This window comes from Actinacidiphila cocklensis (assembly GCF_907177275.1).
Lineage (GTDB): Bacteria > Actinomycetota > Actinomycetes > Streptomycetales > Streptomycetaceae > Actinacidiphila > Actinacidiphila cocklensis.
Window position 1 is genome coordinate 55368 of sequence record NZ_CAJSLV010000051.1, and the last position, 56345, is coordinate 111712.

The window sequence follows — 56345 nt, forward strand, 5'->3', positions numbered from 1 at the left end:
GGGTGATCGGAACCCCTCCCACCGGATAAGTTCGCACTCCGGAAACGCCACCGAAACGGAATCCGTCGTCCCGCCTGTCCGGCTCGCAGCTAGGTGTCCGCGAGATGCGCACCACCGCCTTTCCCGTGAATGGCGGCATTACGCCACGTGAATTCGTTGTCCGCATAGTACGGCCCCCATACGGTTGAGCGGTACGGATGTTCCACCGAGCGCAGGAGGTACTTCATGTCGGAGTCCAAGCGGGATCTCGCACGTACGGTCGCCCTGGCGGCGGCCGCCGTCGCGGCAGCCACCGTGGTCGCGGCCGGCACCGCCGGCACCGCGTCCGCGGCCGAGCCGTCGGCCTCGGGTGCCAAGGCGACGTCCACGTCGCACAGCGCCCTGGGCGCGGCCCTCGTGCGCAGCGCCACCGCGCACACCGTGAGCCCGAACATGAACCACAACAAGTAGTCCCCGCAGGCGCGGACACGTGGCGCGGGTGCCGACGTGCGGCAGCGCGGAACCCGCGTCATGTACCGGCCGCGGGGCCGGGGTCACGGATGTCGGATCGGAGGGTTGCTGGTGATCGAGGTACCGATGGCGGACCGCGCGGCGGGACCGGGAGCCGTACAGGAATGGCCGACCGCGGCACTCGTCGACGAGGTGCTGGCGGACCGCGTGTGGGCGCCGATGCCGTTCTCCGAATTCATCGTCAAGACGCACGGCCGGTGCAACATCGCCTGCGACTACTGCTACATGTACGAGATGGCCGACCAGAGCTGGCGGTCCAAGCCGATGGCCCTGACCCGGGCCACGGTCGACCAGGTCGCCCGCCGGCTCGCCGGGCATCTGGGCGCGCACGCGGCCGAGTTGCCCGAGGTCATCGTCAAACTGCACGGCGGTGAGGCGCTGCTGGTGGGTGCCGAGGAGATCGACTACGCCGCGACCGCCTTCCGCGCCGCGGCCCCCGAGGGCACCGCGATGCGGCTGTCGCTGACCACCAACGCGATCCTGCTGGACGACGAGCGGATGCTGGAGACGCTGCTCAAGCACGACGTGCAGGTCGCCGTCAGCCTCGACGGCGGCCGGGAGGCCAACGACCGGCACCGCAAGTACGCCAACGGCAAGGGCAGTTACGACAAGGTCATGCAGGGCCTGCGCGCGCTGCGGCAGCCGCGGTACGCCCGCCTGCTGCAGCTGGTCCTGTGCTACATCGACGTCGACAACGACCCGCTGGCGGTCTACGAGGAGTTGGCCTCGATCGGCGCACCGGCCGTCGAGTTCTCGCTCCCGCTGGGCAACTGGTCGCAGCCGCCGCCCGGTTGGGTCGCCGACGGAACCGCTTTCGCCGACTGGCTGATCCCGGTCTTCGACCGCTGGTACGGCACGACGCCGGTGCCCACCACCGTCCGGCTCTTCGACGACATCATGGCGCTCGTGCTCGGCGGCCACAGCACCACCGAGGGCACCGGGATCGGCACCTTCCGCACCCTGACCGTCGACACCGACGGCTCGATCGAACTCGTCGACACCCTGCGGTCAAGCTTCGAAGGCGCCCCGCAGACCGGCCTCGACGTCTTCCACGACGACTTCGACGCCGCCCGGTCCCACCCCGGCGTGGTAGCCCGGCAGATCGGGGTCCGCGGCCTGTCCGACACGTGCAGGAGCTGCGCGGTCATGGAGATCTGCGGCGGCGGGCAGTACGCCCACCGCTACCGCGAGGGCAGCGGGTTCCTCAACCCCTCGGTCTTCTGCGCGGACCTGACCAAGCTCATCGTCCACATCCGGGACCGGGTCCTCGCCGACGTCGAGGCGCTGGCCGCGACGCAGGAGGTGTGACCGCGCCGGGGGTCAGACCTCCAGCGCGGAGACCTGGTCCAGGAACCACTGCGTCGGCGGGAGCGCGGTGGCCGCCGCCGCGAGGCGCTTGGTGCGGTCGGCACGCTCGGCGTCCGGGAGGGTCAGCGCGTCGTTCAGCGCCTCCGCCGTGGCGGTGACGTCGTAGGGGTTCACCACGATCGCGTCGTCGCCCAGCTCCGCGTAGGCGCCCGCCTCGCGGGACAGCACCAGGGCGACGCCGTTGTCGGACACCACCGGCATCTCCTTGGCGACCAGGTTCATGCCGTCCCTGATCGGGTTGACCAGCGCCACGTCCGCGAGGCGGTACGCCGCCAGCGAGCGCGGGAAGTCGTCGTCGACCTTGAGCAGCACCGGCTGCCAGTCCGGGGTGCCGAACTCCGCGTTGATGGCGTCCGCGACCCGGCCGACCTCCTCGGTGTACTCCCGGTAGACCGCCAGGTCCTGGCGCGAGGGGTAGGCGAAGGCCACGTGCACCACCCGGCTGCGCCAGCCGGGGCGGTCGGTGAGCAGCCTGCGGTACGCGTACAGGCCGCGCACGATGTTCTTCGACAGCTCGGTGCGGTCCACCCGGACGATCAGCCGCCGCCCGGGGCCTGCCTCGGCCCGCAGCGCGGCCATCTGCTCGGCCACGTCGGGGCGGTGCGCGCGCTCGCGCAGGAAGTCGGCGTCGGCGCCGAGGCCGTGCACGCCGAGCCTGGTCGTACGCCCGCGGTGCGTCACCTCGTGGCCGTCGGGCGAGACCGTCGCGCCCAGGACGTCGGCGCAGCACGCGGCGAAGGCGGCGGCCCAGCGGCGGGTCAGGAAGGCGGCGCGGTCCGAGCCGAGGATGCCTTCGAGGAGGGCGGCCGCGATGTCGTCGGGCAGCAGCCGGAAGTAGTCCGGCGGCGCCCACGGGGTGTGCGAGAAGTGGCCGATCCGCAGGTCGGGGCGGCGCTCCCGGAGCAGCGCGGGGACCAGGGCCAGGTGGTAGTCCTGCACCAGCACGGAGGCCTGCGGCGCGGCCTCCTCGGCCAGGGCGTCGGCGAAGGCGGCGTTGTACGACTCGTAGGCCGCCCACTGCTCGCGGAAGTCCTGGTCGAAGGCGGGTTCGAGGGGGGTCTGGTAGAGCATGTGGTGCACGAACCAGAGCACCGAGTTGGCGATGTCGTTGTAGGCCGCATGGAAGACGTCCGGCTCGACGGAGATCATCCGCGAGCCGGGTTCGGCCACTCCGCGGCGCACCGCCTCGCGGTCGCCGTCGGTCAGGGCCGCGCACACCCACAGGGACTCGCCCGCGGAGTCGATCGCGCTGAGCCCGGACACGACGCCGCCGCCCCCTCGTCTGCTGCGCAGCTCACCGTCTTCGCCGACGCTGAAGGCCACCGGGCCGCGGTTGGACGCGACCAGAATTCGGGCAGCCCGCGATGATCCGTCCATGCGGCGAGCCTTGCCACGTAGTGCCCGGCTCAAACCTCCCGGGGCGCCCCCGGCCCGCTTCCCCGCCTACCCCGCGTGCACGTCCCCCTACGCAGGGGGTACGCCCCTGGGCCGCCAGGTGCGCGGTTCCCCTCGCCCAGGGGCCACCCTTCCCGGGCCGCGGCGGCCTGCGATTCCCCTTCGCCAGGGGGCACCCTTCCGCGGGCTGCGGGGGTTGTGCGGTTCCCCTTCGGCAAGGGGTGCGCTTCCGCGGGTCGCGGTGGCCGTGAGGGTTCCCCTTGCGCAGGGGGTGCCCGTCAGGGGCGCGGGGAACTGCGCGAGCGGCCACCGACCGCGCGCGGGTCGCCACCGCCCCAGAGGGGCTGTTCGGTCCGTGCCGGACCACCGGCAGGTGGCCGGTTGCGCGCGCAGTTCCCCGCGCCCCTGGGGTGGTGGCGGTCCGTCGCCACACGACGGCCGTGGTGGGCTGGTCGCGCAGTTCCCCGCGCCCCTGAAAAGCACTCCCTTCCGCGGGCTGCGGGGGTTGTGCGGTTCCCCTTCGGCAGGGGGTGCGCTTCCGCGGGCCGCGGTGGCCGTGAGGGTTCCCCTTGCGCAGGGGGGTGCCCGTCAGGGGCGCGGGGAACTGCGCGACTGGCCGCCGACCGCGCGGGGGTCGCCACCGTCCGAAAGGGGCTGTTCGGTCCGTGCCGGACCAGCGGCAGGTGGCCGGTTGCGCGCGCAGTTCCCCGCGCCCCTGGGGTGGTGGCGGTCCGTCGCCACACGACGGTCGTGGTGGGCTGGTCGCGCAGTTCCCCGCGCCCCTGAAAGCACCCCCTGCCACAGGGGAGCCGCACACCCTCCGTGCCCGGAGGGAAGAGCACCCCCTTGCCGAAGGGGAGCCGCACATCCCCCGTGCCCGGGGGGAAGGTCACGCCGCGTGGCGGGTGAGGTATTCGGGGACGTCCAGCATCGGTGGACGTTCCTCCGTGTCGACGGGGTGGGTCGAGGGGACGAAGCCGGAGGGGGCGCGGTCGTACTGGGTGAGGGACGGGCGTACCAGGTGGGCCCGTCCCGCAAGGCGCAGGTGCGCCGTGCGGTAGATCGCCGCGGCCATCCGCCCGAGCGCCTGGCCGTCCTGGTGGCGGTGGTGCCGCACCCCCACGTCGACCTGGCCGAGCGCGTCGAGGCCGACGAGGGACAGGGAGTCGACGAGCATGCCCAGCTCGACCCCGTACCCGACGGGGAAGGGCAGCCGTTCGAGCAGCGAGCGGCGGGCCGCGTACTCCCCGCTGAGGGGCTGGACGAAGCCGGCCAGCCGCGGCCAGTGGAGGTTGAGCAGCGGGCGGGCGACCAGTTCGGTGACCCGGCCGCCGCCGGCCGGGACGACGCTGCCGCCGGTCTCCAGCGGCCGGTCGTACATCGCCTTGACCAGCTGCACCGCCGGCTCGGTGAGCAGCGGCCCGACGATCCCCGACACGAAGCGGGAGTCGAACTCCCGCAGATCCGCGTCGACGAAGCAGACGATCTCGCCGCTGGTGACCAGCAGTGACCGCCACAGCACCTCGCCCTTGCCGGCCACCGCCGGCATCCGCGGCAGGATGGCGTCCCGCCGGACCACCGTGGCGCCGGCCGCCGCGGCGACCCGGGCGGTGGCGTCCCGCGAGCCGGAGTCGACGACCACGACCTCGTCCACCAGGGGAACCTCGGGCGACATCAGGTCGCGCCTGATCACCGCGACGATCTCGCCGACCGTGGCCTCCTCGTCGAGCGCGGGCAGCACCACACTGACCGTGCCCGCGGGACCCGCCGCGCGCTTCGCGGCGAGCAGCAGGTCCAGCGGCCGGTCGGCGGCCGACCACGACCTCGCGGTCAGCCAGCGGTCCACCTCTTCGAGCACGTGCGCGTCTCCTGTGTGATCCATCTCGCGGTTCGGACGACTATCTCCACGGTCACCCTCGTCGGTTACAGTCTTGAACAATGCTTGTGAGCCCCGCATGCCGGGGTGGCACCGCAGGACAAACGCCCGGACCTCAGTCGTCCGGTGCCATACCGCTCATCCAGAGGGGCAGAGGGAACGGCCCGTTGAAGCCCCGGCAACCCTCCCGCCGACCGCGAGGTCATGGTGGGGAAGGTGCCAATTCCGTCTCGTGGCGACGTCCGCCGCGAGGAAGATGAGGAGAAAGGGCCTCGCCATCATGGCTGTGCAGACCGTCGCCAGTACCACCCCCGCGGACGACTCCGGGGAAGCCCCCTTCGGCCCCGCCGCCGCCCTGTCCTGCCGGGAGTGCGGCACCCGCTACCCGCTGTCCCCGGTCTTCGCGTGCCAGGAGTGTTTCGGACCGCTGGAAGTGGCCTACGACCTCCCGCTGGGCGACCCGGAGGGCCTGCGCCGGCGTATCGAGGCCGGCCCCGCGAACATCTGGCGGTACGCACCGCTGCTGCCGGTGCCCGCCGACGTCACCGGGAAGCAGAACCTCAACCCGGGCTGGACCAAGCTCGTCAAGGCCGACAACCTGGCGCGCGAGCTGGGCATCACCGGCGGCCTGTACGTCAAGGACGACTCCGGCAACCCGACGCACTCCTTCAAGGACCGGGTCGTCGCGATCGCCCTTGAGGCGGCCCGCACCTTCGGCCTGACCACGCTGTCCTGCTCGTCCACCGGCAACCTGGCCGGTGCGGTCGGCGCCGCGGCGGCCAGGGCCGGCTTCCGCTCGTGCGTGTTCATCCCGCACGACCTGGAGCAGGGCAAGGTCGTGATGGCCGCGGTCTACGGCGGCGAGCTGGTCGCGATCGAGGGCTCGTACGACGACGTGAACCGTTTCTGCTCGGAGCTGATCGGCGACCCGATCGGCGAGGGCTGGGGCTTCGTCAACGTCAACCTGCGGCCGTACTACGGCGAGGGCTCCAAGACGCTGGCGTACGAGATCGCCGAGCAGCTCGGCTGGCGGCTGCCGGACAACCTGGTCATCCCGATCGCGTCCGGCTCGCAGCTCACCAAGATCGACAAGGGCCTCCAGGAGCTGATCAAGCTCGGCCTGGTCGAGGACAAGCCCTACAAGATCTACGGCGCCCAGGCCGAGGGCTGCTCGCCGGTCTCCGCGGCCTACAAGGCCGGGCACGACGTGGTCCGCCCGGTGAAGCCGGACACCATCGCCAAGTCGCTGGCGATCGGCAACCCGGCGGACGGCCCGTACGTGCTCGACATCGCCCGGCGGACCGGCGGTGCGGTCGAGGACGTCGACGACGAGCAGATCGTGGACGCCATCAAGCTGCTGGCCCGCACCGAGGGCATCTTCGCCGAGACGGCCGGCGGGGTGACCGTCGGCGTGCTGAGGAAGCTGATCGAGACCGGGCAGCTCGACCCGGCCGCCGAGACCGTCGTGCTGAACACCGGCGACGGGCTCAAGACCCTGGACGCGGTGTCCGAGACCACCGGGCCGACCGCGACCATCCGCCCCACCGTTGCCGCTTTCCGAGAGGCTGGCCTCGCATGAGTGCTTCCGTCCGTATCCCCACCATCCTCCGCACCTACACCGGCGGCCAGGCCGAGGTGCAGGCCGACGGCGCCACGCTGGCCGCGGTGATCGAATCGCTCGAAAAGAATCATGCGGGTATTTCGGCCCGGGTTCTCGACGAGGCCGGAAAGCTCCGTCGTTTCGTGAACGTGTATGTCAACGATGACGATGTCCGCTTTTCCGAGGGTCTTGCCACGGCGGTCCCCGACGGTGCCAGCGTCTCGATCATTCCGGCGGTCGCGGGCGGTTGAGCCGACCCCCGAACCGACCTGACGGGAATCCGCAGACACTCTGACGTTTAACCCGCGCCCCATCCGGGAACTGCTTTCGTCCCCGGGTGGGGCGCCCGCATGTGAGCCGGTAGTTGATCGTTTGTACAGTTGCCAGGGGCAAGTGGCACTTCCTGAGGTTGCTGAGCATCAACTGCGGCGATTTATCGCCAAAGTAACAAGCGAAAAGTCCGTCAAGCCCCTTATGTCCCGCCCGGGTTGTACCGCATTATCGTTTTTTCCTGTGGTATTTCCGATCGGTCGCGCCCAGAATTCTCGTCCAATTGACCTGTTGCAGACGGCATCCGTGCAGATACATTCAGCCGCGGTCGACGCGTTCCGGCGCACACCCCTGAGGGGGTGAGGTCTGACCCGGGCCCGCGGAGCGCGGGGCCGCGATAGGGCCAGTAATAGGGGAGTTAGGAATGGCTCAGGGCACCGTCAAGTGGTTCAACGCGGAGAAGGGCTACGGCTTCATCGCGGTCGACGGTGGTGCGGATGTCTTCGTCCACTACAGCGCGATACAGATGGACGGATACCGCACCCTCGAAGAAGGCCAGCGGGTCGAGTTCGAGATCTCGCAGGGTCAAAAGGGGCCGCAGGCGGACATGGTCCGTCTCGCCGGCTGATCGGCTCCGGCGCGTTCGGCCACCGACGCGACGCCAACCACGAAGGGCCATCCCGTCAGGGGTGGCCCTTCGCCCGTGCCGGCCCTCCCGAGACCCCGGAGGCGCTTGCACTCGCAGGGGGGGAGTGCTAATCATTGGTTAGCACTCTCCGCGTGAGAGTGCCACTTGGACCGGGTCGGTGAGGCCCGCCCGGGCGTCGGGAAGAAACCGGCGGCCGGCAGGCCGTCCGTCGCGGGCGCCACACGGTCCGATCCACCGCCCCCCGCTCCGGTGGGGGAACCCCCAGTCCGCGGAGGACACTTCACATGGCTAAGATCATCGCGTTCGATGAGGAGGCGCGGCGCGGCCTTGAGCGCGGGATGAACCAGCTCGCCGACGCCGTTAAGGTCACCCTCGGTCCCAAGGGCCGGAACGTCGTCCTTGAGAAGAAGTGGGGCGCCCCCACGATCACCAACGATGGTGTGTCCATCGCCAAGGAGATCGAGCTGGAGGACCCGTACGAGAAGATCGGCGCCGAGCTGGTCAAGGAAGTCGCGAAGAAGACCGACGACGTCGCCGGTGACGGCACGACGACCGCGACCGTCCTGGCCCAGGCCCTGGTCAAGGAAGGCCTGCGCAACGTAGCCGCCGGCGCCAACCCGATGGCCCTCAAGCGCGGCATCGAGCGCGCCGTCGAGGCCGTCTCCGCCGCCCTGCTGGAGCAGGCCAAGGACGTGGAGACCAAGGAGCAGATCGCTTCGACCGCCTCCATCTCCGCCGCCGACACCCAGATCGGCGAGCTGATCGCCGAGGCCATGGACAAGGTCGGCAAGGAAGGCGTCATCACCGTCGAGGAGTCGCAGACCTTCGGGCTCGAGCTCGAGCTCACCGAGGGCATGCGCTTCGACAAGGGCTTCATCTCGGCGTACTTCGCCACCGACCTGGAGCGTATGGAGGCGTCGCTCGACGACCCGTACATCCTGATCGTCAACTCGAAGGTCTCCGCGGTCAAGGACCTGCTCCCGCTGCTGGAGAAGGTCATGCAGTCGGGCAAGCCGCTGCTGATCATCGCCGAGGACGTCGAGGGCGAGGCCCTGTCCACGCTGGTCGTCAACAAGATCCGCGGCACCTTCAAGTCCGTCGCCGTCAAGGCCCCGGGCTTCGGTGACCGCCGCAAGGCCATGCTCGGCGACATCGCCATCCTCACCGGTGGCACCGTCATCTCCGAGGAGGTCGGCCTCAAGCTGGAGAACGCCGGGCTCGACCTGCTCGGCCGCGCCCGCAAGGTCGTCATCACCAAGGACGAGACGACCATCGTGGACGGCTCGGGCGACACCGACCAGGTCGCGGGCCGGGTCAACCAGATCCGTGCCGAGATCGAGAACAGCGACTCGGACTACGACCGCGAGAAGCTCCAGGAGCGCCTGGCGAAGCTGGCCGGCGGCGTGGCCGTCATCAAGGCCGGTGCCGCCACCGAGGTCGAGCTCAAGGAGCGCAAGCACCGCATCGAGGACGCGGTGCGCAACGCGAAGGCGGCCGTCGAGGAGGGCATCGTCGCCGGTGGCGGCGTGGCCCTGCTGCAGGCCTCCGCGGTCTTCGAGAAGCTGGAGCTCGAAGGTGACGAGGCGACCGGCGCCAACGCCGTGAAGCTCGCGCTGGAGGCCCCGCTCAAGCAGATCGCCATCAACGGCGGCCTCGAGGGCGGTGTCATCGTCGAGAAGGTGCGCAACCTGCCCATCGGCCACGGCCTGAACGCCGCGACCGGTGAGTACGTCGACATGATCGCCGAGGGCATCATCGACCCGGCGAAGGTCACCCGTTCCGCGCTGCAGAACGCGGCGTCCATCGCCGCGCTCTTCCTCACCACCGAGGCCGTCATCGCGGACAAGCCCGAGAAGGCGGCTGCGGCCGCCCCGGGTGGCATGCCCGGCGGTGACATGGACTTCTGATCCGGGACCCCTGGATCACGTCCTGCACGCGAAGCGGCGCCCTCTTCCCCGTACGTACGGGGAAGAGGGCGCCGCTTCGTGCGGTCATTCGTTCGGCAGCGCCAGCTGCGCGGGCAGGTTGTCGGGGTCGGTGACGCCGATGACGTCCTCCTCGGTCATCACCGCCAGCGTCGGATCGATCCCGGCGACCTGGTAGACGGCGACGGTCTGCCGCGGCTCGGGGCCGCCGCCGTCCTGGCAGCCGTCGAACCAGCCCTGCCCGATCGGGCTGCCCTGGTGCGGGACCACCTTGGCGGACGCCATGCCGGGCGCCTGGAGGTACAGCTTCCCGCCGTAGTGCAGTTCCCAGGCGCAGTCCATCCCGCTGGTGCCGTGCGTCTCGGAGCAGCCGCCCAGCGCCAGCAGCGCGGCCGCCACGAGCACCCCTCGTCCTACGTTCACAGGTCGTTCCCCCTCGTTCGGTGTGCCGGTGTGACGCACGACCGGTGAGGGCGGTTCCAGGGGCTGTCACGGGGTCAGCTGCCGGCCGACTCCAGGGCCTTGCGCAGGTGCCCGCCGGACTCGGAGAGCAGCCGGGCGGCGGTCGGGGCGTCGACCCGGGCCAGCAGGGTCAGGATGGCCGGCTTGACCTCGCCCTCGGTGGCGGTCAGCGCGTGCTCGATCGCCGCGTCGTCCGCACCGGTGGCCAGCGAGACGATCCGCCGGGAGCGCGCCCGCAGCTTCTCGTTGGACGCGCGCACGTCCACCATCAGGCTCCCGTAGGTCTTGCCGAGCCGGATCATGGTGATGGTCGACAGCATGTTGAGCACCAGCTTCTGCGCGGTGCCCGCCTTGAGCCGGGTGGACCCGACGACCAGCTCGGGGCCGACGACGACCTCGATGCCGTGGTCGGCGGCGGCGGCCAGCGGCGAGTCCGCGTTGCAGGACAGACCCACCGTCAGCGCCCCCAGCGCGCGGGCGTGTTCGACGGCTCCGACGGCGTACGGGGTGCGCCCGGAGGCCGAGATGCCGACGACGGTGTCGGCCGCGGTCAGCCCGAGCGCGTCCAGGTCCTCCGCGGCCAGCTCCCTGCTGTCCTCGGCGCCCTCGATCGAGGTGACCATCGCGGACGGGCCGCCCGCGATGAGGCCGACGACCTCCTGTCCCGGCGTGGTGTTGAAGGTCGGCGGGCACTCGCTGGCGTCCAGCACGCCGAGTCTGCCCGCCGTGCCCGCGCCGGCGTAGACGAGCCGGCCGCCGCGCGCCATCCGGTCGGCGATGCCGTCGATGGCGGCGGCGATGCGGGGCAGTTGGGCGGCGACGGCGGCGGGAACGGTGGTGTCCTCACCGTTCATCGTGCGCGCGATCTCCAGGGTGGGCATCCGGTCGATCTCGGCCAGCTCCGGCCGGAACGCCTCGGTGGTCAGCGTGTCCAGCTCGCGGCGCAGCTCGGTGTACTGGGGCATTTGCGGCTCGTTCATCCTTCTCGCAGTGGTCAGGTGCGGGCGTGGGGGGATGGGCCGGCCAGTCGTCCGGGTGGCCGGCGAGCGGATTTTTCCCGGCAGGCCGGGAGAAAACGGTTTCAGGGCATTATTTCAGTGCATGGTCAGCCACGAGCGGCACGTGGCCGGTGGCGGTGGGCGAGTGCCTCGTACGACGCGGCGAGCGCGGGTGCCGCCGACTCGTACGTGCGCTGCGCCACCCCCACGAACAGGCAGTCCACCAGCAGGAGCTGGCTCGTCCTGCTGGACATCGCGGCCGGTCGCAGCTCGCTCTCGCGCGAGCTGGACGAGGTCAGCACGATGTCCGCCCACTGGGTGACGGCGCCGTCGGGGCGGCCGGTGAGCGCGATGGTGGTGGCTCCCCGGTCGAAGGCGGCCCGCAGTGGCTCGATCACATCGTGGGTGCTGCCGGAGTGGGTGATCGCGATGGCCACGTCGCCCGGCCGCAGCTGCACGGCGTTGGTCACCGCCAGGTGCGGGTCGGCGTGCGCGTGCGCGATCCGGCCGATCCGCAGCAGCTTCTGCGCCAGGTCCTGGCCGACGAGTCCCGACGCGGCCATCCCGTACACGTCCGTGCGGCGGGCGGCGGCCAGGGCCGTCACCGCGGCCTCCAGCTGCACCATGTCCACCTGGGCCGCGGTGTCGGCCAGGGTCTGCTGCTCTTCGAGGGCGAGCTTGGCGACGACGTCGGCGAGCGGGTCGTCCACCGCGATGTCCGCGGTCACTGCCGGCGGGACGCCGGCCGCCTGCTGGGCGGCCAGTGCGGCCAGGGCGAGCCGCAGGTCGCGGTAGCCGGGGTAGCCCAGCAGCCGCGCCGTGCGCACGACGGTGGCCTCGCTGGTGCCGGTGCGGACCGCGAGCGCGGTCACCGTCTGCTGGGCGCAGCCGGCCGGGTCGCCCGCGACGGCTTCCGCGACGCGCTGCATCGAGCGCGTCATGGACGGGGCGAGCGTACGGACCTTGGCCGCGAGCGCCCCCGGGTCGGGGGGCGTGGCGGGTATGACGGGCGCGTCCGCGGCGCCGCGCTGGGGACGGACACCCGGGGGGAAATTTTCCTTCACGCTGTGGGTCACTCTATGAAAGGTATTTTCATGCGTCGCCCATCGTCAAGGGCGTTTCCGGCGGCCCTCCGGCTCCCGGGCCGCTCCCTGGCCGCGCCTGGGACAATGGACGGTATGGAAGAACCCGCAGAGGCGGTGCTGCACACCGCCCGCGCCTTGGTGCTGGCCGACCTCACCGCCCGCGACGTCGCCGGGCCGGCCGTCGTCTCGCTCGTCGAGGACGCCGTCGTGCAGCGCCGCTGGTGGCTCGGCCAGTGGCCCGACGGCGCCGCCTTCGTCCCCGGCCTCGTGGCGCAGGACGTCCAGGACGCCCTGCTGTCGGAATACGGCCGCTGGCCGCTGTGCCCCCTGTGCGACGACCCGCACGCCCTGGCCGTCGAGCCCGAGTTGGGGGAGGACCCGCACTGGGTCTGCGAGGTCCGCGGCGAGGTCGTCGCGGCGGTGGGCGCGCTGCGATGACCGTCTACGTCGACCCGCCGACGTGGCCCGGCCACGGCCGGATGTGGTCCCACCTGATCAGCGACACCTCGTACGCCGAGCTGCACGACTTCGCCTCCCGGCTGGGGGCTCCGCGCCGCGCTTTCGAGCGCGACCACTACGACATCCCGTCGGAGCGCTACGAGGACGCGGTGCTGCTCGGCGCCCTGCCGATAGGCAGCAAGGAACTGGTCCACCACCTGATCACCGCGGGCCTGCGCCGCCGCAAACACGCCCGCCCTTAAGCCCAGCCCGTCCAGCGTTTGGTTGGAAGCGGGCGCCGAGTAAATCCAGCCCGTCCGGCGTTTGAGGACGCGCCGGGAAGTGGACGCAAGGGGTGGTCAGGCCCAGACCCCTGCCCTGGCGGCGGCAGCCGCAGCCCGCGCCGCCCGCTCGGCGTCATCCCCGGTGGGCGTGCGGCCGGTGTTGAGCAGGGCGTAATAGAGCGGAGCGGAGACCGCGGCGACGACGGCGTGCGGGTCGGTGCCGTCCGGGATCTCGCCGCGCGCGGCGGCGTCGCGTACGCAGCCCGCCCATTCCTCGATGCGGACGGCGTAGAAGCGGTGCAGGGCCTCGGCGGCCTGCTCGTTGCACAGGGACGCGGCGATCAGGGCGCGGAAGAGGCGGCCCTGCCGCGGGTCGGCGAGGGTCTTGACGACCAGGAGCGCGTTCTCGCGCAGGTCGTCCTCCAGCGCGCCGGTGTCGCTGCGCGGCAGCGACTGCTCCGCCATGTCGCCCAGCAGGTCCGCGGCCAGGGCCCCGGGGGTGCCCCAGCGGCGGTACACCGTGGTCTTGCCGACCTCGGCGCGCCGGGCGACCTCCCCGAGGTCGAGCGCTTCGAAGCCGTCGGCGGCCAGGACGTCCCCGGCGGCGTGCAGCACCGCCGCCCGGACGCGGGCGGTACGGCCGCCGGGCCGCAGGGTGCCGGGGGCGGGGGTGCCGGACATGGGGACTCCTTCGGGCGGTGGCCTGCTCGTGGCCTGCACTCACCAGCGTATCGGAACCACAGTTCCTTTATCGGTGGGTGGGTGCTACGGTCTTTCACGTAACGGGACTCGAAGCCCATTAGCGGGCTTCGGGCTCGCTCCCCGGGAGGGACCCCACTGCCATGTCCACCACCGAAACCCCGCGGTCCGCCGTCGCGGAAGGCGGCGCCACCGCCGGTGCCGTGACGGGCGCCGCGCCCGGCGGCGAGAGCCCGCGGCTCACCGGCCGGCTGAAGCTCGTCCTGGTGATCCTGCTGGTCGCCCAGTTCATGCTGGCCGTCGACTTCTCGATCCTGAACGTGGCGCTGCCCGCCATCGGCGACGGGCTCGGCTTCTCGCTGTCGAACCTGCAGTGGGTCGCCACCGCGTTCGCGCTGCCCGCCGCCGGCTTCACGCTCTTCTTCGGCCGCATCGGCGACCTGCTCGGCCGCAAGCGGTTCTTCGTCGGCAGCCTCGCGCTGCTCGGCCTCGCCTCGCTCGCCGGCGGCCTGGCCACCAGTCCGGCGGTGCTGCTGGCGGCACGCGTCGCGCAGGGCCTCGCGACGGCCGCCGCCACCCCGGCGGGACTGTCGCTGCTGACCACGTCCTTCCCCGAGGGGCCGCTGCGGCGCCGGGCGCTGGGTATCAACGGGGCTCTGATGTCCGCCGGGTTCACCACCGGCGCGATCCTGGGCGGGGTCCTGACCGACGTGCTGTCGTGGCGGTGGGCCTTCTTCGTCAACGTGCCCGTCGCGCTCGCCGTCGTCGTGATCGCGCCCGCGGTGATCTCCGAGTCCCGCCCCGCCCGCCGCGCATCGCTCGACCTGCCCGGTGCGCTGACCGTCACCGGCGCGCTGATCGCGCTCGTCTTCGGCCTCACCGACGCCGGCGCCCACAGCTGGGCAAGTACCCCCGCCCTGGCCTCACTTGCCGCGGCCGCGGTGCTGCTGGCCGCCTTCTTCCTCGTCGAGCGGCGGGTCGCGCAGCCCCTCGTGCCGCTGCGCACGCTCGGCCGCCGCAACGTCGCCTGGGGCAACGTGCTCGGCCTGCTGGCCTTCGCCACCGAGACCTCGCTCGTGTACCTGCTGACGCTCTACCTGCAGAAGACGCTGGGCTTCTCGCCGCTCGCCGCGGGCGTCTCCTTCGGCGTCCTGGGCCTGGGCACGGTCGCGGGCGGCCTGCTCGCCCCGCGGGTGATCGCGGCGACCTCGACGTCGACCGCGCTGACGGTCGGTGCGCTCGTCCAGACCGCGTTCACCGCGGCGCTGCTCTTCCTCGGCACCTCCACGGGTCCCGCTCTGGCGCTGCTGCTCCCCGCGACCTTCTTCGGCGGGGTCGGCAACATGCTCGTCATCGTCGCCTTCATGGTCACCGCCACGTCGGGCCTCCCCGACTCCGAGCAGGGCCTGGCGACGGGCCTGGCCTCCATGAGCCAGCAGGTCGGCATCACCCTCGGCACGCCCGTGATGTCCACGGTGGTCGCCGGCGCCGCCGGCGCTTCCACACCGGCCGCGGTCCACCACGGCGTGACCTCGGCCATCGCCGTGAACGCGGCTCTCACCTTGCTCACCGCCTTGCTGGCGGCCACCTTCCTCCGCCCGCGCCGCCGCTAGCAGCCGGCCGCGGTGGCTGAGGGGCGCCCCTTGCGCGCGAGGGGGCGCCCTTCCGCTCGCTGCGGTGGTCGGAGGGGACGACCGCATCCCGAACTGAGCACTGCCCTTCCCCGATGAATCCACCCTCGGCTAGCGTCCGTCCTGTGCCCGTGAACCCGAACCTGGTCTTCGGTTTCCTGACCCTGTCGGCAGTGCTGTCAGCGATCCCGGGACCATCTGTCCTGCTGGAGACCAGCCGTGCCATCAACCTGGGGCGTCGATCCGCACTGTGGATCGTGCTGGGGAATGCCATAGGCGGTCTTGTACTCCTGGCGCTCGTGCTCGCCGGTCTCGGAGCAGTCGTTGCGACATCAGCCAAGCTCTTCATGGCGGTCAAGGTCGCCGGCGCGTGCTACCTGTTCTGTCTGGGCGTCAGTGCGCTGCTCTCCGTCCGGTCCAGGTCCGTGAACGCGCCCCCTGCCGCAGCCGAAGTCCCGAGCAGGACGTCGTGGGCGCGATCGGTACGGCAGGGCTTCCTGGTCGGTGTCGCCAACCCGAAGAGCATCGTGTCGCTGATGGCCGTACTGCCCCAGTTCGTTGACCACTCGCGCGGTCACCCCGTCCTCCAGATGCTGGTCATCGGCCTCGCCGGAGGCGTGGTCCAAGCCTTCATCGAAACCATCTGGGTCTGCGCTGCCGGCGCCATGCGGACGTGGTTTTCGGGGAGAGGACACCGTATCCGGGTGCTGAAGGCCAGTGGCGGAGTCGCCATGATCGCATTTGCCGGCAGGCTCGCCATCGAAAGTCCGTAGGGCCGGAGTTCCCTGTCTCCTAGACTCATGACGTGGCATTCATGAGCACCCCGCACTGCTGCTTCCTGTGATCGGAAGGCGCTGAGGGCGACGCCGGGCGGCGTCGCCCTCCTTGGTGTGCCTGCTGCGTGAATCACGTCCCTTTGCTGCCCGTTCCTTCCCGAGGCAGTGACGCTCTTGTCGCGCAGGCACGATCCCTCCCCTTCCCTCCGTGCCAGGAGTGCCTCGTGCCCGTGCCGCTTCCCCCTGCCCTCGATCTGTCCCTCGACCTTCTGCGCTGCCCGACGTGCCGTACGCGCCGCCTGCACCCCGACCACGGTGCACTGCGTTGCCCGATGGGCCATACCTTCGACATCGCCCACCACGGCTATGCCGGCCTGCTGACGGGCACCCGCGCCACCAGCGGCGACGACGCAGCCATGGCCCAGGCGCGGGGCCGGTTCCTGTCAACCGGCGCCTACGCGCCCTTCCGCGAAGCCGTCGCCCGCCTGGCGGCCGACGCCGTGTCCGAGCAGGGCACGGTGGTGGACGTGGGGTGCGGCACGGGCTACTACCTGGCCGGCGTACTCGACCAGCTGCCCGGCGCCCGTGGTCTGGGGTTGGACACATCGGTGCGCGCACTGCGCTCGGCAGCCCGTGCCCACGACCGAGCCGCCGCGGTGGCCTGGGACGTCTTCCGTCCCTTCCCGCTGGCCGACGGGGCGGCCGATGTCGTGCTGGACGTGTTCGCCCCGCGCAACCCGGCCGAGTTCCACCGCGTACTGCGCCCGACCGGCCGGCTGATCGTGGTCCGACCCACCGGGCGGCACTTGGCCGAGCTGCGTGGCCAGGTGCCTGCGATGGTCACGATCGACCCGGCCAAGGAGCAGCGCCTGCATCGGGCGCTCAACCCCTTCTTCGAGGTCGCCGTTACTGAACAGGTGGAGTACTCCGCGTCCTTGACCAGGCTGGATGTCCTGGACCTGGTTGCGATGACGCCGAGTGCACGCCACGTGAGTCGTGCCGACCTGAACGACGGCGAAGTCTTGCCCGATCAGGTCACTGTCTCCGTGCTGGCCACCGCGTACCAGCCTCGCTGTCGAGGCGACCTCTGACGGGCACTCAGCAGCACCATAGATCTTCTAGCGTAGAGAAACTCATAACCCAAAGGGCTTGCGTCTGCCCGCTGTTGCGGTTTTTCCGCGACATCAACCGATCCAAGATCGGGCGAGCCGGGCAAACGCCGTTTTGCGAGGCTCTGGAGAACCTCAAGTTCATAGACTCGCAAAGCTTTGGCGGGCTACTGTCAAATTGTTCGCCACGAATTCATGGCACCGGCGGACATCCTCCACCATTCGGGTCTTCTCGTGGCCCCATGCGAAAAGAGGAAACACATGCGCAAGTCCATGTTCACCCGTCTCGCAATTGTCGGCGCAGCTGTCACCACCATGGTCGTCACCGCACAGGGGACGGCCATGGCGGACAGCAACAAGACCATCTACCTGCCGGACGGCCGCGGTTACATGAAGTTCATCGACGACGGGGACGTCTTCGTGATCTGTGACACCAGAGTCGACGACCACGGTGTCACGGGGACGCTGAAGAAGCAGTACCTCACCGGAAACATTTCCGAGCTGTGGTCCGAGCAGGACGGCGGCGACGCCGGCTGCGACAATCACCCCTACAACATCGGGAATGACGGCTGGTACGAGATGAAAATCACCTGGAACGGCGGCGGTAGCGCTGTCTATTCCGGGTGGTTCAACGAGTAATCCGGAATTCCCCCGAGGTTGATCCGACCTCACGCCGCCCCGCGTGGTGAAGGACACGAGGGCCTTCACCAGGCGGGTGGTCGTGCTGCTGAATTCGCTCTCAGGCGCCGGGGAATTCGCCGCGGGCGGTGGCGTCCACGAACGCGGTCCACGCGGCGGGGGTGAACGTCAGGGCGGGACCGTGCGGGTCCTTGCTGTCCCTGACGGGGATGAGGTCGGGGATGTTGTCGGCGACCTCGACGCAGTCGCCGCCGCTACCGCCGCTGTGGGTGCTTTTACGCCAACTGGCGTGCGTCAGGCTGTCGCTGGCTTCGACGCAGTCGTCACCGCTTCCGCCGCTGTACGTGCTCTTACGCCACGTCACCGCCGCTGGGTTGAGATCCATGCTCGTACTCCTCGGCTACCGCTTCGATGAGCGTCAGGGAAGCATCCGGCGACAGGGCCGCCGCTCCGAGAAGATCGTATGCCAGCTCATGGCGCCTGACGTCAGCTGGGTTATCAACCAGGGTGCCGTTGCCGACACTTGAGAGGTAGGCCATCGGGGTGTCGTTCTTGAAATCCATGAGTCGTAGCGGACCCTCCATCCCCGCGTGCGCGCCCGCGCTGAACGGCAGGACCTGGAAGATGATTCGGCTGCGCCGGATCATCGCGGCGACGTAGCGGAGCTGCTCAGCCATGGCTTTCGGGCCGCCCACCGGGCAGCGAATGGCGGCCTCGTTCACGATGGCCCAGTAGAGCGGGCGGTCCGCACTGTCGAAGATGCGTGCCCTGATCAGCCGAGCGGTCAGCCTCTCCTGGACCAACTCATCGTCGAGCACCGGGTCGTAAGCGCGGATGACGGCCAGCGCGTAGGCCTCGGTCTGGAGCAGGCCAGGCACCAGCAAGGGTTCCCACTGCCGGATGTCCGTAGCATCGGCCTCCAACTCAACGACCCCGGCGAAGTGTTCGGGATACGGCGTCGCACGCCCCGCCGCCAGGTTGCGGACGAAGAACCCTCCCGCGTCCAGGACGCGGTCGAGTTGCTCGGCCATGTCGGGCTGGATGCGGCGCTCGCCGCTCTCCATCTTCGCGATGAGCGAGTTGCCGACGAACAGCAGCTCGCCCAGGCCGGCCTGGCTCAGCCCCGCCCGCTCGCGCTGGAAGCGCAGCTCCGCGCCGTACATGGCGCGGGGCGACTGCGCGGGGTCGAGCTTCTTGGAGGCGGCGGAGGAGGAGGCGGGTTTGCGGTCGGCCATGTCGTGACTCCCGGGGGGGTTCATGGGGCGTGCGGGACCAGCACCTCGACCGACAGTAATGCGTAGTACGCACCGCGTGTGGGGTAAACCGGGAAATTCACCCCGCTCCGGCGCCGTCAGGAGGTGTAGGTGAACTCGGCAGCCGGACCGGCGGGGGAGAGGTAGCCGTTCACCAGCACCCTGACGTCCCTGATCGCGCCGCGGCCCGCACCGGACGCCGGCGCCTCCGCCGTGAGCACCGTCGACGAGGTGTACTGGACGCTCGTCGCGAGCTTCTTTCCGAAGTACACCGTCGGAGCCGGGGTTTTGGTGAAGCCCGTGCCCGTGATGGTGACCTGCTGCTTCCAGGCCCCCGAGGTCGGGCTGATCTCGGTGACGATCACGGGCGCGGGCCCGCCGTAAGCGAACTGCGCGGACGCGACGGCCGGCGAGGTGCCCAGGGTGTTGGTGACGCGGACCGCCACGACGCCGAAACCGGCGGGCACCCTCCCGGAGATCCGGGTGTCGCTCTCGACGGTGAACTGCGTGCCCGGGGAGGTGCCGAAGTCGACGACGCTGTCCGTCGTGAAGCCCCTGCCCGCGACGATGACCGGGTTGCCCTCCAGGCCTTCTGAGGTGCTGAGCATCGTCACCACAGGGCCGGCGGTCATCTGCGGAGCGTTCAGGATGTCCAGGTAGCTGGAGTTGGCGTGCTGGGCGGCGACCTGGGCCATGAAGTCCCCGACGGTGCTGTGGACCGCCACGGGGTCGTAGGGCTTGTAGTCGCCCGCGTTGGGAGCCACGGTGTTGTCCGGCTGGACGTAGACGTTCGGCCCGGGGAGGGCCTCCAGTTCCGGGATGATGACGTCTTTGACGTAGAAGTCCGCGGCCGGTCCGGGCTTGGGGAAGAAGTCCTTGGCGGTGTCGAGGCCGGCCCAGGCCAGCGGCACCATGTCGTACGCGTTGACGTACCCCTGGTTCACCACCCACTTCACCTTGTTGAACTGGGCGGCGAAGTCCTGGAGGCCCGCGGTGGGGGCGGCGAAGGTGTAGACGCCGAACTGCGGCGCGAGTCTGCTCCACGGGCGCGACTGCAGGTAGAGCGCGAGCATGGTCGCCAGGCAGCCGCCCAGGCTGTGGCCGATCACGTAGACGGTCGCGTTCGGCGGCGCGCTCGCCCCGAGGGCACTGACCAGGGCCTGTTCGAGGGTGCCGGTCGTCGCCGCCGGGGTGTTGGTCATCCGGAGGAGCTGGGTGAACGCCGCCATGGCCCCCTTCGACACCGACGGCGGCTGCGAGGCTCCACCGAAGTTGAAGGGGACCACCGTGCCGACGCCGAGGTCCTCCAGCATGTCCGCCACGTTCGCGTTCGAGCCCCGGACGACCACGGCGAACTCGTTCGGCCCTGAGGTGTTCTTCACGATGTACGCCATGTTCGCGTTGTCCGGGCTCAGCGCGAGCCACCTGAGCTGCCACACCCCCTGCGTCGCCAGGCCGGTGTCGGCGAGCTGCTGGGTGACACCGGCGACGATGCGCGCCTCCTGCGCCGCCAGGGTCTCTCCCGAGGGGCGCGGCGTCGCCCCGGTCGCCGCGATCGCGGCCAGCGTCATGGCGCCCCCGGGAGTCAGCGGGGTCGGTGTTGCCGTCATGGTCGCTCCTCGGGAACGTGCTCGATCACCGAGCGGGTCAATGGATGGCCCTCAACGTATGTGCCCATGGGAGTATTTGAGGCAGCGTCAGGCGCTGGGCCGCCCGAGACCAGGCCATTGGGCTATTCCGACACCCCGGCGGACGCCCCGGGTCGTCCGCCAGGGAAGAGCCCCCGCGCTCACCAGCACAAACCGGGGTGCGAATATGCACAGGTCGTTCACATCGATCGACCTTTCCGGCAGGACGGCTCCATGAAGCGCAAGCATTTCTCCCGCTCCCGGGTGGCCGTGGCCACCGCCGTGGCCCTCGCGGCGGGGATCGCCGGGCTGCCCGGCGTCGCGACGGCCGATGAGGCGCCTGCGGCGCCGAGGATCGCGGTGGGGCGCGCGACCGTCGACCTTTACGGACCCGCGGCGGAACTGGACGTCACGCTGACCGCCCCGCCCTCGGCGGACGCGTACGTGGCGCTCGACAGCCCTGGCGGACTGCACTTCACCGACGACGCGGGCAACGTCCTTCCCGTGGTCAAGGTGCCGGGCCACGTGGACCGGGTCCTCGTCGGCGCGGACGACAGCGACCACAACGGCGTGCCCGGTGCTCCGCTGACCGCGGGAGTGATCCACCTGCACGTCAGTGCGGCCTACCCGGCACAGAACGCGGTGTACGGCTTCGTGGGCTACATCGTGGACGGTTCCACCGGCGAGCCCGTCGTCAGCGCCGCGGGCACCGACAGGGGGGGGCGTCACCGTCAACGCGCCGAAGTTCCGCGCGACCTGGCTCGGCGTCTCCGGCAGCGAGAGTGACACCGACGTGTCCGTGGTGGCCGGAGAGCGGCGTGCCACGATGGTCGACGTGGCCACCACGGACACAGGGACGCTGCCTCCGGTGACGCAGACACGGCTGACCATCACGGCCGCGTCGATCGCCCAGTCCGGATACACGCCGCAACTGCTGGCGTCCATGCTGCACCTCGGCTACTCCACCGACTCCTCGACCTACACCGCCCAGCGGTGGACCGTGACGGCCGACGGGTCGCTCACCATGGGATTCCCGGCCCGGCGGTGGGCTCCCCCCGGCGGGACGTTCTCCGAGAGCCTGAAGCTCACCGCGGACTGGGGGCTCCCCTCGGGGGAGGTGATGGTCGACCTGCAGTCCTTCGGTGCCGACGGGAAGCTGTACGCCGGTTCATTGGCGAGCGTGTTCGTGGGGGCGTTCCAGGTGCCCGCCTACCTGCGGGGGGTCGTCTTCGGGCGGGACTCCAACGGGGAACTCTGGCGTTACGAGGCCACCCCCGACCCGGACCGTCCGGGCCGGTTCGCCCCTCCCGTACTCGTCGGCCAGGGCTGGAACGCGTACTCCGCGCTGACCCCGCTCGGCCTTCTCAAGGCCGACAACACCGGTGGCGGCCTGGTGGCCCGCGACCGCTCGGGCGTGCTGTGGTTCTACCGCAGCAACGGTGCCGCCGGCGGCTCCTTCGCGCCGCGCACTCGCGTCGGCACGGGCTGGAACACGTACAACTCCCTGGTCGGCGCGGGCGATGTGACCGGCGACGGACACGCCGACCTGCTCGGGCGGGACAGCGCGGGCGTGCTGTGGCTGTACCGCGGTACGGGCTCGGCGACCGCGCCGCTCGTGTCGTCGCGCGTCCGGGTGGGCGGGGGCTGGCTGGGGTACAAGTCGCTGATCGGCGCGGGGGATGTGACCGGTGACGGTCGTGGCGACCTGCTCGCCGTGGACGCCGCGGGCAAGATGTGGCTCTACGCGAGCACCGGCAACTCCGCCGCCCCGTACCGCAGTCGCGTCCAGGTCGGCACCGGCTGGCAGATCTACAACCGCATCGTCGGCGTCGCCGACATGACCGGCGACGGCCACCCCGACCTGCTCGCCCGCGACCCCGCCGGCCGCCTCTGGTACTACCGCGGGACCGGCAACCCGGTTGCCCCGTACGCGGGTCGGGTGCAGAGCGACACCGGCTGGAGCGGCTACGACGTCGTCTTCTAGGCCTCCCGGCCTCCGGCAGGACGTCGGTCGTCCTGCCGGAGGCCGGGGGTGCCCTACCGGTTGCCGGAGCAGAGGTCGACGTTGACGGTGTCGGTCAGCTTCATGCCCTTCAGGTAGTCGGGGTCGCCCACCGCCTTGACCAACCGCGGAGTGCCGTGGAACACCATCAGCACCGTGCCGCGCCTGCCGGTGCACGGAGCCCAGGTGATCGAGCCGGTACGCAGGTTGTGCTTGCTCAGCATCGTCTTGGCGTCCTTCAGGGTCAGGCCTGCCAGGTCGATGGTTGCCAGGCCGTGCCCCTTCTGCGTGACGAGCTCCACCTGTGCGAAGTGCCAGCGGGCGTTGACCTCGGTGATGGCCGGGGAAGCAGTGGCGGGGACGGTGGGCTCGGCTCCGGCGGCCCGCCCGGCGCCTTGCGCGCTGTGCCCGATGGTGGCCAGGGCGGTACCGGCGCCGACGATGACGGCCGCCGCGGTGAGGGCGGCGACGGCCACGCCCCGCTTGCGCCGGCTGCTGCGGGCGATCACGTCCGGCTCGAAGGCCGGTGCGGTGGCGGAGTCCGCGAAGTCGTTCATGGCACTCACCAGTTCCTGTTCGAAGGGGGTTCCTCCGCCGCGGCCGGAAGGCCGTACGTCGTCATACGGAGTCATCGGATTCCTTCCGGGGGCGCTGCGTTGACAGGCCGGAGCGTTCGGGGAACTGACCTCGGAGTTTCTCGATGCCGCGGGCGAGCTGCGATCGCACTGTGCTTGCGGAGATGCCCAGGTCACCCGCGATCTCGTCGTCGGACAGATCGTGGAAGTACCGGAGCACCACAACGGTGCGCATGCGCATCGGAAGGTTCTGCAGCGCGCGGACCAACTGGTCCCGGCTGTCTATCCGCCCGTACTCGTCACCGGGTGCGGTCATCTCGCCGCCGGGCGGCGCGGGCACCGTACGGCGGAACTTCCGCCAGCGGTCGTTGGCCAGGTTCACCATGATCCGGCGCACGTATGCGTCCGGGGAGTCCGCCGCGGCGACGGCACGCCACTTCCGGTAGACCCGTTCGAGCGTCTCCTGGACCAGTTCCTCCGCCACGTCCGGGCTGCCCGTCAAGACGAGGGCTCCCCGGTACAGGCCGGCCGAGCGGGACGTCACGAACGCGTGGAACGCGGTTCCCGCCGGATTCGTGCCGACCAGCACGGTTTCCGATGTCGGGTCGGTCGCCAGATCCATGGGCTCCTCCTTTCCTGTCACCCCCTACCGACGGGGGCAGCCGGAGGATCTGCTGCATGGCCATGACGTGACCCAGGTCACAACGCCGCTGTCTTCGCGGCGGGTTCGGCCTCCGGCCGGAGCCCCGGAGCGCTACGCCTCCAGCAGCTCCAGCTCCGTCGTGAGGTTGCGGCGGGCCGTGCGCTCCCAGTGCTCCTGGCCGTAGGGGGTGCGGAACAGGTGGGGGAGGTCGAGCAGGCGGCGCAGGATGTCCGCGCGGCCCGTGCGGAAGTCGGGGTCGGGGACGAAGGCGTACTCGGCGCGGACGGCGGCGGCGTACGCGGCGTAGGAGGCCGGGTCGCCCGCGAGGACGGCGAGGTCGGCGTCGCAGAGGACCTCGCCGTCGGCGTCGCCGGGGGCGGGGTCGTGGGTGACGGTGAGGCGGACCAGGCGGACGACCTCGGCCGTGCGGTCGGCGTCGACGCCCGCCTCGCCGAGCGCGCGGCGGGCGAGGTCGGCGCTGCGCTCCTCGTTCTCGCTGCGGTCGGGGCGGTAGACGGCGTCGTGGAACCAGGCGGCGAGCGCGACGGTGTCGGGGTCGTCGGCGTAGGCCGTCAACTCGGTGGCGCGGGCCAGCACTTCGGAGAGGTGGTCGAGGGTGTGGTACCGCCGCTGGGGCTCGGCCCAGCGCTCCAGCACCTCGCGCCCGTACGGACCGGGGTCGGGCGTGTCGTCGGGGCCTGCGCTCTGGCAGCGGCGCAGCAGTTCGTTCCACTCGGCGAGCAGCGCGTCGTAGCGGGGGTGGGCGGCAGCCCTGGTGTGCGGCATGCGGGTCATTCTGACGGAATGGCGCCCCCCGTTCGTGCGGGGGTTGTGTCCGCGGCGTGTGGATCGGGTTCCGCTGCAGTGGAGGGTGCATCTCAGGGGCGCGGGGATGTGCGCACCCGCCCCCCGACCGCGCCCCGCCCGCCCCGCGCCCGCGCGCCGTCACGGCACGAGCGTGCGCTCCAGGCGGCGCAGGGCCAGCGCCATCGACGCGCAGCCGAAGAGGAGCAGGTAGCCGGCGGCCCATCCGACGCCGGCGTCCACGACGCCGAGGGACGGCTCCCGGATCAGCTCGATGCTCTGGTAGAGCGGCAGGCACTCCACCGCGATCTGCACCGGGCGGGCGTACACGCCCAGCGGGTAGAAGGTCGTCGCGAACAGGAACATCGGCAGCATCACCAGCTGAACCAGCTGGAAGTCCTGCCAGCTGCGGATGTACGTGACGACCGCGAGGCCGGCCGCCGCGAAGGCGAAGGCGATCAGCAGCGCGCCGGGCAGGATCAGCAGCGCCCACAGCGAGTGGACCAGGCCGAAGGCCGCCACCGCCGCGCCGAAGACCACCGTGACGGCGGTGCCGCGCAGCAGCGCCCACGCGACCTCGCCGAGCGCGACGTCACGTATCCGCAGCGGTGTGGCGAGGATCGAGTCGTAGGTGTGCAGCATCTTGAGCTTGCCGTAGATGTTGAACGTCGTCTCGTTCATGGCCCCGTTCATCGCCGCGGTGGCCAGCAGCCCGGGCGCGACGAAGTCGACGTAACCCACGGACGGGTCGCCCAGGCCCGGCACATGGCCGACGAGGGCGCCGATGCCGACGCCCATCGACAGCAGGTACAGCACCGGCTCGAAGATCTCGGCCAGCAGCAGGTACCAGGTGTGGCGGTAGATGACGAGGTTGCGCTCGACCAGGGCGGCGGGGCCTGCCACGGCCGGGGATTTCCACAACGTGCCCAGCATGGCGGTCCTTTCAGCGGTTCAGTCGGTGGGTGTACGACCGGCGCGACACCCAGATGCCGGCCGCGGTCATGGCGAGCAGGTAGCAGGCGTGCACGGCGGTGGCGCCCGGGTGCGCGCCGCCGAGTGCGGCCGCCCGGGTCAGGGCCACGCCCTGGTACAGCGGTGTGCAGGTGGCCACCGCCTGCAGCCAGTACGGGAGTTGGCTGATCGGGAAGAAGGTGCCGGAGAACATGTAGAGCGGCATCACGACGAAGCGGTAGAGCCCGTTGAGCCGGCTCTGCCGGTCCACCAGCACCGCCCAGGCCATCAGCGGGGCCGCGAAGGCCGTCCCGGTGAGCAGGACGGGACCCGCGGCGAGCAGCGCCCTGGCCGGGCCGACCACCCCGAAGGCGACGACCACGCCCAGGAAGAGGAGGCCGCTGAGCAGCACCCGGAAGGCCACGAAGAGCAGGTGCCCGGCGAGGATGTCCGTGGGGCGCATCGAAGTGGCCACGGCGGCCGAATAGTTGCCGCGGGTGCGGGACGACTGGAAGACGGGGAAGGCGCCTTCGATGAAGCCGTTCTGCATCGCGGAGGCGGCCAGCAGGCCCGGCGCGAGGAAGTCCAGGTAGGGCGTGCCGGACAGGTGGCCGCTGTGGTTGGCGTCCACCAGCTTGCCCAGTCCCGCGCCCATCGCGGCCAGGAAGAGCAGCGGGTTCGCCACGCTGATGACGACGGTGCCGCGCCAGATGCGGCGGTAGCGCCGCATCCAGTAGCCGAACTCCCGCAGCGCGGGCACCCGGGCGGTGAGGGTGTCGGTGGTCAGTGCCATCTCAGTCCACCAGCGTCCGGCCGGTGAGGGTGAGGAAGACGTCTTCGAGCCCGGCCCGCCGAACCAGCGCGGTCAGCGGCTCGGCTCCCGTGCGGTGGACGGCCGCGAGGGCGTCCTCGCCGTCGTCGGCGTACACCAGCAGCCGGTCCGGCAGCGCTTCGAGGCGGTCGCCGATGCCGGCGACCTTCTCGGCGGCCTGGGCCTGGAGGTCGGCGGGGAAGCGCAGTTCGAGCACCTCGCGGGTGCAGTGCGTGGTGATGAGCTGCCGGGGGCTGCCCTCGGCGACGATCCGGCCGTGGTCCATGACCACGATCCGGTCGCACAGCTGCTCGGCCTCGTCCATGTAGTGCGTGGTCAGCAGCAGCGTCACACCCTGCTGCTTGAGCCGGAAGAGCCGCTCCCAGAGCAGGTGCCTGGCCTGCGGGTCAAGGCCGGTCGTCGGCTCGTCGAGCAGCAGGATGTCCGGCTGGTTGACCAGCGAGCGGGCGATCGTCAGGCGCCGCCGCATGCCGCCGGACAGCGCCTCGACCTGCTCGTCCGCCTTGTCCTCCAGGCGGGCGAACTCCAGGAGCTGGGCGGCGCGTTCACGGATGACTGCGCGGGGGAGGCCGAAGTAGCGGCCGTAGACGAGGAGGTTCTCGCGGACGGTCAGCTCGGTGTCGAGCGTGTCGTCCTGCGGGACGGAGCCGAGGCGGGCGCGGATCTGGGGGCCGTGGGTGGCCGGGTCCATGCCGAGGATCGACAGGCGGCCGCCGGATATCGGGGAGACGGCGGCGACCATCCGCATCGTGGTGGACTTGCCGGCGCCGTTGGGGCCGAGGAAGCCGAAGGCCTCGCCGGCGGTCACGGTGAAGTCGATGCCGGCGACGGCCTCGGTCGGGGCGCCGCCCCCGCGCGGGGCGTGGACTTTGCGCAGCCCCTTCGCCTCGATCAGCACGTCCGCCATACCGGCACCACTCCCCGCCCGTGACCTGCCCTGCCCCTGGCCCGCCTTGGTGGCGGCCGGGTCATCCCACCATCGAGGGGGGTGCAAAATCAACAGGTTTTGCCGCAACTTCCTTACGTCGATGAGCAATCTGTTCGCAGAGGCGTGCTGTCAGGTCTTCCGGAGCGGCCGGACCGTGTGCCGCGGCCTCGTGCGAGGACCGCGGCCCCGCGGCATCCGGGGTCAGGCGACCTGGCCGGTGGGCATGATGGTGACCTGCTGCAGGTTGACCCGCGGCGGCAGGCCGGCGAGGAACCCGACGGTCTCGGCGACATCCTGCGACGTGAGCCACTCCGTCGTCTCCCTGGAGCCTTCCAGCCACTCCCGCGCGCCTTCGTCGGTGACGTGGCTCTGCAGTTCGGTGCCGACGATGCCCGGCTCGACCGCGGACACCCGCACCTTCTTCGGCCCCAGCTCGGTGCGCAGATGCCGGGACAGGTGCGAGACGTACGCCTTGCTGCCGGAGTAGACCGCGAAGGTCGGGAAGATGTTCTGCGCCGCGATCGACGAGGTGTTGATCAGGTCGGCCACCCCGCGCTCCGCCGCGGCCCGGATCAGCTGGGGCGTGAAAGCGCCGATGACGTTCATCAGGCCGCTGATGTTGAGGTCGATCTGGCGCTGCCACAGGTGGGTGGCCACCTCCCCGACCGGGGACGGCAGCATGACGCCCGCGTTGTTGAACACCAGGTCGGCGTCGCCGAACTCGGCCGCCACCCGGTCCGCGGCCGACTGCACGGCCGCCGCGTCGGTCACGTCGACCGCCAGGGCGAGGGCCTGACCGCCGTCCTTCTCGATCCGGGCGGCCAACTCGTCCAGGCGGTCCCGGCGCCGCGCCAGGACGGCGACCCGGGCGCCCAGGGCGGCGAGGTGCCGGGCCGACGCCTCACCGATGCCGCTGGAGGCACCGGTGACGACAGCGACGCGGCCGGCGAGGGGGCGGGAGGCAATCTGCGTGGTCAAGGGACACGCCTTTCGGGGAAGGTTCCTGAAGGGTGGGATCAGGGGGTCGGGACCGCGGCCTGTCGCCGTCGCTCCCTCCACAAGAACACCACCGGCAGACGTCTCCTGGGGTGCCGTAACAGGCCCTGACCAGGCGGGTATTGGCGAGGCAGGTACCGGCGGTACCCCCCGGCCCGGACCGCGGCCGCCCCGCGCACGCCACACTGGGGGCATGGATGACCGTGGTCGCGAGCTTGCCGACTTCCTGCGTACCTGCCGTGCCCGGGTGACCCCCGGCCAGGCGGGGCTGCCCGAGGACGGCCGCGCCCGCCGCGTGCCCGGCCTGCGCCGTGACGAGGTCGCCCGGCTGGCCGGAGTCAGCACCGAGTACTACACCCGCCTCGAACAGGGCCGGGCGCTGAACCCCTCCCCGGAAGTCCTGGAAGCCCTCGCCGGCGCCCTGCGGCTGGGCGCCTCCGAGCGCGAGCACCTCACCGACCTGCTGGCCCGTCCCGCACCGGCCCGCCGCGCCCCGGACGGCTCGCAGCGCGTACGCCCCGGCCTGCACCTGATGCTGCAGACCCTGGACCATGTGCCCGCGTTCATCCTCGGCCGGCGCACGGACGTCCTGGCGTCCAACCGCCTGGCCCGGGAGGTCCTCACCGACTTCGACGCCCTGCCCGCGCCCCGCCGCAACCTGGCCCTCTATTACCTCCTGGACCCCGAGGCCCGCCAGTGCGTCGGGGACTGGGAGCGGATCGCCGCCGAGACCGTCGCCATCCTCCGGCTGGAGGCGGGGCGGAACCCCCATGACCGGCGACTCGCCGACCTCGTCGGCGAACTCACCTTGAAATCGCCGGAGTTCTCCACGTGGTGGAACGACCACCGGGTGCTGCGCCGGACCCACGGCGCCAAGACCTACCACCACCCCCTGGTCGGAGACCTCCACTTCTTCTACGAGTCCTTCCAGGCGCCCGGCGAGGGCGACCAGTCCCTGTGCGTCTACAACGTCGAGCCGGGCTCCGAGACCGCCCGCTCCCTCCAGCTCCTCACGAGCTGGACGGCACCGCAGCCGGACACGCTCTCCCGGCCCGAGCCCGGCACCCCGCGAGAGCGTCAGGTACGGGACGCGTCCGGGGACCGTTGAGCAGGTGGACGCCGACGCCGCGGTAGCGGAATTCCGCTGCGCTCCGGGCAAGGGGGACCCGGGGGTCGCGTGGCGCGGGGGCAGTCGGTAGGCTTGGGCATATGTCTAGACCAATCTTCGAGGTGATCGCCCTCGGCGCGGACGATGCCGTAGCGGCCCAGGCCGGTGGCGCCGATCGGCTCGAACTGGTCACCGATATGGCCGCGGACGGCCTCACTCCGTCCCGCGCGACCTTCGGCGCGATCCGCGCCGCCGTCGACATCCCGCTCCGCGCGATGCTGCGGCTCTCCGACGGCTTCAGCGCGGGGGGTGCGCGCCGGCTCGACGCCCTGTGCGAGGCCGCGCAGGGCCTCCGTGCGGAGGGCGCCGACGAGTTCGTCCTCGGCTTCCTCGACGCGAAGGGTGGCGCGGACCTGGACGCCGTCCACGCGCTGGTCGACGTGCTCGACGGGTGCCGCTGGACTTTCCACCGGGCGATCGACCGGGCCGCGGACCGCGACGCCGTACGGCTGCAGCTCGCCGGGCTGCCCGGGCTCGACACGTACCTGACCGCCGGGTCGGCGGACGGGGTCGGCGCCGGGATGGACGTGCTCTGCGCGGAGGCCGCGCGCGACGGTGAGCCGGGTTACGAGCCGCGCCTCCTCGTCGGCGGCGGGCTCCTCCTCGACCACGTGCCCGAGCTGCGGGCGGCGGGCCTGGACGCCTTCCACGTCGGCGGCGCGGTCAGGGCCGGCGGATGGGCCGGCCCCGTGGACGTGGACGCCGTCCGCACCTGGCGCGAAGTCCTCGACTCCCCGGTCGCGGTGTCCTGACCCCTCCCGCTCCCGGGGGCGGCCGAGGCGTCAGAACGGGTTTTCCGCGGCGCCCAGGACGACGAGCTCCGTGCTGTCCAGCACCTTCGCGAGCGTCTGCGGTGCGCCGTGCATATGGCGGTAATCCCACTGCGCACGCTGGATCGTCCCGTCAGGGTGGCCGAGCGCCTGCAGCACGTCCCAGTGCAGGCCCTGTGCCCATACGTACCCCGGATCGCCGTCGACGTCCTTCTCCTCCTCGTCGATCGGGGTGTCCGCGAGCGCGGAGGACAGGCGGTGGCTGTCCACCGGCCCGGCGGCGAAGTCCAGGAACGCGGCGGGGTCTATGTTCGCGGGGGTGCTGTCGGCGTCATCGTCGCCCCGGGGCGGCCGGGAGTCGTAGCGGTGGGCGCGCACTCCGTCCCGCCAGACCTCCAACTCCAACCGGTCACCGTCGTACTGGAAGGCGGCCAGCACCGGGACGCCCGACCCGGAGCTGATCGGCCCGGCGAGCGAGAAGATGTCGTTCCCTTCGACGAACCGGTCCGGATGGGCGAGGCAGAACCCCGGCCCGGCGGCGGTCGCGTAACCGGCCGCGCAGACCGCGCGCAGGACCGGGGCCGCCTGTTCGAGCGGCATGGGGATCAAGATCGTGCCGTACGTGGTCACGGCCTCACCTCCTGGAATGCGACGACCGTACGCGGTGGTGGCGCCGGGGGGCCAACAATTTGAACGCCCCGCATCCGCATCCGCTGCACGCCCCGCACCCGCACCCGCATCCGCTGCCCGGCCCGCAGCCCGCCACCGGTCGGCGGTGGGCTGCGCGGGCGCCCCGTCAGGCGGCCAGGGCCGGGGGCAGCGGGGAGGCGTGGAGGACGGTCAGGCCGGAGACCGCTCGGGTGAGGGAGACGTAGAGGCGGCGCAGGCCGGTGCGGGGGTCGGGCTCGGCCGCGATGATCTCGGCGGGCTCGTCGAGGACGACGTAGTCGTATTCGAGGCCCTTCGCGAGGGACGCGGGGACCAGGGTGAGCCGGGCGGTGGCGGAGGTCTCGGCGCCCGGGGCGAGGTAGGGGAGGCCCGCCTCTTTTAGGGCGGCGCCCAGCACCGCGATGCGCGGGTCGGCCGCGATCAGCCCGATGGAGCCCTCGTGCCGCAGCGCGGACCGGCACGCCTCGACCACCGCCGCGTCGAGCCCGTCCGGCGCCACCGCCTGGACGGCGAAGTCACCGCCCGCCTCACGGACCGAGGTCGCCGGGGCCAGGTCGGGGGCGATCTCCGGCAGCAGCCGGGAAGCGTAGGCGATGACCTCCCGCGGCACACGGAAGCCGCGCGTCAACTCCTCGACCCTGGCCTCCGGTTTGCCGAGGTGCCGCAGTGCCTCCGCCCAACTGGCGGTGGCCCAGGGCGTCGTGCCCTGCGCGATGTCGCCGAGGACGGTCGCCGAACCGGTCGAGCAGCGCCGCCCGACGGCGCGGTACTGCATCGGGGAGAGGTCCTGCGCCTCGTCCAGCACCACATGCCCGAGCGACGCGGTGCGCTGCACCAAGTCCCTTGCCTCGTCGATGAGTACCGCATCCGCCGACGACCACTTCGCCGACGCCAGCCCCCGCGCCGGCTTCTCCCACAGCAGCAGCTTCTGCTCGTCCGCGTCGAGCAGCCCGTCCGCCGAGGCGGCGAGGAAATCCGGGTCCGAGAGCAGCCGCAGCACCAGCTTCGCCGGATCGACCGGCGGCCAGCACGCCTTGACCGCCGCCTTCACCGCCGAGTTGCGGGCCACCGCGTCCTGCACGCGGTCGTCGGGCGCCTCGCCCGCCCGTTCCATCTGGACCAGCACCGCGTGCGCGATCCGCTGCGGCAGCGCGTCGTGCGCGGCGCCGTAGCGGATGTCGCGCTCGGCCAACTCCTTGACGATCTCCTCCAGTTCGTACGCAGGCACCCGCCAGCGCCGGGAGCCGCGCACCACCATCACCGGCTCGGTCGGCATCCGGATGCCGGACCGCACCGCCCGGCGCAGCACCTCCGCCATCCGGGCGTCGCCCTTGACCGTGGCGGTCGCCGCCGAGTCGGCGCCGCGCAGCGGCACATGGGCCACCAGGTCGTCCACCGTGGCCTGCTTGACCTGGAGTTCGCCCAGCGCGGGCAGCACCTGCTCGATGTACTGGAGGAAGGACGCGTTCGGCCCGATCACCAACGTGCCGGTGCGGGCCAGGCGTTCGCGGTGCGCGTACAGCAGGTACGCCACCCGGTGCAGGCCCACCGCCGTCTTCCCCGTGCCCGGCGCCCCCTGCACGCACACCGTGCCGCTGACCCCGGCACGGACGATCTCGTCCTGCTCGGGCTGGATCGTCGCCACGATGTCCCGCATCGGGCCGACGCGCGGCCGTTCGATCTCGGTCTGGAGCAGCTTGCTGGCGGTGTCGGCCTCCGCCGGGTCCGACAGGTGCTCGTCCTCGTACGCGGTCAGCTCGCCGCCGGTGTAGCCGAAGCGGCGCCGCAGCCGTACGTCCATGGGCTCGACGCGCGAGGCGCGGTAGAAGGGCTGCGAGACCGGCGCGCGCCAGTCGATCACCATCGGGTCGCCTTCGGCGTCGTGCACATGCCGGCGCCCGATATAGAAACTTTCGCCCTCCCGTCGCCCACCACCACCCTTGTTCGAGGCGCTGGGCGCCGCCCCTCCTGATGCTCCCTCCGCCAGGTCCGAGCCGGGCGCGTGGCCGTAGTCGAGGCGGCCGAAGAACAGCGGGGTGTGCGCGAGGTCGGCGAGCGCCTTGATACGGACCTCGATCTCGCCGGCGAGGATCTTGGCGTTGACCCAGTTCCCCGTGACATCGCTGATGTCGAGCGCCTCGACGTCCTCCCGCATGGCCCGCAGCGCGGACCGGGACGACGAGAGGTGGTCGCGCTCGCGCTGGAGCGGATCGGGGGTGTGGTCCTGGGTCGGGGCGTGCGAGGGCACGGCTCTGCCTCCGTCTGGTGTGCGGGTACGTGTACGCGTACGTCAGGAGGCCGACCGGTTTCCGTCCGGCCGGCGGCTCTCCCGTCCGGGAGACGTCCGGGAGGCGGCAAGACGGGCGATCTTACGCTCCGGACGCGGGGGACGCGAACGAATTAACCCGCCCGGCTCCCCGTACGAGCGGGTGGGGACCTCTCAGGGGTGACCCTGAGGCCGGGGTAGGGGTCGCAGGTCCGCCCGGAGGGGGACACGCGGCGGAAGAATTACATCCACAGCCCGACGTGGGCAGGATGCCTGATTTCGTACCGTGGAGATATGGCCTCCACGATCATTCCCCCAGGTCCGGCCGTCCACGGTGCCACCGTGCTCGGCGCCCGTCCCGACGACCACCCCCGCCACCGGCTCGGCGACGCTCTGCGAGCGGTCCGCGTATTCGCCGGTGCTGTGGTGGAGGTGGTGGTCCTCGGCAACGAGGGCAAGCTGCTGACCCGGCAGGACGACCCCGGTCAGATATCCTCGTCCGCGCCCGTCAGGAGGTCGTCCGCGTCGACGATCCGGTAGGCGTACCCCTGCTCGGCCAGGAAGCGCTGGCGGTGGGCCGCGAAGTCCTGGTCGATGGTGTCGCGGGCGACGACCGAGTAGAAGCGGGCCTCGTGGCCGTCCGCCTTCGGCCGCAGCACCCGGCCGAGCCGCTGCGCCTCTTCCTGGCGTGAGCCGAACGTGCCCGACACCTGGATCGCGACGGTCGCCTCCGGCAGGTCGATCGAGAAGTTGGCCACCTTCGAGACCACCAGCACCGACAACTCGCCCTGCCGGAAGGCTTCGAAAAGCTTCTCGCGCTGCGAGTTCGGCGTCTCGCCCTTGATCACCGGGGCGTTGAGGTGCTCGCCCAGCTCGTCCAGCTGGTCGATGTACTGCCCGATGACGAGCGTCTGCTCCCCGGCGTGCTTGGCCACCAGCGCCTCGGTCACCCGGCGCTTGGTGTCCGTCGTCGCGCAGTAGCGGTACTTCTCCTCGGTCTCGGCGGTGGCGTACGCGAGCCGCTCCGCGTCGGTGAGGTTGACCCGCACCTCGACGCAGTCGGCGGGCGCGATGTAGCCCTGCGCCTCGATCTCCTTCCACGGCGCGTCGAAACGCTTCGGGCCGATGAGGGAGAAGACGTCCGACTCGCGGCCGTCCTCGCGCACCAGGGTCGCGGTCAGCCCGAGCCGGCGGCGGGCCTGGAGGTCGGCGGTGAACTTGAAGACGGGTGCGGGCAGCAGGTGCACCTCGTCGTAGACGATCAGGCCCCAGTCGCGCGAGTCGAACAGCTCCAGGTGCGGGTAGACGCCCTTACGCCTGGTCGTCAGCACCTGGTAGGTGGCGATCGTGACCGGGCGGATCTCCTTGCGCGTACCGCTGTACTCGCCGATCTCCTCCTCGGTGAGCGAGGTGCGCTTCACCAGCTCGTGCTTCCACTGCCGGGCCGAGACGGTGTTCGTGACCAGGATCAGCGTCGTCGCCTTAGCCTCGGCCATCGCGCCCGCGCCGACCAGCGTCTTGCCCGCGCCGCAGGGGAGCACGACGACGCCGGAGCCGCCGTGCCAGAAGCCTTCTACGGCCTGCTTCTGGTACGGCCGCAGCGCCCAGCCGTCCTCGGCCAGCGCGATCGGGTGCGCCTCGCCGTCCACGTACCCGGCGAAGTCCTCGGCCGGCCAGCCCAGCTTGAGCAGCACCTGCTTGATCTGGCCGCGCTCCGAGGGGTGCACGGCGACGGTGTCCTGGTCGATCCGGGCGCCGACCAGCGGCTGCACCCGCTTCGAGCGCAGGATCTCCTCCAGCACAGGCCGGTCGGTGGTGGTCAGCACCAGCCCGTGCGCCGGGTCCTTGCTCAGCCGCAGCCGCCCGTAGCGGTCCATCGTCTCGGCGACGTCGACGAGCAGCGCGTGCGGTACGGGGTAGCGGCTGTACTCGACCAGCGCGTCCACGACCTGCTCGGCGTCGTGGCCCGCGGCGCGGGCGTTCCACAGCCCCAGCGGCGTGAGCCGGTAGGTGTGGATGTGCTCGGGTGCGCGCTCCAGCTCCGCGAACGGGGCGATCGCCCTGCGGCAGGCGTCGGCGAGCTCGTGGTCGACCTCCAGCAGAAGGGTCTTGTCACTCTGGACGATCAGGCAGGACACGCGGTTACCTCCGGCGGGCCGGGCGTGGGGCGAACTCTCGATTCTACGCTCCCGGCGCGGAAGCGGGGACGGCTCGCCCCGCGGGGAGCTTCCCCCGGGCGGGCGGCGCCGCGGGAGGCCCCTCGGGGCGCCTCGGGAGCGCCTTGGGAGCGTCTTGGCGGCGCCATCCGTGCGAATCTGCGGCGCCCTTACTCGTGGCTTACATGGCAATAAGTCCTATTTGATGTTTTCTGCCCCCATGGATCATCAGCAGACGCATCCCCCCGCAAAGTCGCGCCGGCGGGGAACGTTCCGCGCCGTCGCGGCCTCCTCCGCCGTCGTCGTCGCGGGAGTCATCGCCGCGGCCGGCCTGCTGCTCCCCGCCTCCGCCTCAGCCTCCGCCTTCGGCGAGGGAACGACGGGCGACGGGTGGCCGTCCTCCGGCTACGGGAACTCCCAGCCCTCCGAGCAGCCCAGCCAGCCGGACAGCTCGTGGCCGGCCGGCTCGGCCGGCTCGGCCGGCTCGGACAGCTCGTGGCAGGAGCACTCGGACAGCTCCTGGCCGGTCGGCTCGGCCGGCTCGGCTGGCTCGGACAGCTCGTGGCAGGAGCACTCGGACAGTTCGTGGCCCGCCAGCTCGGGTCCGGACAGTTCGTGGCCCGAGCAGACGACCAGCTGCCCGCCCACGACGTCCCCCACGACGCCGCCGACGTACACCCACCCGTCGGGCCACCACCACCCGGGCCACCACCCGTCGCACCCGCCGACGACGCCGCCCACCAGCACGCCGCCGACGACGCCGTCGCACCACCCGGGCCACCACCCGTCGCACCATCCCTCGCACCACCCGAGCCAGCACCCCTCGCACCACCCGTCGCACCACCCGTCGCACCACCCGAGTCACCACCCGACGGGCCACCCGTCGCACCCGCCCACGCACCACCCGAGCCACCCGCCGACGCATCACCCGTCGCATCACCCGAGTCACCACCCGACGGGCCACCCGTCGCACCCGCCCACGCACCACCCGTCCCACCCGCCGACGCATCACCCGTCGCACCCGCCGACGCATCACCCGTCGCACCCGCCGACGGACCACCCGAGCCACCCGCCGACGGATCACCCGTCGCACCCGCCGACGACGCCGCCCACCAGCACCCCGCCGACAACGACTCCGTGGCACCACCCCACGGGCCACCCGTCGCAGCCGCCCAGCACGCCCCCTGGGCTGCCGCACACCGGCGCTGACGGAGTGGAGTGGATCGCCGCGTCCGCGGTCGCGGTACTGGGCGCCGGCGGAACGCTCGTCTACATGGCCCGACGCCGTCGCGGCCAGCACGGATGAGGCTGTCCCCGCGGTAACACCCGGTAACCGCCGCGCCTACCCCCAGCGGCGGTGCGTGGGAATCCGGCCGTCGTACGCCGTCACCCGGCGTACGACGGCCGGTCCCGGGTATGCGGCGCCAAGTAGGCGTCCGCAGGGAGGGGTTACGGCCATGGCGATCCGTGTCGCACTGCTCGACCGGATGCGTGGGCCGCGGCCCACGGCGAAGCCCAAGCCGAAACCGGCCGCGAAGCCGGTGCCGGCGGTGAAGCCGAAGTCCAAGTCGGCGGTGAAGCCGGCCACCAAGCCGGCTGCGAAGCCGAACAAGCCGGCTGCGAAGCCGAACAAGCCGGCTGCGAAGCCGAAGCGGACGCCGAGGCCACGACCGCGCCCCCGCGGGCGTAAGACCCCGCCGCCGGTGCTGCAACGCCGCACCCTCGGCCCGACGCTCGCGCGGGCCGCGGTCATGGCCGCCGCCATCGTCTGCATGGTCGCCTTCGCGGCGGCGCTGGCGAAGGTCACGCTGGTGCCGTCGCCGTCGTCCGACTCCTTGATCCACACGAACCTGCGCCCGGGGGCGTCCATCCGCGCGTACCTCGACCAGCCGGCGCTGCGCGACACGGTCAAGCAGATCGGCGGCAACGTGCTGCTCGGGGTGCCCTTCGGCATCCTGCTCCCGATGCTCTTCCCGCGTGCCCGCGGACTGCTCCGGGTCGCCGTCCTCACCGCGCTGGTGATGGTGCTCATCGAGGCGACGCAGGGGGCGATGGTGGAGGGCCGCGCGTTCGACATCGACGACGTCATCCTCAACACGACGGGCGCGCTCCTCGGCTACCTCATCCTGGGCCGCCGCCTGGGCTCCGCCCTCCACCCCCACCGCAACCACTGGTGGCACCGCTTCCGTCGCGACCCCCCGAGAGAGCCCAAGCGCCCGTGAGGGCACCCTTCAGGGGCGCGCAACCACCCACCGGCCGGTGGTCCGTCTCCGACAGCAATTGCCCCTCCGGGCCGGTGACGACCTGCGCCCGGGCGGTGGGCTGGTCGCGCAGTTCCCCGCGCCCCTATGTGCTCGGCTCTGCCGCAGAGGTCAACCTCCAGGGGCGCGAGGAACGGCGCGACCCACCCACCGGCCGGTGGCGGCGGGGGGCGACGTGAGGCCCGTCATGGGCCAGGTCAGGACGGGTCTTCGGCGAGTTCCGCCACGCCGGTGATGCGGTGGATCGCGAAGGTGCGGACCTCGTCCGCAGTGTGGTCGTAGGCGGTGACGTAACCGCCTTCGACTCGCACCGGCGCGATGACGCGCTGCGTGGCGTTGCCCTCCGCGTTGACGTACCCGATCCAGAGCGACTCGCCGGTCAGGACGGCGGACTGCACCGTGGCGAGGGTGTCGGCCGCCGGGGTGCGGGGGAGGCCGGGGGGCGGGTCGGACGGGGTGCGGTGGACGGCGGTGGCCGCCCGGTCGCCCGCCCTGATCGCCTTGACCGCGAGCCCGAGCAGCGCGGCGTCCGGCACGGGCGGCCCGTCGGGCACGGGGACGGGCGGCGTACGCGGCGGGGTGCGGCGGGCGTCGGGCCGGGTGATGAGCACGTCGCCGTCTGCGGACTCCGCGGCGGGGGCCAGGCCCATGGCCCGGAGCCGTTCGAGCAGCGTCGAGGGGTCGGTCTGGGCGGCGAGCACCGTGGGGGCGAGCCGGCGCAGCCCGAGCCCGGAGGCGCGGCGGTCCGCGAGCAGCTCGGTGAGCAGCGCGTCGTCGTCGCAGCGCAGATACGCCGCTGCCGCCCCGACCCGCAGCGTCCCGTGCCGCCGGGCCATGTCGTCGATGAGGTAGCTGAGCGGCTGCGGCACCGGGGTGCGGGAGTGCTTGGTGAGGAAGGCCTGCAGCTCAGCGGCCGTACGCCCGGCGTCCAGGGCGCGGCGTACGGAGTCGGGCGTGAAGCGGTAGACGGTCGCGCCGCCCTTGGACTCGATGTCGGCCAGGACGCCCAGCGTCTCGGCGAGCGCGGCGACCAGCGGGCCGGGGGCGACCGCGGTGAGGTCGGCCTGGAGCAGCACGTGGTCGAGGGGTTCCGGCAGCAGCGGGGAGAGCAGCGCGGCGGCCCGGTCCTGGCCGAGCCCTTCCGCCGAGTCCAGCAGCGGCCTGGCGTGCGCGGCGAGCGCGCCCCGGCCCGTCACGCCGAGGGTCTCCGCGTCCTCCAGCGTCCAGCCGAGCAGGTCCTCGCGCAGCGCGTCGGCCGCGGCCCGCAGCGGGCGGTCCCAGCGCAGCCTGGCCAGCAGGTCCCCCCGGCCGGCCGCCGCGCCGAGCGGCAGCGCGGCCAGCAGCCGCAGCGCTCCGCGGCGTACCCGGGGGGCGAGCGAGCGGTCCAGGTCGGGGCCGAGCGCCGCCAGCGCCCTGCCCTTCGGGTCGCGCGTGCCGACCAGGCCTGCCGTGCGGGTGGCGGCCAGCCACGCGGCGGCCAGCGCCGCCCACTGCCGCTCGGCGGGCAGCAGCAGCCACTCGTCGGCGGCCGGCGTGGGGGCGTAGGCCTCGTCGACCTCGCCGTCGGTGGCGACGAGGCCGGCAGCGTAGGCCAGTTCCAGCCAGAAGGCGGTCTGCGGCTCGGTGAGGTCCAGCGCGGCCGCCGTACGCCGCAGGTCGCGGACGCTGATGCCGCCGGCCCGCAGCACCGCGGGGCCGCCGGTCTGCCACTCCTTGAGCAGGTCGGTGACCGTGCGTACGGCCGTGAAGGCCTGGCCCGCGGCGGTGGCGTCCACCGTCTTCGCGGTGCGCTGCACCGGGGCGACGGCCGGCGGCACCGGCTGCGGGGTGCGGTGCGCGCGGCCGGCCCGCAGGGCGAGCGCGGCCTCCCGGGGCAGGACGACGTTGTGCTGCCCTGCGGGCAGCAGCAGGCCGCGGGCCAGCAGCCACTGCACGGGAGTGCCCGCGCCCGCCGCCCGTACCGCCGCGGTCGCGTCCCTGACCTCGCCGTACGGCGGCCCCCACACCAGCCGGTCGAGCACCGCCCGCGCGCCCTCCGGCGCCTCCGCGAGCAGCGCCCCGAAGCGCTCGGGGTCGGCGAACAGCCCGGCCAGCGCGGTGATCGCGCTGCTCGGGTCGTGCGTCGCGGCGAGGCCCGCGTCCGCGAGCACCTCCTGGAGCCGGGCCGGCGACATCCCGGCCGTCGCCTCGGCCACGGAAGGGCCGAGCCCGGTCGGGGACGGCGTCGCGGCGGACGGCGCGAGCACGTCCCGCGCGGTACGCACCAGCCGCAGCCGGTCCTCCTCGCCCCAGATGAGCCCGTGCTCGCGCAGCGCGGCCACGGCCCGCGGCAGCGCGCCGGCCACGGCGGCGGCGACGTCCGGGTCCAGCGCCTCGCCGACGCCGGCCACGGGCGACCGCCCGGTCATCAGCTCACGCAGCGTGTCGTACGGGCAGCCGTCCGCGGTCACCGCCAGCGCCTCGGCGGCCTGCTGCGTGAACGCGTCGAGGTGGTCGAGCGCCCGCAGCACCGACGTGCGCGTCGCGGCGCGGGTCGCGAGCTGCGTGAGGTCGGTGGGCACCGGGGCGAGCAGGTCGGGCCGCGCGCGCAGCAGCGCGGCCAGCGCGTCGTCGTCACGTGCGCGCAGGTCCTCCGCGAGGGTGCGCGGGGCACCGCTGCTGCCTCCGGTCGTCATCCGTCCCACATTAGGCCCTGTCCGGCCCCTCACGCGGAGTACGGGCCCCGGATACGCGCTGAAGGCGGTTTCAGCCTCCGTTTCCGCCCGGCTCGCGTGCTTCATCCGCCTGCTGCTCGCCGTCGCCCTCGGGAGGATCGCGGCCGGCGGGTGTCCGAGCCGCGACAGCACGGGGGCGCGGCGGTGTCCGCGGGGACAGGCGCCGCGGTGGGCGGTACCGTCGGCGAAAGCGGAGTGCGGTCCGGGCAAAGGGAGTTGGAGCGGTGGGGGTCGAGAGCGATCGGCTGGTGTTCGACTATCTGAGCCGGGTCGGGGACCTGGCGCAGACCGCGATGCCCGCCGCCCAGCGGATGCAGCTGGTCGCGCAGCTGCGCAACGACATCGACCGGGAGCGGCGCGGCGCCGACTCCGAGGCCGCGGTACGGCGGATCCTGGGGCGGATCGGCAGCCCGGACGACGTCGTCGAGGCCGCCGCGGGCCAGGGCGGTTCCCGGCCCGAGGCGGCGCAGCCCGAGGAGCCGCCCCCCGGGTCGTACGGGCCGTATGCCAAGGGGCCGGGGCCGCAGGTGCCGCGCGCGGCGCGGGTGCCCAGGCCCGGCAAGGGGCAGGACGCGGACGGCGCCGGGGACTCCGGCGACGGAGGCCGGGAGTGGTGGCAGGGCGGCGGGCGGCCGCGGGCCGGTGACGAGCTGGCCGGGCTGCCCGGGATGACCGGCGGGGTCTTCATCTCCTTCGACGACGAGGAGTTGGACCCGGAGGACCTGCCGCCGGGCGCGAAAGCGGGCGCTGCACCGCCGGTTGAGGAAGCCGAGGCCGAGGAGGCCGTGGAGCCGGCCGCGCGGCGGCGGCGCCTGCTGCGGCGCAGGCCGCGCACGGAGGGGCGGCGCCGCAACTGGGGCAGCCCGGTGCTGCTGCTGGCCGCCGCGCTGCTGGTCGTGGGGGCCGCGATCGGCTCGCTGATCCCGCTCGGGCTCGGCTGGCTGGCCGCCTACCTGTCCCGCAGGCTCAGCAGGCCGCAGGCCAAGTTCGCGGTGCTGTTCATCCCCGGCGCCTTCGCGGCCGGGATGCTGGTGTGGATCTGGGGCCGGGACGTCGGCAAGTGGGGCGCCCCGATCGCGCAGGGCCAGATGGGGCAGGCCTTCCAGGACGCGTACCCGTCGACGATCCGGATGGCCGCCGTCGGCACCGCGCTGTACGTGCTGTGGCGGAACCGGCGGTCGGGGTGAGCCGGCGGTCGGGTTGAGCCGGCGGTCGGGGTGAACTCCCCGGCTGCGGTGCCTACTTCGCGGTGAGGTCCTGCTGCAGCTCGTCGAGGATCTTGCCGGCGGCGGTGTATCCGATGCCCTGGTACCAGAGCTGGTCGTCCACCCGGTGGGCGTGGCCCGCGCCGACCGCGGTGAGCTGCTTCCACAGCGGACTCCCGGTCACCTGCGTCTCCTTGGCGGCCTTCGGGTCGCCGTAGGTGGCGTAGAAGAGGGCGTCGCCGTCGGCCTTGTCGATCTGCTCGGGGCTGACGTCGACGTCGAGCCGGTCGACGTCCTGCACCGCGGGCCGTGCCAGGCCGACGTCCTTGAGGACAGTGCCGATGTAACTGGCGTTGCCGTACAGCCGGATGTCCGCGCCCTCCACGAAGCGCACCATGCTCACCTTCGTCGCCGCCGCCTTCGCGGCCCCGCCGAGCGCCGCGGTGACAGCCGCCACGTGGTCCTTGTACGCCGCGAGCACCTGTGCGGCCTGCGCGGTACGGCCCAACGCGGCCGCGTGCAGCTGGAAGTCGGCCTTCCACGGCGCACCGGTCGACTCGGTCAGCACGGTCGGCGCGATGTGGGACAGGGCGTCGTAGTGAGCGCCGTCCCTGACCTTGCTGCTGAGGATCAGGTCGGGCCTGAGGGCGGCGACCGCCTCCAGGTTGGGGCTGGCGATCCCGCCGACGTTCGTGATCCCGGCCAGCGCGTCCTGCGGCAGGTAGTCGAGGAAGCCGGAGCTGGTGCCCGCGCTGGTCGCGCCGACCGGCTTGACGCCGAGGGTGATCGCCGAGTCCAGCTCCGCGGTGTCCAGGACGACCACCCGCTGCGGATGGTCGGGCACCTTCACAGGACCCATGGCCGTGTCGACGGTGTGCGTGCCGGACGCCGCCGTGTCCTTGCCCGAGTCCTTGCCCTTGCCCGAGTCGGAGGAGCCGCCGGACGAACAGGCCGCCGTCGCCAGTGCCGTACAGAGCAGCACGGCGGCGACGGCGGTCAGGCGGGTCGAACGGGCGCTGCTGCTACGGGACATGGCGGATCTCCGTTCAGAGATGCGGAGTTGCTGCGGCGTCGTGCGGTGTGTCGTCGGACGGCTTCCAGGGTTCGCCGGGCACGACCAGCGGGCTGCCGGTCACCGGGTCGGGCACGACGACCGACGCGAGGCCGAACACCTCGCGTACCAGCTCCGCGGTGACGACCTCGCCGGGCGGACCCTCGGCGACGATCCGGCCGGCCTTCATCGCGATGAGGTGGTCGGCGTAACGGGCGGCCTGGTTGAGGTCGTGCAGCACCGCCACGACGGTGCGCCCGCGCTCCCGGTTGAGGCGGCGTACGAGGTCGAGCACCTCGACCTGGTGGGCGATGTCCAGGAAGGTCGTCGGCTCGTCGAGCAGCAGCAGGTCGGTGTCCTGGGCCAGGGCCATCGCGATCCAGGCCCGCTGCCGCTGCCCGCCGGACAGCTCGTCGACCAGCCGTCCCGCCAGGTCGCTCGTCGCCGTACGCTCCATGGCCTCGGCGACCAGCCGCTCGTCGGACTCCGACCACTGCTGCCACCACTTCTGGTGCGGCTGGCGGCCGCGCGAGACCAGGTCGGCGACGGTGATGCCCTCCGGCGGCACCGGCGACTGCGGCAGCAGGCCGAGGGTGCGGGCGATCTGCCGGGTCGGGACGCGGGCCAGCTCGGCGCCGTCCAGCAGGACCGAGCCGTGCCGCGGCTTGAGCAGCCTGCCGAGGGCTCGCAGCAGGGTCGACTTGCCGCAGGCGTTGGGGCCGACGATGACCGTGACCCGGCCGTCGGGGATCTCCAGGTCGAGCGCGTCGACCACGACCCGGTCCTCGTAGGCGAGGGTGAGGCCGCGGGCGGCGAGCCGGTTCTTCGGCACGTCGCTGCGGGCGCCGCCCGCACGGTCCCGAGCGGGCCCGGCGGCGGTCGCCGCCTTCTGCGCGGGGACGGACGGGGTGGGCTCAGGGGTCGTCATGACGGCTCTCCGGAACGGCTGCGGCCGCGGACGATCAGCCACATCAGGTAGGGCGCACCGACGGCGGCGGTCATCACGCCGACCGGCAGCTCGGTCGGCGAGAACAGCTTGCGGGCCAGCAGATCGGCGACCACCACGACCAGCGCGCCGGTCAGGGCGGAGGCCAGCAGCGGGATCTGCGCGGTCCTGGTCAGCCGACGGGCGATCTGCGGGGCGAGCAGCGCCACGAAGTCCACAGGACCCGCCGCCCCGGTGGCGACCGAGGCCAGCACGACGCCGAGCGCGACCAGGCCGAACCTGACCCTGCCCAGCCTGATGCCGAGCGCCGTCGCGGTGTCGTCGTCGAAGGACACGCTGCGCTGCGCCCGCGCCGCCCACAGCGCGCACGGCACCGCGACGAGCAGCACCAGCGCCAGCGGCCGCGCCTCGGCGTAGCCGCGGCCGTTGAGCGAACCGGTCAGCCAGACCTTGGCCTGCTGGGCGACCAGGTAGTCGCCCTTGGTCAGGAACAGCTGCGTCACCGACGACAGCGCCACCGAGAAGCCGATCCCGATGAGCACGAAGCGGGCCGCGTGCAGCCCGCGCCGCCGCGCGAAGACGTAGACCAGGGCCGCGGCCGTCAGCCCGCCGGCGACCGAGAGGTAGGGCAGCGCGGTGTACGACGTCACGCCGTACGTCATCGCGGCCACCGTCACCGCACCCGCGCCATGGGTCACGCCGATGACGTCCGGGCTGGCCAGCGGGTTGCGGGCGACGGTCTGGATCAGCGCTCCCGACACCCCGAAGGCCGCGCCGACCAGCAGGCCCAGCACGAGCCGCGGCTCGCGCAGCTCGCCGACCACCAGCTCGTCCGGGCTCGGCCGCCCGAAGACCACCTTCACCACCTCGCCGGGCGCCACGAAGGACTCCCCGACGCACAGATACGCCACGCAGACCGCCGCCAGCAGCACGGCAAGCACGCAGGTGACCGCGAGCGCACGCCGGTGCACCAGGAAGGAGCCGCGCCCGCCGGGGCGCACGACGGCGTAGCCCGCGGGCCGGAACCGGGCGGCGGGACGGGGCACCTGAGGGGGCGCAGGACGGGTCGCGCTCATGCCGCCACCACCGACCTGCGCCGGACCAGCGCCACCAGGAACGGCACCCCGATCAGCGAGGTCATCACCGCCACCGGCACCTCGGACGGCGGGAAGACGATCCGCCCCACCACGTCCGAGACCAGGATCATCACCGGGCCGAGCAGCGCCGCCATCGGCAGCACCCAGCGGTGGGCGGTGCCGACCAGGGCGCGGGCCAGATGCGGCACCGCCAGGCCGACGAAGGCGATCGGGCCCGCGGCGGCGACCGCGGCGCCGGTCAGCACGGTGGCCCCGAGCGCGCCGGTCAGCCGCAGCAGCGCCACGTTCTGCCCCAGGCCCTTGGCGACGTCCTCGCCGAGGGCGAGCGCGTCCAGGCCGCGGGCCATCGCCAGCACCAGCAGCAGGCCGACCGCGAGGAAGGGCCAGATCATCCCGATGATGTCGGTGTCCCGCCCGGACAGCGAACCGACCTGCCAGAAGCGGTAGGTCTCCAGTGTCTGGGCGTCGGTGGTCAGCACCCCGGACACGACCGAGGCCAGGAACGCGTTCATCGCCGCGCCCGCCAGCGCCAGCTTGACCGGTGAGGCCCCGCCCCTGCCGCGGGCGGCGACCGCGTAGACGGCGACGGCTGCCGCTCCGGCGCCCGCGAAGGCGAACCAGACGTAACCGCTGAGCGTGCCCACCCCGGCGTAGGCGATGGCGCACACCACGCCGAGGGACGCGCCCTGGCTCACCCCGAGGATGCCCGGCTCCGCGATCGGGTTGCGTGTGACGCCCTGCATCACGACCCCGGCGACCGCCAGCGCGGCGCCGACCATGATCCCGATCACCGTGCGCGGCACCCGCAGGCTGCGGACGACCTCGGCGTTCTGGCTGGTGCCTCCGTGCAGCAGCGCGTCGAACACCTGGGACGGCGGTATCTCGCGGCTCCCGACGGCCAGGCTGAGCAGCACCGCCAGCAGCAGCGCCGCCGTCGCCGCGGCCATCCAGCCGGTGCGGCGGCGCAGGTGCATGTCGGTCGGTCCTCCGGAGGGCGGCGGCCGTCTGGCGCCGGGCAGGCTTAACTTAGGCTGGGCTAACTATACGGGGTGCCTCCCGGAGCTCCGGGGTGAGGTTGACCCTGCGCGCGGGGCGACCTGTGACAATGGGTGCCGTGACCAACGATCTCTCCTCCCTTTCGCCGGCTCTCACGGTCGGCTTCGACCTCGACATGACCCTGATCGACTCCCGGCCCGGGATCAAGGCCGTGTACGACCGGCTCGCGGCGGAGACCGGCGTCTTCATCGACTCCGACCTGGCCGTCACCCGGCTCGGCCCGCCGCTGGACGACGAGTTGGCGAACTGGTTCCCACGCGACCGGATCCCGGAGGTCGCCGACCGCTACCGCATGCTCTACCCCGACCACGCCATCACCCCCACGCCCGCGATGCCGGGCGCCCCCGAAGCGGTGGCGGCGGTCCGGGCGGCAGGCGGCCGTCCGGTGGTCGTCACCGCGAAATACGGTCCCAACGCCGAGCTTCACCTCGCCCATGTCGGCATCGAGGCGGAACTGCGCGGCTGGCTGTGGGCGGAGGCCAAGGCCGAGGCGCTGATCGAGTGGGGTGCGACCGTCTACGTCGGCGACCACACCGGGGACGTGCGGGGCGCGCGCAAGGCGGGCGCGCTGTCGGTGGCGGTGGCCACCGGGCCGTGCAGCGCGGCGGAGCTGCGGGCGGCGGGGGCCGATGTCGTACTCGCCTCCCTCACAGAATTTCCCGGCTGGCTCGCCGCCCACACCTCGGCAGCGGCCTGACCTTCGGATTCACGCCTGTGGGTGACCCTCGGGCCGCCGCTGCGCGAGTGCCGATCGCAGGAGGCCCAGCAGCGCGAGGGCGAGCCCGACCCCCATCAGCATCGACACGAAGTAGGCGGGTGTCGGCAGCCGGTGGGTGCCCAGCAGCAGCGGCGCGACCGTCGCCAGCGTGCCGGCCGCCCCGACGAGGAAGACGATCGCGCCGATCCTGACGAGCAGGTCACCGGCGCCCATGGTTTGTTTGCTCACCGGACAAGGGTAGGTCCGTGCTGTGGGGCGCGAGCAAACGGGACCTCGCCGTCTTGTCACACAGCACCTGGCCATTAGCCTTGGTGTCAGCGGGTCTCCGGTGGACCCGCTGCTGTCTTATTCAGAGCGGTTTCGAGCAATGAGGACGAGGTCGGACGTGCCTACCGGCAAGGTCAAGTGGTTCAACAGCGAGAAGGGCTTCGGCTTTCTCTCCCGCGATGACGGCGGCGATGTCTTCGTGCACTCCTCCGTGCTGCCTGACGGGGTCGCCGCGCTCAAGCCCGGCCAGCGCGTGGAATTCGGTGTCGTCGCGGGCCAGCGTGGTGACCAGGCGCTCTCGGTGACGCTGCTGGACCCCGCGCCCTCGGTCGCCGCGGCACAGCGCCGCAAGCCCGATGAGCTGCTGCCGATCGTCCAGGACCTCACCACGCTGCTCGAAGACGTCGCCAGGTCGCTGCAGCGCGGCCGCTATCCGGACAAGGCCCACGGACACAAGATCGCCTCCGTGCTGCGAGTGGTCGCCGACCAGCTCGACGTTTAGGGGCGCGTGCCCGACCGCGAACGGGTAACGGCGCACAAGCCGCCAGGCGGCGCTTTGCCGGAGGTCCATCTTCCGGTAAAGCGCCGCCCGCGTTTTTCCGCGCCCCGCGAATGCCGGGGCAATGTTTTCAGAAAGCCAGCGCGTCCGCGCCCAGCGGAGGCACGAGTCCTTCGGCGGCCGCACGAGTGAGCAGTCCGCGTACGGCGGCGTATCCGTCCGCACCGAGGTCGGCGGTGAATTCGTTCACGTACAGGCCGATGTGCTGGTCGGCGACCGCCGGGTCCATCTCCTGGGAATGCGCCAGCACATAGTCCCGCGAGGCGGTCGGGTCGTCCCAGGCCATGCGGACCGAGGCGCGGGCCGCGTCGGCGAGGGCGTGCAGCCGCTCCTTGCCCAGCGAGCGGCGGGCGATGATCGCGCCGAGCGGGATGGGCAGCCCCGTGGTGGCCTCCCAGTGCTCGCCCATGTCGGCGAGCTTGTGCAGCCCGTAGTTCTGGTACGTGAAGCGGGCCTCGTGGATCACCAGCCCGGCGTCCACCCGGCCGTCCCGCACCGCCGGCATGATCTCGTGGAAGGGCATCACCACGATCTCCCCGACACCGCCGTCGAGCTCGGCCGCGGCCCACAGCCGGAAGAGCAGATACGCCGTCGAGCGCTCGCTCGGCACCGCGACCTTCCGGCCCGCCAGGTCCGTGCCCGGCTCCCGGGTGAGCACCAGCGGCCCGCAGCCGCGCCCCAGCGCCCCGCCGCAGGGCAGCAGCGCCCAGTCGTCGAGCACCCACGGCAGCACCGCGTAGGACACCTTCAGCACGTCGAGCTCGCCGCGCTCCGCCATGCCGTTGGTGATGTCGATGTCGGCGAAGGTCACGTCGAGCGGCGGCGCGCCGGGCACCAGCCCGTGCGCCCACGCGTGGAAGACGAAGGTGTCGTTGGGACAGGGGGAGTACGCGATCCGCAGCGCGTCCGTACCGCCGCCGCTTTCCGCCGTACCGGTGCCGCCGCTGCTCTCAGGTGCCGTCATGTGCTGCCTCAACCTCCAGTACGCCGGGGAGCTTCCCGAACGCCGACGTCAGCGCCGCCAGCGCCTCGCCGATCCGCCAGGCCGCGCGGTCCCGCGGGCCGACCGCGTTGGAGACGGCGCGGATCTCCAGCACGGGGAAGTCGAAGAAGGCCGCCGCCTCCGCCACCCCGAAGCCCTCCATCGCCTCGGCCACCGCGCCCGGGTGACGGCCGGCCAGCTCCGCGGCCCGCTCGGCGGTGCCGGTGACCGTGCTGACCGTCAGCACCGGCCCGTAGGCGGCGGCGAGCGCGTCGGCGACACTCCGGCTGAGCCCGGCGGGCGGGCGGTGCTCCGAGCGGCCGAAGCCCAGCTCGGCGACCGGGGCGAAGCCCTCGGCGGTCTGCGCGCCGAGGTCGGCCGCCACGATCGTCTCGGCGACGGCGAGCGAGCCGACCGGCGCCGCGGGTGCGAAGCCGCCGCCGATGCCCGCGGAGATCACCAGGCCGGGGTGCCAGCGCTCGACCGTCAGCTTCTCCATCAGGGCGTACATCGTGCCGGCCGCGGCCGCCGCGGGGCCGACGCCGACCGTGACCGCCTCGAAGCCGCTGCCGGCCCTGCCCGCGGCCGCCAGGCCCGCCGCGACGGCGTCCCGCTCGGCGTCGACCGCGGTCAGCACCAGCACGTGCCTGCGGCGGGCGCGCACCGGGCTACTTGCCCCTGATCAGGTTGAACTGGATGACGCGGAAGGAGGCCTCGCCGCTGGTGTCGGCCGACTCCACGATGTTCAGCGTCACCTGCTTGGCGGTGGTCGTCCCGCCGGTCTGCTGGTCCTGGGTGTTGAACAGCTGCTCGCTGTCCACCGACCAGTACGTCTTGTCCTTGAGCGGCTCCGGCGTGACCAGGGTGGTGCCCGCCGCGATCAGCCAGCCCTTCTTCGCGATCGAGGGGTCGACCCCGATCCGCACCTGGTCGCCGACGGGCACGGTGATGTGGTGCGTGGGGATGCCCTGGAGGCACGCGAGGAACGCCACCTGCGGGAGCTTCTTGCCGTCGTTGTAGCACTTGTCCGCGGCCTCCGCCTGCACGGTCTTGCTGCCCACGGTCACGGTCGCCATGGCGGTCGGCTTGTCGCAGGCGGTGAGGACGACAAGCCCGAGGGAGAGGGCACCGATGGTGGTGGCAGCGCGGCGAATGCTCATGGCAGGAGGCTACCGGGCGGTCGCCCCCAGTCCGCGCGGGGGTGCGCGTGTCCCCAGGTGGGGCGCCCGCACCGGTGGACGGCGGCAGACCCGTACGGGTTACGCCGTCGCACATTGCCGCGCCCGCGCCGCCCGCGGCACATTGCCGGGCGTTTTCGGCCACGCGAGGCTCCCTGCTGCGCCACGCCCCGGCTACGCCACGCGCGCGCGGGCAGAAGTGCCGCGCCGGGCGGAGCCGAGCAGACCGCGTGCGGACACCAGGAAGGCCACGAGTACCAGGCCCGCCGCGCACGCCATGCCCAGCGGGCCGTTCAGCGGCAGCAGTATGCCGAGGCCGCCGCCCACCACCCAGGACAGCTGGAGCGCGGTCTCGGAGCGGGCGAAGGCAGACGTCCGCACCAGCTCCGGCACATCGCGCTGGATCAGCGCGTCCAGCGACAGCTTCGCCAGCGCCTGCGAGATACCGGCCACCGCGGTCAGCGTGGCGACGGTGATCAGGCTGTACCAGCCGGCCGCTATCGTCGCCGCGCTCAGCGCGCAGATGAGCACCGTGGCGATGATCACCTCGGGGCCGCGGGCCTTCAGCCAGGCGCCGAGCGCGGTGCCGAAGGCGTTCCCGACACCCGCCGCGACACCCACCACACCCAGTGACATGGCAGGCGTCAGCCCGCCGAGCGGGTGCTCGCGCATCATGAAGGCCAGGAACATCGTCAGGAAGCCGGACAGCGACCGCAGCCCGCCGTTGCCCTGGAGGGCGTGCAGCACCGACGAGCCGACGCCCAGCAGCCCCGGTTTGCGGCCCGGAATGCCGGACGGCTCCGGCGGCGCCTCCTCGTCGGCCGACAGGCGCACCCGCTGCTCGCCGCGGGCCGAGTCGACCTTGCCGGGCAGCGAGAGCGACAGCAGCGCGCCGCAGATGAAGACCACGAAAGCGCCGTAGAGCGGCCACTGCGGCCCGATCACGTTCAGCCCGGCAGCCACCGGCGCCGCGACCGCGGTGGCCAGCAGGCCGGACAGGGTGACCCGGGAATTGGCCTTCACCAGCGTCGTCCGCCCCGGCAGCAGCCGTGGCACCACCGCGCTGCGGACCACGCCGTACGCCTTCGACGCCACCAGGACGCCGAGCGCCGCCGGATACAGGCCCAGCCCAGCGGTCGAGATCACCCCGGCCATCGTCCAGGCCAGCACGGCTCTGGCCATCATCGCCATCGCCATCGCGGCCCTGCGGCCGTGCTGGAGCCGGTCGAGCAGCGGGCCGATCACCGGTGCGAGCAGCGCGAAGGGCGCCATCGTCACCAGCAGGTACAGCGCGACCCGGCCGCGGGCCTCGCCGCTGGGCACCGAGAAGAAGACGGTGCTGGCGAGCGCGACCGTGATCATCATGTCGCCGGCGGAATTCACCGCATGCAGCTCGATCAGTTTGGCCAGGCCGGACTCGCCCGCGCCTCCGGCATGTGTCGTACGCCGGATACGCCTGCGCAGCCAGCCGGCCGGTCCCCCCACGCCGTGCACGAGGGCGCGACCGGCTCTGCGCGCAGGCCCTCGGGCGGTGGTCGTGGTTCTTGCCATGACGCAATCCTGCCCCAAACGGAAGTCGGCTCACCCCCTCCTTTGCGGGCGTGGTGCGCACAGGTACCGTGCGATCACGCAGAATGGGTGGCAACAGGTGCGCCCGAGGACGCTCGGGCAGGACCGGATGAGGCAGGGAACGTAGGCGTCGAAGCGGTCCGCAGGTCCGCTCCGCTGCAACTCTCCGCGTCGGGTCCTTCCGCCCGCGAGCGCACACGTGAGACGGCGTAGAGAGAGAAACGATTTCTGTGAGTGCAGCGATGCGAAGCCGTACCCCTGACCGCCTGTGCGCCGAGGCCGTCGACGTAGCGAGGGCGGTCACGCTGGAGGCGGCGGGGCCGCAGTCGGTCGGCGAGCACCTCGGGGTCGCTGCGGAGGGCGACCGGGTCGTCACGCACTTCTTCGCCTGTACCGAGCCCGCGTACCGAGGCTGGCGCTGGGCCACCACCCTGGCCAGGGCGTCCCGCGCCAAGGTCGTGACCATCGACGAGACGGTGCTGCTGCCCGGCGAGGACGCCGTCCTCGCGCCGGAGTGGGTGCCGTGGAGCGAACGGCTGCGGCCCGGCGACATGGGTCCTGGCGACCTGCTGCCGACCGAGGCGGACGACCTGCGCCTGGAACCGGGCTGGACCGGTGACGACGAGCCGCCGGCCGGCGAGCCCGGCGCGGAGGTCGAAGGGGTCGAGGAGGACGCCGACGTCGTCGTGCCGTCCGTGGCGACGATCGGCTCGATCGCCGGCCAGCTCGGCATGGGGCGCCCCCGGGTGCTGTCCCGCTACGGGCTGCACGCCGCCGCCGACCGCTGGGACGAGCAGTTCGGACCCAAGTCGACGATGGCGCAGGCCGCCCCCGCCAACTGCGTCAGCTGCGGCTTCCTGGTGCCGATCGCCGGCTCGCTCAGCCAGGCCTTCGGGGTCTGCGCCAACGAGTTCTCGCCGGCCGACGGCCGCCTGGTCTCGCTCGGCTACGGCTGCGGCGGCCACTCCGAGGCCGCGGTCATGCCGCGTCCCCCGCAGCCCGCCCCGATGGTCCTCGACGAGCTGCACGACACCGACCCGCTCGCCCTGCACCCCGCCGAGGCCGCGGCAATGGACGACGGCGCGGCAATGGACGCAGCCGAGGCCGATGGGGAGGACCCGGGCGGCTCCTGACGCCCGCGCCCTCCCCGGGGCGCGGGATGAAGGGCACGCCGAATGGCGGTACGGTCACCGTGCACTGCCCTCAGGGGCGTACTCGGCGAGCGAAGGACCGCACGTGACCCGCGCAGGCGTAATCCGGACGCCCCCGGAAGGCCACCCCGACCCCTTCCGTACGGCGGACCTGCGCCGGGCGGTCCTCACCGCCTGGTCCGCCTCGGCCGCCCGCTTCCGCGAGGACGCCAATGCCGAGGAGGACCTCGCCCTCGGCGGCCACCGCGACCGGCTGATCGTCGAGCTGGCCCAGAACGCCGCCGACGCCGCCACCCGCGCCGGCGTCCCCGGGCGGCTGCGGCTGACCTACCACGAGGCCGCCGGCGACGCCCCCGCGGTGCTGGCCGCCGCCAACACCGGCGCCCCGCTGGACGCGCCCGCCGTCGAGTCGCTGTCCACGCTGCGCGCCTCCGCGAAACGCGACGAGGGACCCGCCGCCGTCGGCCGCTTCGGCGTCGGCTTCGCGGCCGTCCTGGCCGTCAGCGACGAGCCCGCCGTCGTCGGCCGCAGCGGCGGGGTGCGCTGGTCGCTGACCGAGGCGCGCGCGCTGGCCGCGGAAGTCCCGGGCCTGGAAGAGGAATTGCGCCGCAGGGACGGCCATGTGCCGCTGCTGCGGCTGCCGTTGCCCGCGGAGGGCAGCGCGCCCGACACGTACGACACCGTCGTCGTCCTGCCGCTGCGGGACGGCGCCGCCCAGGACCTGGCCGGGCGGCTGCTGGCCGCGGTGGACGACGCCCTGCTGCTGGCCCTGCCGGGACTCGCCGAGGTCGTCATCGACACCCCCGCGGGCGTAAGGACGCTGACCCGCCGCCAGGCCGAGGACGGCGACGTCCTGGTCGAGGACTCCGCCGCGCCCGCCGCCACCCGCTGGCGGGTCGTCGGCGACGGCGGCGCCCTGACCGCAGAGCTGCTCGCCGACCGCCCCGTCGAGGAACGCCTGCGCCCGGTCTGGGCGGTGACCTGGGCCGTGCCCGTCGCCGCCGACGGCTCGCCGGCCGCACCCCGCACCGCGGGCGTCGTCCACGCCCCGACGCCGACCGACGAACCGCTCGGCCTGCCCGCGCTGCTGCTGGCCTCGCTCCCGCTCGACCCGACCCGCAGGCACGCCGCCCCCGGGCCGCTCACCGACTTCCTGGTCGAGCGCGCCGCCGACGCGTACGTCACGCTGCTCGCCGGCTGGCGCCCGACCTCCGAGGGCGTGGTCGACCTGGTGCCCGGACCGCTCGGCAAGGGCGAGCTGGATGCGGAACTGCGCCGCCGCATCCTGGCGCAGCTGCCCCGCACCCCCTTCCTGCCGCGTGCCGCCGAGGTCCCGCCGCAGGCCGCCGCGGCGCCCGCCGCCGACCTCGACGGCTGGGACGGCGGCGGCCCGCTCGCCGGCGATGGCCAGCCGCTGCGGCCCGTCGAGGCCGAGGTCGTCGAGGGCGCCACCGCCGAGGCGGTACGCGTCCTGGCCGAGGTGCTGCCGACCCTCGTGCCGTCCGCGCTCGAACGCCGCCCCGCCCTGCGCCAGCTGGGCGTCGGCCGGCTCACGCTCGCCGACGCCGTCGACCGGCTGTCCGGCACCGAACGCCCGGCCGCCTGGTGGTGGCGGCTCTACGACGCCCTCGCCGGCACCGACGCCGACGTCCTCAGCGGCCTGCCCGTCCCGCTCGCCGACGGCCGTACGGTGGTCGGGCCGCGGCAGGTGCTGCTGCCGGTGCCCGGCGACGACTCCGCCGCCGTGGACCCCGCGCTGCTGGCCAGGCTCGGGCTGCGGGTCGCCCACCCGGACGCCGCGCACCCGCTGCTGGAGAAGCTGGGCGCCGCCCCCGCCACGCCACGGGCGGTGCTGACCACCCCGCAGGTACGGGCCGCGGTCGCCGCCTCCCTCGACGAGGACATCGCCTGGGACCAGGACGAGACGGGCCTGGACGCCGACGAACTCGCCGACACCGTGCTGACCCTGGCCCGCGCCGCCGGCCTCGCCCCGGGCGACGAGCCGTGGCTCGCCGCGCTCGCGCTGCCCGACGAGGACGGCGAACTGGCCCCGGCCGGCGAACTCGTGCTGCCCGGCAGCCCGCTGGAGGCCGTGCTGCGGGAGGGCGAGCTGGGCACCCTGGACGCCGACCTGGCCGATCGCTGGGGCGAGCAGCCGCTGACCGCGGTCGGCGTGCTCGCCACCTTCGCCCTGGTCCGCGCCGCCGACGTCGTCCTCGACCCCGACGACCTCGAACCGCGCGACAGCGACTGGGCGGAGCCCGACGACGTCGGCCTGCTCGACGCCGTCGACGTCTGGTGCGAGGACGTGCTCGACCAGCTGCCCGAGACCGATGTGCCGCCGGTCGCCACCGAGATCATCGGGGTCAGGGACCTGGACCTGGTCGACGACGACGCCTGGCCGCAGGCCCTCGCGCTGCTCTCCCGGCCGCCGCTGCGGGACGCGGTGACCGCCCCGGTCCGCGTGCTGCTCCCGGACGGCACCACCGAGTCCGTACGCCCTTACGCCGCCTGGTGGCTGCGCGACCACCCGGTCCTGGACGGCCGCCGCCCGGTCGGCCTGCGCGCGGCCGGCGGCGACCGGCTGCTCGCCGGGCTCTACGACGAGGCCGAGACCGACACCGCGGTGGACGAGCAGGTGCTGCGGGCGCTCGGCGTACGCACCACGGTGGCCGCGCTGCTGGCCGAGCCCGGCGGCGCAGCCGAACTGCTCGCCCGGCTCGCCGAGCCGGAGCGCGAGGTCGCACCGGCCCAGCTGCACCGCCTCTACGCGGCCCTGGCCGAGCTGGACCCCGACCAGGTCACCCTGCCCGACGAGCTGAGGGCGGTCGTCGACGGCGAGACGGCCGTGGTGGACGCCGCCGACGCGCTGGTCGCCGACGCCCCCGACCTGCTGCCGCTGTCCGGCGGGCTCGCCCTGCTGCCGGTGCCGCCGCGTTTTGCCGCGGACCTGGCCGAGCTCTTCCAGGTCCGCCGGCTCAGCGAGGCCGTGGACGCCGCGGTGACCTCGCAGGGCGAGCCGCACGAGGTGCTGCCCGCCGTGCACGACCTGCTGCCGGGCGCCCCCGGCTCCTACGTCGAGCACGAGGAGCTGCTGCTGGCCGGCGGCGTCGAGGTCGACTGGCGGTACGCCGACGGCACGCTGCACGCCGCCACCGTCGAGGGCGTCGCCGCGGGCCTGGCCTGGGCCGCCGGCCACTGGGAGCGCCGCTTCGAGCTGGCCGCGCTGCTGGAGGACCCGTCCCGTACCGAGGAGCTGGCCCGCGACCGCTGGTTCGACTGACGCTGCCGCAATGTGCGTCGGGCGCCGGTCCATTGCGGCGCCCGCCGCACATGGCCACGCTCGACGTAACGTTGCCGAGTCCGACGTAACTTGCCGCGCCTGACGTACATTGCCGAGCGGCCTCCTATGCCGCGGCGTTCTCCCGGTGCCGCACCCACGCCCAGGAGACCTCAAGCGCCACCGCCCCCACCGCCGCGATCCCGACCGCCGACCAGGGCACCTCGTCGCCCACCAGCTTCAGCGCGAAGAACCGCTGCAACCACGGTGTGACCAGCACGATCACGAACGCCAGGCCCATGGCGAGCACCAGCCCGACACGCCACCACGTGTAGGGGCGGGCCACGATCGCCAGCACCCACATCTCCATCAGGAACAGCGTCAGCGTCGCCGCACTCGTCTCCGCGTCCAGCGCGCCCGCCCCCGTGTAGATGTGCCGCGCCATCAGGTACGTCGCGAAGGCCGCGGCCCCGCAGATGAGCCCGGCGGGCGTGGCGTACCGCATGACGCGGCGGACGAAGTGCGGCCGCGCCCGCTCCTTGTTGGGCGCCAGCGCCAGGAAGAAGGCCGGCACCCCGATGGTCAGCGTGGACAGCAGTGTCAGATGCCGCGGCAGGAACGGATACGGCACCTGCCAGCACACCACGAGGACCGCGAGCAGCACCGAGTAGACGGTCTTGGTGAGGAAGAGCGTCGCGACCCGGGTGATGTTGCCGATCACCCGGCGGCCCTCGGCCACCACCGAGGGCAGCGTGGCGAAGCTGTTGTCCAGCAGCACGATCTGCGCGACCGCCCGGGTCGCCTCGGAGCCCGAGCCCATCGACACGCCGATGTCGGCGTCCTTGAGCGCCAGCACGTCGTTGACGCCGTCGCCGGTCATCGCCACGTTGTGCCCGCGGGACTGCAGGGCGCCCACCATGTCGCGCTTCTGCTGCGGGGTGACCCGGCCGAAGACC

54 protein-coding genes and 1 riboswitch (1 of these 55 only partly in view) are annotated in these 56345 nt (G+C 72.6%); of the genes, 23 read left to right on the plus strand and 31 right to left on the minus strand.

Annotated elements, in window-relative coordinates:
* The first annotated feature begins 225 nt into the window (after positions 1-225).
* Positions 226-450: a hypothetical protein gene (locus tag NFU81_RS14810; protein WP_251489744.1), complete on the plus strand. Its 225-nt coding sequence runs from the start codon at positions 226-228 to the stop codon at positions 448-450.
* A gap of 111 nt (positions 451-561) precedes the next feature.
* A complete protein-coding gene (locus tag NFU81_RS14815) occupies positions 562-1818 on the plus strand; it encodes an FxsB family cyclophane-forming radical SAM/SPASM peptide maturase (RefSeq protein WP_251489746.1) in 1257 nt (418 codons plus the stop codon).
* A 12-nt stretch (positions 1819-1830) separates the two neighbouring features.
* Here the strand turns inward: NFU81_RS14815 and NFU81_RS14820 are convergent, their stop codons facing one another.
* Positions 1831-3255: an alpha,alpha-trehalose-phosphate synthase (UDP-forming) gene (locus NFU81_RS14820; RefSeq protein WP_251489748.1), complete on the minus strand. Its 1425-nt coding sequence runs from the start codon at positions 3253-3255 to the stop codon at positions 1831-1833.
* A 907-nt stretch (positions 3256-4162) separates the two neighbouring features.
* Positions 4163-5131: a glucosyl-3-phosphoglycerate synthase gene (locus NFU81_RS14825; protein WP_251489750.1), complete on the minus strand. Its 969-nt coding sequence runs from the start codon at positions 5129-5131 to the stop codon at positions 4163-4165.
* A gap of 153 nt (positions 5132-5284) precedes the next feature.
* Positions 5285-5412, plus strand: a riboswitch (SAM riboswitch).
* Between NFU81_RS14825 and thrC the strand changes: the two genes are divergently transcribed.
* The 4 genes from thrC to groL all read left to right on the plus strand — a co-directional run bounded on the left by thrC (position 5406) and on the right by groL (position 9575).
* Positions 5406-6728, plus strand: a complete 1323-nt coding sequence (gene thrC / locus NFU81_RS14830) for a threonine synthase (protein ID WP_422665205.1) — start codon at positions 5406-5408, stop codon at positions 6726-6728. It overlaps the preceding riboswitch by 7 nt.
* A complete protein-coding gene (locus NFU81_RS14835; protein ID WP_251489754.1) occupies positions 6725-7000 on the plus strand; it encodes a MoaD/ThiS family protein in 276 nt (91 codons plus the stop codon). The genes thrC and NFU81_RS14835 overlap by 4 nt, the downstream gene beginning before the upstream one ends.
* Positions 7001-7443: 443 nt before the next feature.
* Positions 7444-7647 (plus strand): cold-shock protein, encoded by a 204-nt coding sequence (locus NFU81_RS14840; RefSeq protein WP_009339379.1) that lies wholly within the window; start codon positions 7444-7446, stop codon positions 7645-7647.
* Positions 7648-7952: 305 nt separating this feature from the next.
* Entirely contained in the window at positions 7953-9575 is a 1623-nt protein-coding gene (groL, locus tag NFU81_RS14845; protein ID WP_251489756.1) for a chaperonin GroEL, read from the plus strand.
* Positions 9576-9659: 84 nt separating this feature from the next.
* Here groL and NFU81_RS14850 read toward each other — a convergent pair whose 3' ends face one another.
* From NFU81_RS14850 to NFU81_RS14860, 3 genes are all read right to left on the minus strand, one after another.
* Positions 9660-10016, minus strand: coding sequence for a DUF6281 family protein (locus NFU81_RS14850; protein ID WP_251489758.1), 357 nt, complete (start codon positions 10014-10016; stop codon positions 9660-9662).
* A gap of 74 nt (positions 10017-10090) precedes the next feature.
* Entirely contained in the window at positions 10091-11020 is a 930-nt protein-coding gene (murQ, locus tag NFU81_RS14855) for an N-acetylmuramic acid 6-phosphate etherase (RefSeq protein ID WP_251489761.1), read from the minus strand.
* Between the two features lie 140 nt (positions 11021-11160).
* Positions 11161-12129: a MurR/RpiR family transcriptional regulator gene (locus tag NFU81_RS14860; protein WP_422665206.1), complete on the minus strand. Its 969-nt coding sequence runs from the start codon at positions 12127-12129 to the stop codon at positions 11161-11163.
* 102 nt (positions 12130-12231) lie between these two features.
* Here NFU81_RS14860 and NFU81_RS14865 point away from each other — a divergent pair, with 102 nt between their 5' ends.
* Together NFU81_RS14865 and NFU81_RS14870 are read left to right on the plus strand one after the other, a co-directional pair.
* The gene (locus tag NFU81_RS14865; RefSeq protein WP_422665207.1) at positions 12232-12576 is read left to right on the plus strand and encodes a hypothetical protein; all 345 of its coding nucleotides are present in this window, start codon (positions 12232-12234) and stop codon (positions 12574-12576) included.
* Positions 12573-12839, plus strand: a complete 267-nt coding sequence (locus NFU81_RS14870; RefSeq protein WP_251489765.1) for a DUF4031 domain-containing protein — start codon at positions 12573-12575, stop codon at positions 12837-12839. Before NFU81_RS14865 ends, NFU81_RS14870 begins: the two co-directional genes overlap by 4 nt.
* A gap of 96 nt (positions 12840-12935) precedes the next feature.
* Here NFU81_RS14870 and NFU81_RS14875 read toward each other — a convergent pair whose 3' ends face one another.
* On the minus strand, positions 12936-13541 hold the full coding sequence (locus tag NFU81_RS14875; RefSeq protein WP_251489767.1) for a TetR/AcrR family transcriptional regulator: 606 nt from the start codon (positions 13539-13541) through the stop codon (positions 12936-12938).
* 161 nt (positions 13542-13702) lie between these two features.
* Here NFU81_RS14875 and NFU81_RS14880 point away from each other — a divergent pair, with 161 nt between their 5' ends.
* The 4 genes from NFU81_RS14880 to NFU81_RS14895 all read left to right on the plus strand — a co-directional run bounded on the left by NFU81_RS14880 (position 13703) and on the right by NFU81_RS14895 (position 17714).
* The gene (locus NFU81_RS14880) at positions 13703-15172 is read left to right on the plus strand and encodes an MFS transporter (RefSeq protein WP_251489769.1); all 1470 of its coding nucleotides are present in this window, start codon (positions 13703-13705) and stop codon (positions 15170-15172) included.
* 149 nt (positions 15173-15321) lie between these two features.
* Positions 15322-15963 (plus strand): LysE family translocator, encoded by a 642-nt coding sequence (locus NFU81_RS14885; RefSeq protein ID WP_251489771.1) that lies wholly within the window; start codon positions 15322-15324, stop codon positions 15961-15963.
* A 227-nt stretch (positions 15964-16190) separates the two neighbouring features.
* A complete protein-coding gene (locus NFU81_RS14890) occupies positions 16191-17057 on the plus strand; it encodes a methyltransferase domain-containing protein (protein ID WP_251489773.1) in 867 nt (288 codons plus the stop codon).
* Between the two features lie 279 nt (positions 17058-17336).
* Positions 17337-17714 (plus strand): hypothetical protein, encoded by a 378-nt coding sequence (locus NFU81_RS14895; RefSeq protein WP_251489776.1) that lies wholly within the window; start codon positions 17337-17339, stop codon positions 17712-17714.
* Between the two features lie 100 nt (positions 17715-17814).
* On the opposite strand, the gene NFU81_RS14900 is transcribed toward NFU81_RS14895, so the two are convergent.
* The 3 genes from NFU81_RS14900 to NFU81_RS14910 form a co-directional block, all read right to left on the minus strand.
* Positions 17815-18099, minus strand: a complete 285-nt coding sequence (locus tag NFU81_RS14900) for a DUF397 domain-containing protein (protein WP_251489778.1) — start codon at positions 18097-18099, stop codon at positions 17815-17817.
* Positions 18065-18949, minus strand: a complete 885-nt coding sequence (locus NFU81_RS14905) for a helix-turn-helix domain-containing protein (RefSeq protein WP_251489779.1) — start codon at positions 18947-18949, stop codon at positions 18065-18067. The genes NFU81_RS14900 and NFU81_RS14905 overlap by 35 nt, the downstream gene beginning before the upstream one ends.
* A gap of 116 nt (positions 18950-19065) precedes the next feature.
* Entirely contained in the window at positions 19066-20577 is a 1512-nt protein-coding gene (locus NFU81_RS14910) for a lipase family protein (protein ID WP_251489780.1), read from the minus strand.
* Positions 20578-20829: 252 nt separating this feature from the next.
* On the opposite strand from NFU81_RS14910, the gene NFU81_RS14915 reads away from it, so the two are divergent.
* Both NFU81_RS14915 and NFU81_RS14920 read left to right on the plus strand, forming a co-directional pair.
* Positions 20830-21381, plus strand: coding sequence for a hypothetical protein (locus NFU81_RS14915; RefSeq protein WP_251489781.1), 552 nt, complete (start codon positions 20830-20832; stop codon positions 21379-21381).
* 82 nt (positions 21382-21463) lie between these two features.
* Positions 21464-22579 carry an FG-GAP repeat domain-containing protein gene (locus NFU81_RS14920; RefSeq protein WP_251489782.1) on the plus strand — a complete coding sequence of 372 codons (1116 nt, stop codon included), beginning with the start codon at positions 21464-21466 and terminating at the stop codon, positions 22577-22579.
* Positions 22580-22632: 53 nt separating this feature from the next.
* On the opposite strand, the gene NFU81_RS14925 is transcribed toward NFU81_RS14920, so the two are convergent.
* The 7 genes from NFU81_RS14925 to NFU81_RS14955 all read right to left on the minus strand — a co-directional run bounded on the left by NFU81_RS14925 (position 22633) and on the right by NFU81_RS14955 (position 28308).
* Positions 22633-23229 carry a hypothetical protein gene (locus NFU81_RS14925; RefSeq protein WP_251489783.1) on the minus strand — a complete coding sequence of 199 codons (597 nt, stop codon included), beginning with the start codon at positions 23227-23229 and terminating at the stop codon, positions 22633-22635.
* Positions 23216-23794, minus strand: coding sequence for a SigE family RNA polymerase sigma factor (locus NFU81_RS14930; protein WP_251489784.1), 579 nt, complete (start codon positions 23792-23794; stop codon positions 23216-23218). The genes NFU81_RS14925 and NFU81_RS14930 overlap by 14 nt, the downstream gene beginning before the upstream one ends.
* 132 nt (positions 23795-23926) lie before the next feature.
* Positions 23927-24610 (minus strand): HD domain-containing protein, encoded by a 684-nt coding sequence (locus tag NFU81_RS14935; RefSeq protein ID WP_422665208.1) that lies wholly within the window; start codon positions 24608-24610, stop codon positions 23927-23929.
* 150 nt (positions 24611-24760) lie between these two features.
* A complete protein-coding gene (locus NFU81_RS14940; RefSeq protein WP_251489786.1) occupies positions 24761-25552 on the minus strand; it encodes an ABC transporter permease in 792 nt (263 codons plus the stop codon).
* A gap of 10 nt (positions 25553-25562) precedes the next feature.
* Complete coding sequence (locus NFU81_RS14945) at positions 25563-26363, minus strand: ABC transporter permease (protein WP_251489787.1); 801 nt, start codon at positions 26361-26363, stop codon at positions 25563-25565.
* Between the two features lies 1 nt (position 26364).
* Positions 26365-27309 carry an ABC transporter ATP-binding protein gene (locus tag NFU81_RS14950; protein WP_251489788.1) on the minus strand — a complete coding sequence of 315 codons (945 nt, stop codon included), beginning with the start codon at positions 27307-27309 and terminating at the stop codon, positions 26365-26367.
* Between the two features lie 222 nt (positions 27310-27531).
* Positions 27532-28308, minus strand: coding sequence for an SDR family oxidoreductase (locus NFU81_RS14955; protein WP_251489789.1), 777 nt, complete (start codon positions 28306-28308; stop codon positions 27532-27534).
* A gap of 211 nt (positions 28309-28519) precedes the next feature.
* Here NFU81_RS14955 and NFU81_RS14960 point away from each other — a divergent pair, with 211 nt between their 5' ends.
* Together NFU81_RS14960 and NFU81_RS14965 are read left to right on the plus strand one after the other, a co-directional pair.
* A complete protein-coding gene (locus NFU81_RS14960; protein ID WP_251489790.1) occupies positions 28520-29434 on the plus strand; it encodes a helix-turn-helix domain-containing protein in 915 nt (304 codons plus the stop codon).
* A 101-nt stretch (positions 29435-29535) separates the two neighbouring features.
* Complete coding sequence (locus NFU81_RS14965; protein ID WP_251489791.1) at positions 29536-30246, plus strand: copper homeostasis protein CutC; 711 nt, start codon at positions 29536-29538, stop codon at positions 30244-30246.
* 30 nt (positions 30247-30276) lie between these two features.
* Here the strand turns inward: NFU81_RS14965 and NFU81_RS14970 are convergent, their stop codons facing one another.
* Complete coding sequence (locus NFU81_RS14970) at positions 30277-30894, minus strand: hypothetical protein (protein ID WP_251489792.1); 618 nt, start codon at positions 30892-30894, stop codon at positions 30277-30279.
* Positions 30895-31060: 166 nt separating this feature from the next.
* Positions 31061-33181, minus strand: coding sequence for a HelD family protein (locus NFU81_RS14975; RefSeq protein ID WP_251489793.1), 2121 nt, complete (start codon positions 33179-33181; stop codon positions 31061-31063).
* Between the two features lie 312 nt (positions 33182-33493).
* Between NFU81_RS14975 and NFU81_RS14980 the strand changes: the two genes are divergently transcribed.
* Positions 33494-33739, plus strand: a complete 246-nt coding sequence (locus NFU81_RS14980) for a hypothetical protein (protein ID WP_251489794.1) — start codon at positions 33494-33496, stop codon at positions 33737-33739.
* Here NFU81_RS14980 and NFU81_RS14985 read toward each other — a convergent pair.
* On the minus strand, positions 33685-35337 hold the full coding sequence (locus NFU81_RS14985; protein WP_251489795.1) for a DNA repair helicase XPB: 1653 nt from the start codon (positions 35335-35337) through the stop codon (positions 33685-33687). The two genes, NFU81_RS14980 and NFU81_RS14985, sit on opposite strands and share 55 nt — an antisense overlap.
* Before the next feature lie 423 nt (positions 35338-35760).
* Positions 35761-36102: a hypothetical protein gene (locus tag NFU81_RS14990; protein WP_251489873.1), complete on the minus strand. Its 342-nt coding sequence runs from the start codon at positions 36100-36102 to the stop codon at positions 35761-35763.
* Positions 36103-36812: 710 nt separating this feature from the next.
* Here NFU81_RS14990 and NFU81_RS14995 point away from each other — a divergent pair.
* Entirely contained in the window at positions 36813-37577 is a 765-nt protein-coding gene (locus NFU81_RS14995; protein ID WP_251489796.1) for a VanZ family protein, read from the plus strand.
* Positions 37578-37813: 236 nt separating this feature from the next.
* Here NFU81_RS14995 and NFU81_RS15000 read toward each other — a convergent pair whose 3' ends face one another.
* Complete coding sequence (locus tag NFU81_RS15000; protein WP_251489797.1) at positions 37814-40291, minus strand: helicase C-terminal domain-containing protein; 2478 nt, start codon at positions 40289-40291, stop codon at positions 37814-37816.
* A 263-nt stretch (positions 40292-40554) separates the two neighbouring features.
* Between NFU81_RS15000 and NFU81_RS15005 the strand changes: the two genes are divergently transcribed.
* Positions 40555-41517, plus strand: a complete 963-nt coding sequence (locus tag NFU81_RS15005; protein ID WP_251489798.1) for a hypothetical protein — start codon at positions 40555-40557, stop codon at positions 41515-41517.
* 52 nt (positions 41518-41569) lie between these two features.
* Here NFU81_RS15005 and NFU81_RS15010 read toward each other — a convergent pair whose 3' ends face one another.
* From NFU81_RS15010 to NFU81_RS15025, 4 genes are read right to left on the minus strand one after another with little or no spacing between them, the layout of a single operon-like run.
* Entirely contained in the window at positions 41570-42568 is a 999-nt protein-coding gene (locus NFU81_RS15010) for an ABC transporter substrate-binding protein (protein WP_251489799.1), read from the minus strand.
* Between the two features lie 13 nt (positions 42569-42581).
* Entirely contained in the window at positions 42582-43514 is a 933-nt protein-coding gene (locus NFU81_RS15015; RefSeq protein WP_251489800.1) for an ABC transporter ATP-binding protein, read from the minus strand.
* Positions 43511-44608 carry a FecCD family ABC transporter permease gene (locus tag NFU81_RS15020; protein ID WP_251489801.1) on the minus strand — a complete coding sequence of 366 codons (1098 nt, stop codon included), beginning with the start codon at positions 44606-44608 and terminating at the stop codon, positions 43511-43513. The genes NFU81_RS15015 and NFU81_RS15020 overlap by 4 nt, the downstream gene beginning before the upstream one ends.
* On the minus strand, positions 44605-45603 hold the full coding sequence (locus tag NFU81_RS15025) for a FecCD family ABC transporter permease (protein WP_251489802.1): 999 nt from the start codon (positions 45601-45603) through the stop codon (positions 44605-44607). Before NFU81_RS15025 ends, NFU81_RS15020 begins: the two co-directional genes overlap by 4 nt.
* A 131-nt stretch (positions 45604-45734) precedes the next feature.
* Here NFU81_RS15025 and NFU81_RS15030 point away from each other — a divergent pair, with 131 nt between their 5' ends.
* The gene (locus NFU81_RS15030) at positions 45735-46382 is read left to right on the plus strand and encodes an HAD family hydrolase (RefSeq protein WP_251489803.1); all 648 of its coding nucleotides are present in this window, start codon (positions 45735-45737) and stop codon (positions 46380-46382) included.
* A 9-nt stretch (positions 46383-46391) separates the two neighbouring features.
* Here NFU81_RS15030 and NFU81_RS15035 read toward each other — a convergent pair whose 3' ends face one another.
* Positions 46392-46631 (minus strand): hypothetical protein, encoded by a 240-nt coding sequence (locus NFU81_RS15035; protein ID WP_251489804.1) that lies wholly within the window; start codon positions 46629-46631, stop codon positions 46392-46394.
* Positions 46632-46788: 157 nt separating this feature from the next.
* Here NFU81_RS15035 and NFU81_RS40830 point away from each other — a divergent pair, with 157 nt between their 5' ends.
* Positions 46789-47172 carry a cold-shock protein gene (locus tag NFU81_RS40830; protein ID WP_033173507.1) on the plus strand — a complete coding sequence of 128 codons (384 nt, stop codon included), beginning with the start codon at positions 46789-46791 and terminating at the stop codon, positions 47170-47172.
* A gap of 127 nt (positions 47173-47299) precedes the next feature.
* Here NFU81_RS40830 and NFU81_RS15045 read toward each other — a convergent pair whose 3' ends face one another.
* The 4 genes from NFU81_RS15045 to NFU81_RS15060 form a co-directional block, all read right to left on the minus strand.
* Entirely contained in the window at positions 47300-48193 is an 894-nt protein-coding gene (locus NFU81_RS15045; protein WP_251489805.1) for a 1,4-dihydroxy-6-naphtoate synthase, read from the minus strand.
* Positions 48180-48875, minus strand: coding sequence for a futalosine hydrolase (locus NFU81_RS15050; RefSeq protein ID WP_251489807.1), 696 nt, complete (start codon positions 48873-48875; stop codon positions 48180-48182). Before NFU81_RS15050 ends, NFU81_RS15045 begins: the two co-directional genes overlap by 14 nt.
* A gap of 4 nt (positions 48876-48879) precedes the next feature.
* A complete protein-coding gene (locus NFU81_RS15055) occupies positions 48880-49371 on the minus strand; it encodes a hypothetical protein (protein WP_251489809.1) in 492 nt (163 codons plus the stop codon).
* A 192-nt stretch (positions 49372-49563) separates the two neighbouring features.
* A complete protein-coding gene (locus tag NFU81_RS15060) occupies positions 49564-50940 on the minus strand; it encodes an MFS transporter (protein ID WP_251489811.1) in 1377 nt (458 codons plus the stop codon).
* A 260-nt stretch (positions 50941-51200) separates the two neighbouring features.
* Here NFU81_RS15060 and NFU81_RS15065 point away from each other — a divergent pair, with 260 nt between their 5' ends.
* Positions 51201-52091, plus strand: coding sequence for a DUF3027 domain-containing protein (locus NFU81_RS15065; protein ID WP_251489812.1), 891 nt, complete (start codon positions 51201-51203; stop codon positions 52089-52091).
* A gap of 103 nt (positions 52092-52194) precedes the next feature.
* A complete protein-coding gene (locus tag NFU81_RS15070) occupies positions 52195-55392 on the plus strand; it encodes a sacsin N-terminal ATP-binding-like domain-containing protein (RefSeq protein ID WP_251489814.1) in 3198 nt (1065 codons plus the stop codon).
* Positions 55393-55516: 124 nt separating this feature from the next.
* On the opposite strand, the gene NFU81_RS15075 is transcribed toward NFU81_RS15070, so the two are convergent.
* Positions 55517-56345, minus strand: partial view of an HAD-IC family P-type ATPase gene (locus tag NFU81_RS15075; protein ID WP_251489816.1) — the 3' portion only. Its footprint extends 1586 nt past the window's final position; 829 of the gene's 2415 nt are visible here — the last part of the coding sequence; its start codon lies off the right edge, out of view — the gene reads right to left on this strand; the stop codon is at positions 55517-55519.

Coding starts and splice junctions, on each gene's coding strand:
- NFU81_RS14810 (WP_251489744.1), top strand. CDS start 226: ATGTCGGAGTCCAAGCGGGATCTCGCACGTACGGTCGCCCTGGCGGCG.
- NFU81_RS14820 (WP_251489748.1), bottom strand. CDS start 3,255: ATGGACGGATCATCGCGGGCTGCCCGAATTCTGGTCGCGTCCAACCGC.
- thrC (WP_422665205.1), top strand. CDS start 5,406: ATGAGGAGAAAGGGCCTCGCCATCATGGCTGTGCAGACCGTCGCCAGT.
- NFU81_RS14835 (WP_251489754.1), top strand. CDS start 6,725: ATGAGTGCTTCCGTCCGTATCCCCACCATCCTCCGCACCTACACCGGC.
- NFU81_RS14840 (WP_009339379.1), top strand. CDS start 7,444: ATGGCTCAGGGCACCGTCAAGTGGTTCAACGCGGAGAAGGGCTACGGC.
- groL (WP_251489756.1), top strand. CDS start 7,953: ATGGCTAAGATCATCGCGTTCGATGAGGAGGCGCGGCGCGGCCTTGAG.
- murQ (WP_251489761.1), bottom strand. CDS start 11,020: ATGCCCCAGTACACCGAGCTGCGCCGCGAGCTGGACACGCTGACCACC.
- NFU81_RS14865 (WP_422665207.1), top strand. CDS start 12,232: ATGGAAGAACCCGCAGAGGCGGTGCTGCACACCGCCCGCGCCTTGGTG.
- NFU81_RS14870 (WP_251489765.1), top strand. CDS start 12,573: ATGACCGTCTACGTCGACCCGCCGACGTGGCCCGGCCACGGCCGGATG.
- NFU81_RS14875 (WP_251489767.1), bottom strand. CDS start 13,541: ATGTCCGGCACCCCCGCCCCCGGCACCCTGCGGCCCGGCGGCCGTACC.
- NFU81_RS14880 (WP_251489769.1), top strand. CDS start 13,703: ATGTCCACCACCGAAACCCCGCGGTCCGCCGTCGCGGAAGGCGGCGCC.
- NFU81_RS14895 (WP_251489776.1), top strand. CDS start 17,337: ATGCGCAAGTCCATGTTCACCCGTCTCGCAATTGTCGGCGCAGCTGTC.
- NFU81_RS14900 (WP_251489778.1), bottom strand. CDS start 18,099: ATGGATCTCAACCCAGCGGCGGTGACGTGGCGTAAGAGCACGTACAGC.
- NFU81_RS14905 (WP_251489779.1), bottom strand. CDS start 18,949: ATGGCCGACCGCAAACCCGCCTCCTCCTCCGCCGCCTCCAAGAAGCTC.
- NFU81_RS14910 (WP_251489780.1), bottom strand. CDS start 20,577: ATGACGGCAACACCGACCCCGCTGACTCCCGGGGGCGCCATGACGCTG.
- NFU81_RS14915 (WP_251489781.1), top strand. CDS start 20,830: ATGAAGCGCAAGCATTTCTCCCGCTCCCGGGTGGCCGTGGCCACCGCC.
- NFU81_RS14925 (WP_251489783.1), bottom strand. CDS start 23,229: ATGACTCCGTATGACGACGTACGGCCTTCCGGCCGCGGCGGAGGAACC.
- NFU81_RS14930 (WP_251489784.1), bottom strand. CDS start 23,794: ATGGATCTGGCGACCGACCCGACATCGGAAACCGTGCTGGTCGGCACG.
- NFU81_RS14935 (WP_422665208.1), bottom strand. CDS start 24,610: ATGACCCGCATGCCGCACACCAGGGCTGCCGCCCACCCCCGCTACGAC.
- NFU81_RS14940 (WP_251489786.1), bottom strand. CDS start 25,552: ATGCTGGGCACGTTGTGGAAATCCCCGGCCGTGGCAGGCCCCGCCGCC.
- NFU81_RS14945 (WP_251489787.1), bottom strand. CDS start 26,363: ATGGCACTGACCACCGACACCCTCACCGCCCGGGTGCCCGCGCTGCGG.
- NFU81_RS14950 (WP_251489788.1), bottom strand. CDS start 27,309: ATGGCGGACGTGCTGATCGAGGCGAAGGGGCTGCGCAAAGTCCACGCC.
- NFU81_RS14960 (WP_251489790.1), top strand. CDS start 28,520: ATGGATGACCGTGGTCGCGAGCTTGCCGACTTCCTGCGTACCTGCCGT.
- NFU81_RS14965 (WP_251489791.1), top strand. CDS start 29,536: ATGTCTAGACCAATCTTCGAGGTGATCGCCCTCGGCGCGGACGATGCC.
- NFU81_RS14980 (WP_251489794.1), top strand. CDS start 33,494: ATGGCCTCCACGATCATTCCCCCAGGTCCGGCCGTCCACGGTGCCACC.
- NFU81_RS14995 (WP_251489796.1), top strand. CDS start 36,813: ATGGCGATCCGTGTCGCACTGCTCGACCGGATGCGTGGGCCGCGGCCC.
- NFU81_RS15000 (WP_251489797.1), bottom strand. CDS start 40,291: ATGACGACCGGAGGCAGCAGCGGTGCCCCGCGCACCCTCGCGGAGGAC.
- NFU81_RS15010 (WP_251489799.1), bottom strand. CDS start 42,568: ATGTCCCGTAGCAGCAGCGCCCGTTCGACCCGCCTGACCGCCGTCGCC.
- NFU81_RS15015 (WP_251489800.1), bottom strand. CDS start 43,514: ATGACGACCCCTGAGCCCACCCCGTCCGTCCCCGCGCAGAAGGCGGCG.
- NFU81_RS15020 (WP_251489801.1), bottom strand. CDS start 44,608: ATGAGCGCGACCCGTCCTGCGCCCCCTCAGGTGCCCCGTCCCGCCGCC.
- NFU81_RS15025 (WP_251489802.1), bottom strand. CDS start 45,603: ATGCACCTGCGCCGCCGCACCGGCTGGATGGCCGCGGCGACGGCGGCG.
- NFU81_RS15030 (WP_251489803.1), top strand. CDS start 45,735: ATGGGTGCCGTGACCAACGATCTCTCCTCCCTTTCGCCGGCTCTCACG.
- NFU81_RS15045 (WP_251489805.1), bottom strand. CDS start 48,193: ATGACGGCACCTGAGAGCAGCGGCGGCACCGGTACGGCGGAAAGCGGC.
- NFU81_RS15055 (WP_251489809.1), bottom strand. CDS start 49,371: ATGAGCATTCGCCGCGCTGCCACCACCATCGGTGCCCTCTCCCTCGGG.
- NFU81_RS15060 (WP_251489811.1), bottom strand. CDS start 50,940: ATGGCAAGAACCACGACCACCGCCCGAGGGCCTGCGCGCAGAGCCGGT.
- NFU81_RS15065 (WP_251489812.1), top strand. CDS start 51,201: ATGCGAAGCCGTACCCCTGACCGCCTGTGCGCCGAGGCCGTCGACGTA.